This window comes from Blastococcus aggregatus, assembly GCF_900221005.1.
GTDB classification, from domain to species: domain Bacteria; phylum Actinomycetota; class Actinomycetes; order Mycobacteriales; family Geodermatophilaceae; genus Blastococcus; species Blastococcus aggregatus.
The window spans coordinates 397230-452198 of record NZ_OBQI01000005.1 but is presented as its reverse complement, the minus strand read 5'-3'; the positions used below and the strand labels follow the sequence as shown (position 1 = coordinate 452198).

The following is a 54969-nucleotide window of genomic DNA, read 5'->3' as shown; positions in this document are numbered from 1 at the left end:
GGATGCGTGCGCCGGGAGCGCCGGTGGCCAGCTTGAGCGTCGTCACGCGGACACCTCCGGGTAGAGACGGGCGATCGGGTCGCCGGCGTCGACGAGATCCCCCTCGTGCACCAGCCATTCGGCGAGCACGCCGTCGTAGGCGGCGGAGACGTTGACCTCCTCGCGGCGGCCGCGGATGCAGCCCAGCGGGGTGCCGGCCGGCAGGCGGGTGCCCTCGGCGACCTCCGCGGGGCTCACCGTGCCCCGGGCCGGGGCGACGACGACGCGCCAGTCGGGGAGGTGCTCGGCCTCGGCCCGGCCGCGCTCGGCGGCGATGAGCTCGCGGGCCCGGTCGAGGTCCGCCGGGCCGGCGAGGGTGAGGATCTCGATGCCCGAGCCCTTCCACTCGCGCTTGGCCAGCCCGGCCAGCGCGCCGGCCGGCGGCAGCTCGAGGACGGCGGTGACGCCGAGATCCCGCAGGGTCGCCAGGCAGGCGTCGAAGCGGACCGGGCTGGTGACCTGGCTGACCAGGCGGCGCAGCGCCTCCGCGCCCGTGCTCACGGCGGCGCCGTCGGCGTTGGAGAGCAGCAGCCGGCTGGGGTCGGCCGGACGCAGCCCGTCGACGAGGCCCTCGAGCTCCTCGCGGGCGGAGGCCATGTACGGGGTGTGGAAGGCGCCGGCGACCGACAGCGGCATGACCCGCGCCTTGGCCGGCGGGTCGGCCTTGAGCGCGGCCAGGCCCTCGAGCGGGCCGGCGGCCACGATCTGGCCGGCGCCGTTGAGGTTGGCCGGCGCGAGGCCGTGCTTCTCGAGCGTGGCGAGCACCTCGTCGGGGTCGCCGCCCAGGACGGCGGACATGCCCGTCGGCGTCTGCGCGCAGGCGGCGGCCATCGCCCGGCCGCGGACGGCGGTCAGCGCGATCGCGGCCTCGATGCTGAGCACTCCGGCCAGCACCGCCGCGGTCAGCTCACCGACGCTGTGCCCGGCGATGACGACGTCCCGCCCGGCGTACGGGTTGTGCACGACGGGCCCGGGCAGGCCCCCCAGCTCGCGGGCGACGAACAGGCTCATCGCCACGACCAGCGGCTGGGTGACCGCGGTGTCCTGGATCGCCTCGGCGTCCCCCGTGGTGCCGAGCGTCAGCAGGTCGGCGTCGGCGATGGCGCCGGCCCAGCGGAAGAACGACTCGGCTCCCGGCAGCTCCAGCCAGTCGGTGAGCATTCCGGGCTTCTGGGCACCCTGACCGGGGGCGAGGACGGCGAGCACCTGTCCACCGTGCCAAAGACCGCGGGGCGCCGCGGTGGCGGGCGGCACGAAAGCACACGGGTGATCTTTGGAGGGTTCCTACAAAGCCAGCGGCATCTGGGGCCCCGGAAGCCGCTCCCGGTGGTGGACACCACACGGTGCCCGTCCGTCAGTCCCAGAGCGACCGCTCGCGGTCGAGGTGCGTCAGGGCCAGCGCGACCTGCAACGTCCAGCCGCCGCGCGGATCGGTGGCCGACAGCCCGGTGAGCTCGGCCGCCCGCTTCAGCCGGTACCGCACGGTGTTGGGGTGGACGAAGATCGCCCGGGCGCTGGCCTCGAGGTTCCCGCCGCTGCTGAGCACGGCCCGCACCGTCTCCAGCACCCCGCTGCCGGCGGCGTGCAGCGGCAGGGCCACCTCGTCGCGGAGCGCCGCCCGCGCGAGCGGATCGCCGTCCAGCGCCCGCTCGGGGAGCAGCGCCTCGGCCGTCACCGGACGCGGTGCCTCGGGCCAGGCGCGCGCCGCGCGGAGGCCGGCCAGCGCCGCGGCGGCCGACTCCCCGGCGCGGCCCAGCCCGTCCACCACCGGCCCCGACACGACGGGGCCGGGACCGAACTCGGCCGCGACCCGCGCGACCACCGGCGCCAGGTCCTCCGGCCCACCCAGGACGACGACCAGTTGGTCGGCGTGCACCCCGACCAGGACGTCGCTGCGCAGCGTCCGCGCCGCCCGGCGGACCGCGGCGTGCGGATCGGAGACACCCTCGGGCGTCGCGCCGACCACCACCGTCACCGGGCTCAGCGCGGACCAGCCGAGCGCGGCCGCGCGACCGGAGAGCTCCTCGGAGCGCTCCCCGCGCACGAGCGCGTCGACCAGGAGCGCCTCGAGCCGGGCGTCCCAGGCGCCGCGGTTCTCCGCGAAGCTCGCGTACACGTGCGCGGTCGCGAAGGCGACCTCGCGGCTGAACTGCAGGACGGCCAGGCGCAGCATCTCCTCGTCGCCGGGCTCGGCGACCGAGGTGACGTGGTCCTCGAGGGTCTCCACGGTGACCTTGATGAGGTCGACGGTCTGCTTGAGCGCGACCACGCGCACCAGTTCGCGGGGCGCGGCGCCGAACACCTCGCCGGTCAGCCGCGGAGGCCGGGCGGGGTCGCGGCACCACTCGACCAGGGAGGCGAGTCCGGCCTGGGCGACGAGGGTGACCCACGAGCGCTGGTCGGCCGGCATCGTCCGGAACCAGGGCAGCTCGTCGTCCATCCGGGCCACGGCCTGTGTGGCCAGTGCCCCCGACGAGCGCTCGAGCCGCCGGAGGGTGGCGGCGCTCGGGCGGTCGATCACCCGGCTCCTCACGGCGTCAGCGTGTCACGCGCGGGGTGTGTCGGGGAGAGTAGGGCGGTGAACGTTCCCCCGGACGGTGACACCACCGTCCTCCCCGCCCGTGCCGTGGGCCGGCCGCTGGCGGTGGTCGCGGCCTGCGCGGCGGTGCTGGCACTGCTCGGCGCCGGGGTCAGCACCGGCTTCGCACCGCTGCGCGACCTCGACACGGCGGTGAGCGAGGCGCTCTACGCCGGGGACGACCGGAGCCGCGCGCTCGACGTGCTGCTCGAGGTCCTCACCGCGCCAGGGCTGTCGGTGTTCCGGTACGTGGTGGCGGTGCCGGTGCTGATCTGGCTGGTCCGGCGGAGGGCCTGGCGCACCGTGGTGTGGCTCGTCGTCACCGCGGTCTTCATCCGGCACGTGACCTCCGCGCTCAAGGAGTTCTTCGACCGGGTGCGCCCGGCCTTCGAGGACGGCGGCGCGGAGTACGGGTCGTTCAGCTTCCCGAGCGGCCACTCCTCGGGCATCGCCACGCTGGTGACCATCGGGCTGGTGCTCGCCTGGCCGCAGCTCGCCCCCTCACCCCGGCGCGGATGGGCCGTGCTCGGCGTCCTGCTCGTCCTGCTCGTCGGCCTGACCCGGATGTGGCTCGGCGTGCACTACCCGTCCGACGTGGTGGCCGGCTGGGCGCTCGGGGTGGGCTGGACCCTGCTCACGGCCGTCGCCTTCGGCGTGCTGCCGGCGCGACGGGAGGACGCGACGTGAGCGATCCGGACCAGACCGGCGTGCTCGCGCCGGACGACGGCTCGCTGGGCCCCCTGCTGCGGGTGTCGGACGACCGGCTGGCGCCCGGACAGGGCTACGGGACCCACGAGCACGCCGCCGTCGACGTGGTGGCCGTGGTGCTGGCCGGGTCGCTGCGGCACCGCTGGGGCGACGGCGCGGTGATGGCGGCCGGCGACGTCGCGGTGCTGCGGGCCGGTACCGGACTGGTCCACGACGAGTGCGCCGACGACGACGGCGCGCGGGTGCTGCAGTGCTACCTGCGGCCCGCCGACCCCACCGCCCCGCCCGGGCACGAGGTGCATCGTGCCGTCGCCGGTCCGGTGGATCTGGGGCGGCCGGACGCCGTGCTGTGGGTGCGCCGCGCGGCTCCCGGCGTCCCCGTCGAGGTGCCGGCAGGGCTGCTGCTGCAGGCCGGGGCGCGGACCACGGCCGGACGGCACGACGGTGGGCAGGTCGTGCCGTCCGAGCAGGTCACGCTGGTGCTGTGGCAGCTGGAGACCGGCCGGCCGGCCTGGGCGCTCGAGCAGCCCTAGCCGGTGCGGGGCGTGCTGCCCTGGGCGAGAGTGGGGCCATGCCGACCAGCCCCTCCGACCTGCTCACCGCCGCGTACGACGACGCCGACCGGACCATCGAGCTGCGCCGCCGGCTGCACCGGCACCCGGAGATCGGGCTGCACCTGCCGCGCACCCAGGCGACGGTGCTCGAGGCGTTCGCCGAGCTGCCGCTGGAGGTGACCACGGGCCGGCGCACCAGCTCGGTGGTCGGGGTGCTGCGCGGCGCCCGGCCGGGCCCGACCTACCTGTTGCGCGGCGACATGGACGCCCTGCCCGTGCAGGAGGACACCGGCCTGCCGTTCGCCTCCGAGGTGCCCGGCGTGATGCACGCCTGCGGCCACGACACCCACGTCGCGATGCTGGTCGGCGCCGCGCGGCTGCTGGCCGAGCGCCGCGACGAGCTCGCCGGCCAGGTCGTGTTCATGGTGCAGCCGGGGGAGGAGGGCTTCCACGGCGCCCGTTACATGCTCGAGGAGGGCCTGCTCGGCGTCGTCCCGGAGGCGCCGGTCAGCGGGGCCTTCGCGCTGCACATCTCCTCGACCTTCGCCAGCGGCAGCGTGAACGTCCGGCCGGGCCCGGTCATGGCCGCCGCCGACCAGTGGGCGATCACGCTGCGCGGCCGCGGCGGGCACGCCTCGGAGCCGCACGCCGCCGCCGACCCGATCCCCGCCGCCGCGGAGATCGTGCTGGCCCTGCAGTCGATGGTCACCCGTCGCGTGAACGTGTTCGACCCCGCCGTCGTCACCGTCGCGCACCTGGCGGCGGGGTCGACCAACAACGTCATCCCCGACTCGGCGTTCCTCGAGGGCACGATCCGCACGCTCTCGGCCGAGCGGCGGGCCGACGTGGTGGCCGCGGTGGGGCGGGTGGCGGAGCACGTCGCCGCCGCGCACGAGCTCGAGGTCGAGTTCGGCCACGAGCAGGGCTACCCGGTGACGATCAACGACGCCGGCGCGGCCGCCGCGGTGCTGGCGACCACCACCGCGATGCTCGGCGAGCAGGCCGCCGTCCTGCTGCCCGCGCCGCTCATGGGCGCCGAGGACTTCTCCTACGTGCTGCAGGAGGTGCCCGGCGCCCTGGCCTGGCTGGGGGCGCGCCCGCCGGGTGTCGACCCGGCCGACGCGCCGCCCAACCACTCGAACCTGGTGGTGTTCGACGAGGAGCCGCTGCCGGCGGGCGTCGCCCTCTACGCGCAGATGGCCCTGGACGCCCTGCGCGGCTGACGAGATCGGGGCGGTCCCCGGTTCCCAGCCCCTCACCACGCGCCGTCCAGGCCCTGTCCAGGCTGATCTGCGGTACTCCTGTGGCCCCTTCTACCCGCGGGAACGGAGCCACCATGCCCGAGACGGTGTTCGGACTGCCCACCCACGCGATCCTGGTGCACGCGACAGTGGTGCTCCTGCCGCTCGCGGCGCTCGTGGTGCTGGTGCACGCCTTCTGGCCCGAGGCCCGACGGCGGCTCGGCGTCGTGACCCCGGTGCTGGCCGGTGCCGCCCTCGTGCTGGTTCCGCTGTCCACCCAGAGCGGGGAGTCCCTGGAGGAGGCGGTGGGCGAGAACGCGCTGGTCGAGACGCACGCCGAACTCGCCGACGGGATGCTGCCGTGGGCCATCGGGCTGTTCGTCGTCGCCGTCGCGCTGTGGCTGCTCGACCGGCGGCGGGCCGGCGCGCCCCGGGATGACGTCAGCCGGGCCCGCTGGGTGCCGATCGTGGCGGGCGTCCTGACGGTGGTCGCCGTCGCGGGGACGACGCAGCAGATCGTCCGGGTGGGGCACGCCGGCGCGAAGGCGACCTGGAACGACGTCTCGATCTCGTCCCCGGCCGGCGACCGCGAGTGAGCGAGGGCCGGCGGCGCACCGGTGTGCGCCGCCGGGCCCCGTGCTCAGGTGGCCGGTGAGGGGTCGCTCCGCTCCTCGGCGGGTGCAGCCTGCACGTCGCGCACCTGGTACTTCTCCACGGCCTCCCGCACGCGGGCGCGGTCGACCTGGCCCTCGTCGGCCAGCGACGCCAGGGCGCGGACGACGATCGACTCCGCGTCGACGGAGAAGTGCCGGCGCAGCGCCGGGCGGGTGTCGGAGAGCCCGAACCCGTCGGTGCCCAGCGACGCCAGCCCGCCGGGGACGTACGGCGCGATCAGGTCCGGGACGGCGCGCATCCAGTCCGACACCGCGACCACCGGACCCACCGTCTCCTGCAGCCGCTGGGTGACGTAGGGGGTGCCCGGCTCGTCCTCGTGGTGCAGCAGGTTGTGCCGGGTCACCTCCTCGGCCTGGCGGCGCAGCTCGGTCCACGAGGTCACCGACCACACGTCGGCCGACACGCCCCAGTCCTGGGCGAGCAGCTCCTGCGCCCGCAGCGCCCACGGCACCGCGACGCCGGACGCCAGCAGCTGCGTCTTCGGCCCCTCCACCTGCGGGCCCTCCGCGTAGCGGTACATGCCGGCCAGCAGGCCCTGCACGTCCAGCCCCTCGGGCTCGGCCGGCTGGTGGAAGGGCTCGTTGTAGACCGTCAGGTAGTACATGACGTCGGGGGAGCGCGATCCGCCCAGCGGCGCGCCCGGGTCCTCGCCGTACATGCGGACCAGCGCGTCCCGGGTGATGTGCGCGACCTCGTAGGAGAACGCGGGGTCGTAGGAGACGACCGCGGGGTTGGTGGCGGCCAGGAGCAGCGAGTGGCCGTCCTCGTGCTGCAGCCCCTCCCCGTTGAGCGTCGTCCGACCGGCGGTGGCGCCGAGCAGGAAGCCGCGGGTCATCTGGTCGGCCGCCGCCCAGATCGAGTCGCCGGTGCGCTGGAACCCGAACATCGAGTAGAAGATGTAGATCGGGATCATCGGCTCGCCGTGCGTCGCGTACGAGGTGCCGACGGCGGTGAACGAGGCGGTGGAGCCGGCCTCGTTGATGCCCTCGTGCAGGATCACGCCCTGCTCGGACTCCTTGTACGCGAGCATCAACTCGCGGTCGACCGAGGTGTACCGCTGTCCCGCCGGGTTGTAGATCTTGTGCGAGGAGAACAACGAGTCCAGCCCGAACGTGCGGGCCTCGTCCGGGATGATCGGCACGAAGCGCGGGCCGAGCTCGGCGTCCTTCAGCAGCTCCTTGAGCAGGCGGACGAACGCCATCGTCGTCGCCACCTCCTGCTTGCCCGAACCACGGCGCAGGACGTCGAGGGCCTTGTCGTCAGGCGCCTTGAGCGTCTTGAACTCCGCCCTCCGGCGCGGCACCGCGCCGCCCAGGGCCCGCCGCCGCTCGAGCATGTACTGCATCTCGTCGGAGTCGGGGTCGGGCCGGTAGTAGGGCGGAAGCGTCTTGTCCAGCGCCGAGTCGGGGATGTCCAGGTAGAGCCGGTCGCGGAAGAGCGCGAGGTCCTCGGCGGTCAGCTTCTTCATCTGGTGGGTGGAGTTGCGGCCCTCGAAGTGGCTGCCCAGCGTCCAGCCCTTGATCGTCTTGGCCAGGATGACGGTCGGCTGGCCCTTGTGCTCCTGCGCGGCCTTGAACGCCGCGTAGACCTTGCGGTAGTCGTGCCCGCCGCGGGAGAGGTTCCAGATCTCCTTGTCGCTCATCGACTCGACCAGCCGGCGGGTGCGCGGGTCCCGGCCGAAGAAGTGCTCGCGGACGAAGGCGCCGTCCTCGGCCTTGTAGGTCTGGTAGTCGCCGTCGGGCGTCTGGTTCATCAGGTTGACCAGGGCGCCGTCGCGGTCGCCGGCCAGCAGCGGGTCCCACTCGCGGCCCCAGATCACCTTGATCACGTTCCAGCCGGCGCCGCGGAAGAAGCTCTCCAGCTCCTGGATCACCTTGCCGTTGCCCCGCACCGGGCCGTCGAGCCGCTGCAGGTTGCAGTTGACGACGAAGGTGAGGTTGTCCAGCTCCTCGCGGGCGGCCAGGCCGATCGTCCCCAGCGACTCCGGCTCGTCCATCTCGCCGTCGCCCAGGAACGCCCAGACGTGCTGGTCGGAGGTGTCCTTGATGCCGCGGGCGTGCAGGTAGCGGTTGAACCGCGCCTGGTAGATCGCGTTCATGCCGCCCAGGCCCATCGAGACGCTGGGGAACTCCCAGAAGTCGGGCATCAGCCGCGGGTGCGGGTAGCTGGACAGCCCACCGCCGGGGTGGCTGACCTCCTGGCGGAAGCCGTCGAGCTGCTGTTCCGAGAGCCGGCCCTCGAGGAAGGCGCGGGCGTAGATGCCGGGGGAGGCGTGCCCCTGGAACCAGATCTGGTCTCCGCCGCCGGGGTGGTCCTTGCCGCGGAAGAAGTGGTTGAAGCCGACCTCGTAGAGCGACGCGGAGGACGCGTACGAGGAGATGTGCCCACCGACGCCGATCCCCGGCCGTTGGGCCCGGTGGACCATGATCGCGGCGTTCCACCGGATGTAGGCGCGGATGCGCCGCTCGGCGTGCTCGTCGCCGGGGAACCACGGCTCCCGCGCCGGCGGGATGGTGTTGATGTAGTCGGTGCTGCGCAGGCTCGGGACGCCGACCTGCTGCTCCCGGCTGCGCTCGAGCAGCCGCAGCATCAGGTACCGGGCGCGCTCGCGACCGGCGTGCCCGACGACGGCGTCGAGCGAGTCGATCCACTCCTGCGTCTCGTCCGGATCGGTGTCGGGGAGCTGGCTGGGCAGCCCGTCGGTGATGACCGCGCGGGGTGCGCCGATGTCGCGGGCGGGGTCGCCGTCCGGCTGCTGTGCGCTCATGCCCCCATCGTCTCCCCTCGGGGAGCCGGGCGTCACGTGCCGGGCTCCTCGTCCGGCGAGTCCGGCGAGTCCGGGGCCGGGCACGGGTCGGTCGAGCTTGCGTCGTGGCGGTCATGCCCTACGCTTCCGCCCACGTGGCTCCCGGTTGGAACCGGGCCGGAACGCGCCCGCGCGGACGGCCTGCCGACAGGGCACCATCACCACGAGCGATCAGCAGCAGGTCCCACCCATGGAGGAGCAGTACGGATGAGCGTCGACAGCGCCGGCATGGCGGCCCGGCTGGGCATCAAGCCGGGCATGGTCGTGCAGGAGCTCGGCTGGGACGAGGACGCCGACGAGGACCTGCGCGACGCGATCATCGAGCTCTCGGGTGGCGAGATGGTCGACGAGGACACCGATGAGGTGGCCGACGTCGTGCTGCTCTGGTGGCGCGAGGACGACGGCGACCTGTTCGACGCCCTGACCGACGCGATCACCTCCCTCGGTGAGGACGGCGTCGTCTGGCTGCTCGTGCCCAAGTCGGGTCGCCCCGGCCACGTGGAGCCCGGTGACGTCACCGAGGTCGCCCCCACGGCCGGTCTGCAGCAGACCAGCAGCGTCTCCGCGGCCAAGGACTGGTCGGGCATCCGCCTGGTCAGCCCGAAGACCGCCCGCAGCCGCCGGTAGGGCGTACGGCACCATCGGGCGCATGAGCCTCTCCGTCGGTGACGTCGCCCCCGAGTTCAGCCTCCCCGACCAGGACAAGCAGGTCGTGTCCCTCGCCGGGCTGCGAGGCACCCCCGTCCTGGTGGTCTTCTACCCGTTCGCCTTCTCCGGCATCTGCACCGGTGAGCTGTGCCAGCTGCGCGACGAACTGGCCAACTACACCGAGGCCGGCGTCCGCGTGGTCGCGGTCAGCACCGACCCGGTGTTCAGCCTCAAGGCTTTCAAGGCGCAGGAGGGCTTCGACTTCCCGCTGCTGTCGGACTTCTGGCCGCACGGCGCCACCGCGCAGGCCTACGGCGTCTTCAACGACAAGGCCGGCATGGCCCTGCGCGGCACCTTCCTGGTCGACGCCGACGGGAAGATCGCCTTCGCCGAGGTCAACCAGCCCGGTGACGCCCGCGAGCAGTCCGGCTGGAAGGACGCCGTCGGCCAGCTCTCGGCATAGGCCATCCGGGCGCCCGGGGTTCTCTACCCTGGGCGCGCGGGGCGCGTAGCTCAGCGGTAGAGCTCTCGCCTTACAAGCGAGCGGTCGCAGGTTCGAACCCTGTCGCGCCCACCACCTCGGCCTGCGCCCGGGCGGCCACGCTCAGGCGGCGGAGCCCGCCACGGTCCCGACCGGCGAGCACGGCGTCGCCTCGGCCGGCTTCGGGAAGGCCGGACGCAGGAACCGCGGCGCCCGGAACGGCGTCCAGGTGCCCTCCTGCTGGGCCAGCCGGTCGGCGACGGCCCAGATGGCGGCGGGGTGGTGCCCCAGGCCCAGGTGGCTGGCGGTCACCGCGATGTTCTCGCAGCGCTCGCCCGGGGTGTTCAGGCAGGTCTGCCAGTGCACGATGCCGTCGTAGTGCGAGTAGATCGAGGTGGCCGGCACCGGCAACGGCTCGTTCTCCGGCTCCAGGGGGAGCGTGCGCTGCTCGACGTGCAGGTGCGAGTAGCGGTCGAAGACCTTCGCGGCGCGCGTCTGGCTGAACTTCGTCAGCCGGAACGGGCTGCCGAGGGTGACGACCTGGCGGACCTGGTCGGGGGAGCGGCGGGCGAGGTCGCGGGCGAAGATGCCGCCCAGGCTCCAGCCGATGATCGTGACCGGCCGGCGGTAGCGGCCGTGCAGGTAGTCGAGCTTGTCGCGCAGGCCGTTCACGCACAGCGCGGTCGGCCCGATGTTGCGGCCCAGGCCCCAGCCGTGCACCCGGTAGTCCAGCCGGCGCAGGACGCCGCGCAGCGCGGCGGTCGAGGCGTCGTCGGCCAGCAGGCCCGGCAGCACGAGCACCGGGTGCCCGTCGCCCTTGGGCAGCCGCGGGGTGAACGGCCGGGTGGCCAGGTAGAGGCCGTAGTCGGCGACCGCACGGCCGGGCTCGCTCAGGTAGAGCGGCAGTGCCGGTCCCTCGTCCTGCTGTCGTGCCACGCCGACCTCCCGCATTACGTCCTTGGTACCGGCCAGTACCAATCTGCGGTCTGGCTCACACCCCGTTCACCGAACACGCGGGCGGATGTTGCCCAAATGTGTCCTGCGTCATAGAGGCTTGCTCACGCGACCGGTGTACCAGGAGCCGTGCCCGGGCGGGCCCTGCCGGCGCGTGCCACCGTTGCGCCGACGGCGAGGCGGGACGAGGGGACGGTCGGCAGTGGCAGCGGAGCACCAGATGCCCGGGGAGAGGGTGCCGGGGGAGAGCCGGACGGTCGACCTCGGCGGGCCGGTCCACTACGTCGACTTCGGCGGCCCGGAGGACGGCCCGCGGGTGGTCCTGGTCCACGGGCTCGGCGGGTCGCACCTCAACTGGGACACCTTCGCGCCGCTGCTCCTGCCGCACGCCCGGGTGCTGGCCCTCGACCTGCCTGGCTTCGGCCGCAGCGAGCCCGGTGAGCGCCGCGCGACCGTGCACGCCAACGTCGAGGTGCTGCACCGGTTCCTGGTCGAGGTGGCGGGCGAGCCCGCGGTGCTGATCGGCAACTCGATGGGCGGGATGATCTCGATCCTGGAGCAGGCGGCGCACCCCGAGGCGGTGCGCGGCCTGGTCCTGCTGGATCCCGCGGTCCCCGGCCCCCGCCGGGCGCTCGACCCCCTGGTCGCCGTCACCTTCGCGCTCTACGCGATGCCGATGGTGGGCGAGCGGTTCCTCTGGCTGCGCCGGGCACGGCAGACGCCGCTGCAGCGGGTCCGGGAGATGCTGCGACTCGTGGGCGTGGACCCCGACACGCTGCCCTCGGCGGTGATCGACCGCTCCGTGCTGCTGCTCGAGGAGCGCGAGGACCACACCGGCATGGACCGCGCCTACCTGACCGCCGCCCGCTCGCTGCTCGTCCAGCTGGCCGATCCGCGCCGCTACCGGGAGGCGATGCAGGGGGTCAGCGGGCCGGTCCTCCTGGTGCACGGTGACCTCGACCGACTGGTCCCCGTGCAGGCCGCCCGCGACGTCGCCCGCCGGCACCCCGCGTGGCGCTACGTGGAGCTGGACGGCGTGGGCCACGTGCCGCAGCTGCAGTGCCCCGAGCGGCTCGCGGACGAGGTGCTGCCGTGGCTGGCCGAGCTGGACGCCCTCCGCGCCGGGGCCTGACCGGTCCGCGCGGTCAGGAGCGGTCGCGGAGGGTGTCCCGCAGCGCCTCGAGGCCGGTGTACCGCGGTCGCCAGCCCAGCTGCTCGCGGGCCCGGGTGGTGTCCATGATCGCCGGCCGGGAGACCGCCTCAACCCACTCGGCCACGGGCGGCAGGAACGGCAGCCGGGAGATCGCGCGGGCGGCGGCCTGTCCCGGGCCGGCCGGCAGCCGGATCGGCAGGGCGCCGAACTCGCGGGCCACGTCGGCGGCGGTGACGACACCCTCGCCGGCGATGTTGTAGGCCCCGGGCGGTCCGGCGCCGACGACGCACAGCTGCAGCGCGCGGCCGACGTCCTCCTCGTGGATGAGCTGCAGCGGGTGCTCGGGCACCAGCAGCGGGATCGGCAGCGGCAGCCGGCGGGGCCGGCCCAGCAGCCGCCGGCCCAGCGGTGCGAGCGGCCCGGGCAGTACGTCCTTGGCGCCGACGGCGTTCGGGCCCAGCACGACGGGCGGTCGCAGGAGGTAGAGAGCCAGCTCGGGCGCGGCCGCCGCCTCGCGCTGCAGCAGTTCCTCGAGCTCGGCCTTCTCCTGCGCGTAGAACAGGCGCGACGCCGGGCGCACCGGCCAGTCCTCGTCGATCAGCTCGGGGTTGTCGGCGTGGAACCCGTAGGCGGCCACCGACGAGGCGTACACGAACCGGCGGGCGCCGGCCGCCGCCGCGGCCCGGAAGACGTTCAGGGTGCCGTCGACGTTGATCGCGCGGATGGTCTCGCGCGAGGCGTTGCCGGAGATCAGGAACGCCAGGTGGACGACGACGTCCACTCCGACGAAGGCCGCCCGCAGCGCGTCGGGATCCCGGACGTCGCCCTGCCGGTACGCCATCTTCGACCAGCCGCGCTCCGCCGGGTCGAACGGCCGGCGGGCGATCCCGATGACGCGGTCGATCCGGTCGTCGTCCTGGAGCAGGGGCATCAGCCCCGAGCCGAAGGTGCCGGTCGGTCCGGTGACCGCGACGGTGAGGCCGGCCTGGCTCACCGGCCCGCCGCCGCCGGCTTCTTCCGCGGCTTCGGGGCCGGCTGCGACACCTCGGGGGTGCCCTGCTCGGCGCGGGCGAACTCGAGCAGCTCCTCGATCCCGCGGCGGATGCCCCGGGACAGGACGTCGACGTCGGCGAAGGCGTCGAAGTCGGCGTTGATCCCGAAGGTCATCGTCTTCTGGTAGCTGAAGATGCCGATCGAGCAGCGGGTGCCGCCGGCGATCGGCACGTAGGCGTAGGCCGAGACCATCCGCCGCCCGAGCACGTACAGCGGGACAGGCGGGCCGGGCACGTTCGTCGTGACCGCCTGGCACCACACCTGGCCGGCCGTGAGCGCAGCGCGCACCCCGAGCGAGAGCAGGGTCGGCGCCACGAAGTCACCCATGGCGATGATCGACGGGACGTCGACGGCCTGCATCGCCTTCTTGTACTCGTCCATCTGGCCGCGGATCGAGGCGAGCCGGGACCGTGGGTCGGGGTCGCCGACGGGCAGGTCGACGAAGACGGCCGACACCTGGTTGTCGAGGTTGCCGCGCTGGCTGTCCGAGCGGACCGACACCGGCACCATCGTGCGCACGACCAGCTTCTCCGAGGTGAGCTCGCCGCGGCCCTGGAGGAGGTCGCGGAAGCCGGCGGTGATCGAGGTGAGGACGACGTCGTTGACCGTCCCGCCCAGCGCGGTGCGCACCTCCTTGAGCTCCGCGAAGTCGGTGGAGGTCCAGGCCCACCGGCGGTGCGGGCCGATCGGGCCGTTGAGCGAGCGGGCCGTGGGCACGAGGGCCTGCCTGGCCAGGGAGGGGAGGGTCGCCGCGACGCTCTTCCCGGAGTCGAGGAGCTGCTTGGCGATCCGCCCGGCGCCGCCACCCGAGGGCAGCGAGGCGAGCTGGCGCAGCGGGTGGGCGACGGCGTCGGCCAGGGCCCCGGCGACCATGCCCGCGCCGGTCGGGGTGCGCTGCGGGGACCAGTCGCGCGGCTCGTCGTGGCTGGCGTCGGGGGAGAGGTCGAACATCAGCTGCATGAGGTCGCTGCCGGCGACGCCGTCGACCATGCAGTGGTGGACCTTGGAGATGATCGCCCAGCGGTCGTCCTCGAGGCCCTCGATGAGGTACAGCTCCCACAGCGGCTTGGACATGTCCAGCCGCTGGCCGAGGACGCGGCCGGCCAGGTTGCGCAGCTGCTCGTCGCTCCCCGGACGCGGCACTGCGGTGTGCCGGACGTGGTACAGGATCTGGAAGTGCGGGTCGTCCACCCACATCGGCCGCCCCAGCTGCATCGGGACCTCGCGCACCCGCTGCCGGTAGCGGGGCACCAGCGGCAGCTTGCTCAGCAGCAGCCGTACGACGTCGCCGTAGCTGGGCGCCGGGCCGTCGAAGACGGCCACCGACCCGACGTGCATGGGGGTGTTCTCGCTCTCGGCGAAGTAGAAGCCGCTGTCGAGCGCACTCATCCGGTCCACGTTCTGCTCCTCGCCGCCCCTCGGCACCGCTGCTCGCGCGAGGGGTCGATCACGTCGTCGGGTGGCCGCCGAAGTTAGGCGTGTCGAGCGGTCACTGCAAGAGGGGAGGCGTGACCGGCACCACACCAGCATGCCCTGTCGTCGTCCTGCTCAACCGGCCCGCCTCCGCGCGGCGTCCACCCGGTCCAGCAGGTCGAGGAGCGCGCGGTCGACGATCTCGGTGCGGGTCAGGTTGACGCTGTGCCCGGCGCCCGGGACGACCACCAGCTCCGCGCTGCGCCCGATGTCCGCGGCGAGTCGTCGTCCGTGCTCCACGGGGGTCAGCCGGTCGTGCGTGGCCGCGACGACGGTGACCGGCACCCGGCCGAGCACCGGGAGCGACGCGCTCTCGTCGTGGTCGAGGAAGGTGGCGTAGAAGGCCGCGGAGACCGGGAACGGGGTCTCCTCCAGCAGGCCCTGCACCACGCGGACGGCGACGGGGTCGGCGTCGGCCCGGTTCCCGAACAGCAGCCGGCGGGTGAACCACCGCCCGAACCGGCTGTCCCGGCGGCGGAAGTGCTCGAGGAGCGGTGCGACGAGCTGCAGCCCCCGGAGGTACAGCGGCAGCAGCCGCAACCATCGGATGAGCTCGACCAGCCGGCCCAGGACGCCGGTCTCCACCAGCCCGCCGGCCGACGTCGCGAGCAGGAAGACGCCCACGACGCGGTCGCCGAACAGCTCGGGCCGCTGCCGGGCCAGCGCCATGATGCTCATGCCGCCCATCGAGTGCCCGGCGAGAACCACCGGGCCGGTGGGGACGACGGCATCGAGCACTTGGCCGAGATCCCGTCCGGTCCGGTCGATCGTGGCGTCGGGCAGGGGAGTGGACGCCGAGCGGCCGTGCCCGCGCTGGTCCCACAGGACCAGCCGCACCCTGGGCCGCAGCGCCGCGCGCTGCAGTTCCCACTCCGCGAGCCGGGCGGTGAACCCGTGGGAGAGGACGACGGTCAGCGGCGCCCCGTCGGCGCCGTCGACCTCCACGTGCAGATCGACGCCGTCGTCGGTGCGCACGGTGCGCGAGCCCGGGGGCGGAGGTCCGGTCAGCGGGGGCAGGACGGGCACGGGGGGCGGGGTGGGCGGGTCGGTCGACACCCGGCACATCCCAGGGCCTCCGGGCGCCGGTGCGCAACCGGAGCGCTCAGCGGCGGCCCCGCCGTCCGGGGGCGTTCTCGCGGACCAGGCGCCGCGCGGTGTCCACCTCGCGGGCGACCGGGGCGAGCACGCCCTCGGCCAGGATCTCGGCGTCGTCGTCCGCAGCGCTGCTGCGGACGTCCTCCTCGAGCTGCCGGATCGCCCGGCGGAGCACCGCCACCTGGGCGAGGTCGGGCACCGGCCCGCCCTCGCGGGTGGCGATCACCGCCTCCGTCACCGAGTCCGAGGTGCGCTCCAGTGCGACGATCACCGGCCACCACGCCGCCGCGCGGGTGCTGATCGGTGGTGGCTCGGCCAGCCGTCGCTGCAGCTGGGTCTGCAGCTCGGTGAGCGCCCGGTAGTTGCGGCGTCGGGCGCGGCGGCGGTCGGCCGGGCCGCCGGTGAACGCGGCCTCGACGAACCCGTCCAGCGCCACGGCGGCGTCGTGCAGGGCCTGGTCCAGCGGCGCCCGCCACGTCTGGGGCCACAGCAGGTAGCCGACGACCAGCACGATCGCGCAGCCGATGAGGGTGTCGACCAGCCGCTCGCGGACCAGCCCCGCGTTGTGCGTCAACGTCAGGTCGAGCATCAGGATGATCACCGGCGTCTGGAAGACCGAGAACAACCCGAAGTTGGCCGCCCGCGCCCAGGGGAGCACCCCGGCGGACACCGCCATCGCCACGAGCAGCCACGGGCTGCCGCTGAGGCCGGCCAGCAGGGCCGAGCCCAGCAGCACGCCCAGCAGCGTGCCGGCCCCGCGCTGCACCGCCCGGCCGAACACCGAGCCGAAGTCGGGCTTGAGCACGATGGCCACGGTCAGGAGCACCCAGTACGGGCGGGCGGACGGCAGCAGCTGGCGGGCCACCTCGGCGACGGACATGCACAGGGCCAGCCGGACGGCGAAGGCCCGGCTGTCGGCACTGGCCAGCGTGCGGTCGACCAGGTCGCGCAGCCGGTCGCCGGGGCCGGTCGCGGGGCGGACCGCCGCCGCGCCGGCGCGCTCCTCGGGGTCGCCGACCACGTTCCACACCAGCCGGACACCGTGCCGCACGGCCCGCCGGGTGTGGTGCCCCTCCTCGAGCGGGGGTGGCCGCTCGCCGGGGAGCTCGCGCTCCCCGGTGAGCGCGGCAGCGAGGTCGTGCACGGCCGCGACGTCGGCGTCGTCGACCGGGACCCGGGCACGGGCGGCGGCGACCGACGCCTCCACCAGCGGCGCGGCGGAGTTGAGCACGCCGGCCAGCTCGGAGAGCTCGCGCACCCGGCCGGCGTGGTGGCTGCGGCTGCGGATGACCCGGTCGTAGGCGTCGTTCAGCGCGGTCGTGAGCTCACGGCGGGCCGTCTCGGCCTGCGCGGCGTCCGCGGCCTCGAGCAGGAGGGCGACGCGGGTGAAGACCGCGGCCACGGCCGCGCGGTCGGGATCGCCGGCCTCGGTGCGGGTCTGCACCAGCGTGGTCAGGGTCGCCCACGCCGCGCCCAGCAGGAAGAAGGCGACCTCGGTCTGCCAGGACAGCGAGGTCAGGAAGCCCGACGAGAGGGCGGTGTAGATCAGGAGCTGCAAGGAGCCGAGCGACATCGTCGCGCTGATCCGGCTGATCTGCGCCGCCACGACCGAGATCACCGCGATCACCGCCACCGGCGCCCAGCCGCCGCCGGTGGCGAACCCGCCGGCCAGCAGGCCGAGCGCGCCGAACGCCGTGGCCGTGACGATCCGCCGGAGCTTCTCCCGCAGCGGCCCCGCCTGCGGTGCCAGGGTGGCCACCAGGGCGCCCATGGTCCCGAAGGTGCCGGCGCTGAGCGTCGCGCCCGGCTCGATCCCGCCCTCCACGGCGACGGCGACGGCGAGCGGCGCGGGGATCGCCACCGCGAAGCGGACGACGTCCCGCCACGGGACGGCCGGGCGGCCGGTGCGCACGAGTTCCTCGAGCCACGCGGGAGCGTGCAGGCCCCCGCTCCGTCCCGCGTCGGCGCCCACGTCGGAAGCTTGTCACCGCCGCGGCGGACCTTCGCGCCGGCCGCCTACAGTCCCGGACGTGACCGAGCTCGGCGACGTGATCGCGGCCCTCGACGCGCGCTACGACCCCGCCCTGGCGGAGAGCTGGGACGCCGTCGGCCTGGTCTGCGGCGACCGCGCCGAACCGGTCCGCCGGGTGCTCTTCGCCGTCGACCCGACGGCGGCCGTGGTCGACGAGGTGATCGCCTCCGGGGCCGACCTGCTTGTCACCCACCACCCGCTGTTCCTGACGCCGGTGCACGGCGTCCCCGCCGACGATCCGAAGGGCCGGCTCGTCCACCGGCTGGTGCGCGCGGGCGCGGGCCTCTTCGTGGCGCACACCAACGCGGACCGCGCGCCCGGGACAGGGGTGAACGCCGCGCTGGCCGACGTCCTCGGGTTGACCGGCGCCGTGCCTCTGGAACCGGCGGCCGCCGTCCCCGGCGCCGGGCTCGGCCGGGTCGGGGAGCTCACCGAGCCGCTGAGCCTGCGCGACTTCGCCGCCCTGGCCGCCCGCGTGCTGCCGGCGACCGCCGGGGGGGTGCGCGTCGCGGGCGACCCCGGGCGGACGATCCGGCGGGTCGCGGTCTGCGGCGGCAGCGGGGGTTCGCTGCTCCCGGCCGCGGCGGCCGCCGGCGCCGACGTGCTGCTGACCAGCGACCTGAAGCACCACCCGGTGTCCGACGCGCTCGAGGGAGACGGGCCGGCGCTGTGCGACGTCGCGCACTTCGCCAGCGAGTGGCCGTGGCTGCCGGTCGCGGCCGAGGCGCTGCGGAACGACCTGGGCGGCGGCGTGGAGGTGTCCGTCTCCGGGCTGCGCACCGACCCGTGGAGCCATGCGGTGGGGCGGACGGCGGACGTGGCCGGGACGGCTGCTGCGCACGGGTAGGTTGCTCTCCGTGAAGGTGGACCATTTCGAGCAGCAGAAGCTGCTGGACCTCGCGGCCGAAGACGTCGCGCTGACCCAGCTGGCACATCGCAGGCGGACGCTGCCGGAGGTCGCGGCGGTGGAGGCCGCCGAGGAGTCCGAGCGCGAGCTCTCCGCCGACGTCGTCCGCGCCGAGACCGAGGTCAAGGACCTCGGTCGCGAGGTCCGGCGGCTGGAGTCCGACGTCGACACAGTGCGGCAGCGCGCGGCCAAGGACCAGCAGCGGCTGGACTCCGGGAGCGCGACGCCCAAGGAGATGACCAACCTGCAGCACGAGCTGGAGTCGCTGGGCCGCCGGCAGGCCGACCTCGAGGACCAGCAGCTCGAACTGATGGAGCGGCTGGAGACGGCCGAGACCGCGCTCGCCACGGCTCAGCAGGGCCTGGTCGCCGCGCGCGAGGCGCGGGAGCGGGCCGAGCAGCTGCGCGACGACGCCCTGGCCGACATCGCCGACGGCACCACCCGGCACGAGGCGGCCCGCTCCGAGGTCGCCGCGCTGATCTCCGCGCCGCTGCTGACGCTGTACGACCGCATCCGCGCGCAGACCGGCACCACCGGCGCGGCGATGCTCCAGGCGCGCGCCTGCCAGGGCTGCCGCCTCGAGCTCTACGGGAACCAGCTCAACGCCGTCCGCAACGCCGATCCGCACGAGGTCGTGCGCTGCGAGAACTGCGGCCGGATCCTGGTGCGCACGGCCGAGAGCGGGCTGTGACCGCCCGGTTCATCGTCGAGGCCGACGGCGGGTCACGGGGCAACCCGGGGCCGGCGGGCTACGGCGCCCTCGTGCGCGATGCCGAGACCGGCCGGGTGCTCGCCGAGCGCGCGGCCTCCGTGGGCCGGGCCACCAACAACGTCGCCGAGTACGGCGGCCTGGTCGCCGGACTGCAGGCCGCGCTGGACCTGGACGCGTCCGCCGACGTCGAGGTCCGGATGGACTCCAAGCTCGTCGTCGAGCAGATGTCGGGCCGCTGGCAGATCAAGCACCCCGACATGCGCCAGCTCGCGATGCAGGCCCGCGCCATCGCCGGGCGGCTGGGCAGCGTCCGCTACACCTGGGTGCCGCGGGCGCAGAACGGGGCGGCCGACGCGCTGGCCAACAGCGCCATGGACGGAAAGCCGATCCACCGCGACCTGGCCGCCGAGCCCTCGGTGACCGAGACCGACGTCCAGCCGGAGGAGCCGCGGACCGTCGTCACCACGGTGACCCACCTGCTCCGCCACGGCCAGACCGAGCACACCCCGGAGCGCCGGTACAGCGGCCGCAACGACCTGCCGCTGTCCCTGACCGGCCGGGCCGAGGCCGAGGCGGCCGCCGCCCGCGTCGCCGGCCTGGGCATCGGGGCGATCGTGGCCTCGCCGCTGCGCCGCACCCGCGAGACCGCGGAGATCGTCGCCGGGGTGCTGGGCCTGCCGGTGGAGTTCGACGACGACCTGATCGAGCTGGACTTCGGCGACCTCGAGGGGCTGACCGGCGCCGAGGCGCTCCAGGCGCACCCGCTCGCCGTCCGCCGGTTCATGTCCGACCTGACCGTCGCCGCCCCGGGCGGGGAGTCGATCGCCGACGTCAGCGCCCGGGTGGCCCGGGCCCGCCGGGGCGTCCTGGACCGGTTCGCCGGGCAGTCCGTGCTCCTGGTCAGCCACGTCACCCCGATCAAGCTGATGCTCGCGGCGGGCCTCGGCGCCGGCGACGACGTCGTCCACCGGGTGTACCTGCAGGCGGCGTCGCTGTGCACCGTCGCCTGGTCCTCCGACGGCCGCACCTCGGTGCGGCTGGTGAACGACACCGCGCACCTGCGCTGACGGGTCGGAGCCGGCCCGCGTCGATCTGCCCCGGGACCGCTCAGGACCGGAACGAGGAGGGTGCCGTCTCGCGGTCGAGGAGCCAGCGCTCGAACAGGGGCGCCGGCAGCGCGGGGGAGTGCAGGTAGCCCTGGCTGGTGTCGCAGCCGAGCGCGCGCAGGTGCGCCAGCGTGCGGTCGTCCTCGACGCCCTCGGCGACGACGCGCAGGCCCAGCCGGTGGGCCAGGTCGATCGTGCTGGCGATGATCGCCTCGGTGCGCTCGTCGGAGCACAGGTCGGCGGTGAACGACCGGTCCAGCTTGAGCTCGGTGACCGGAAGGTCGCGGAGGTAGGCCAGCGACGAGTATCCGGTGCCGAAGTCGTCCATGCTCACGGTCACGCCGAGTGCGGCCAGGTCGGCCACGACGGCGAGGCTGCGCTCGGGATCGGTGAGCAGGACGCTCTCGGTCACCTCGAGCACGATCGAGGCCGCCGGGACGGCGTGCCGGGTGAGCAGCTCGGCCAGCCGGCACGGCAGGCCGGTGTCGAGCAGGTTGCTGGCCGAGAGGTTGACCGACACCCGCAGGTCCAGGCCCCGGCCACGCCAGTCGGCCAGCTGGGCCACCGCGGACTCGAGCACCCGTTCGGTGAGCGGGCCCATCAGCCCGTGCACCTCGGCCAGCGGCAGGAACTCCATCGGCGGGACGAGGCCGCGCTCGGGGTGCGCCCACCGGACGAGGGACTCCACGCCGACGACGCGGCCGTCGGCGATGTCGAGCTGTGGCTGGTGGTGCAGGACGAGTTCGTCGTTGGTGAGCGCCGTCCGCAGCTGCTCCACCAGGGCGAGGTGTCCGCTGCTGTCCGAGTGGACGGCGGGGTCGTATCCGGCCACGCCGCGCCCGGAGCGCTTGGCGTCGTACATGGCGACGTCGGCCCGGCGCAGCAGGTGGGCCGGCTGCTGTTCGGCGTCGGTGCTGCTGGTGACGCCGATGCTCGCCGAGCAGTGCACGAACATGCTGCCGACGGGGAAGGGCTCGTCGAGGCGGGCGTGCAGCCTCGTCCCGAGCGCCAGCGCGGCCTCGTGCGCCGGGACGGCGGGGTCGAGCACGGCGACGACGGCGTACTCGTCCCCGCCGAGCCGGCCGAGCAGGTCACCGGAGCGCAGCGCCGGCTCCAGGCGGCGGGCGACGAGACGCAGCAGGTCGTCGCCCGCGGCGTGCCCGAGGGCGTCGTTGACCTCCTTGAACTTGTCCACGTCGAGCAGCGCCAGGGCGACCGGCGTGCCCTCGGCGGTGAGCTCGGAGATGCGGCGCAGCACGGCCCGGCGGTTCGCCAGGCCGGTGAGGTCGTCGGTGAGCGCCTCACGGCGGGTGACGGCGAGCTGGGCCAGCTCGCTGACGTTGACGGCCATCCGCACGCCGGCCCCGGCCGCGGCGAGGGCCGCGCACCCGACGGCGACGGCGGAGCCGCCGGTGAGTGCGGCGACGACCAGGGTGGCGAGCGAGGCGAGGATGACGACGAACGCGCCGATCGTGGCCGCCGCCGGATCGGCGGGCCGGGGAGCCGAGCGGCGCGACCGGAGCGTGGCCGCCACGGCGACGCAGACGACGACGACCGGGTGCACGACCGGCGTCCAGCCCGCCGACTGCTCACCGGTCACCAGGGTGGCCACGGCGGCGACCACCCAGAGGATCTGCGCACCGGCCATCAGCCAGGTGCGCGGGTCCCGGCCCATGCCGCCCAGGGACGGCAGGGTCAGGGCCGTTCCCAGGAGCACGAAGCTGACGGCGAACTGGGCGAAGACGGCCTGGAGCGCCCAGGCGGGCAGGTCGGCGAGGTGGCCGGCGTCGGCGTCGACCGTCAGGTTGAGCACCGCGATGACGGCGAGGACGGCGGACAGCCCGTTCAGGGCGTCGTTGGGGTCGGCGATGCTCGTGCTGTGCCGGTTCCACCGCACCAGCGCGCCGTACCAGAAGGGGAAGACCGCGGCGCCGCTCCAGGCCAGGGGCGCCATGGCGATCGACCGGGTGGCGGGAACGAGGTGGAGCACGAACGCGACGGCGATGGCGACGACGAAGACGACGGCGCCCAGCGCCAGCCGGTTCCAGACCGCCCGCTCGCTGGCGACGGTCCACGCCCGCCACCCGAGCAGGCCGAGGAGCAGCAGGTGCAGGAGCACCAGCAGGGGCACGACGACCAGCGGACCGGGCGCTGCGGAGGTCTCCGGACTCACGAGGCGGAGGAGTGCCGGGAGCCAGCAGAGGACGGCGACCAGCACGAGCGCACCCAGCAGCCACCGCGGCGCACCGGGCAGCAGCCGGGAGCGCGCGGGAGCCGTCATGACGGGAACATCGGCCACCGTGCCCGGCGGGTGAACGTGCGCTCCGGCAGATCACCCCTCCGGGTCAGCTCCGACGGGCGGTCAGATCCGGAGGAACAGGTAGACCGAGACCGCGACGCCGAAGCCCACGATGAGCACCCGCAATGCCGTGGCCGGGATGCGCGTCGCGATCCGTGCGCCCAGGAATCCACCCAGCAGGCTCGCCGGCGCGGCGACGGCCACCACGCCCCAGTGCACGTCGCCGAAGACGCCGAAGATCAGCAGCGAGACGGTGGCGGTGACGGCCGACAGGGCCGACTTGAGCGCGTTGGCCAGGGCCAGCCGGCTGAGCGCCAGCCCCAGCACCCCGACGAGGATGACGCCGAGCGCGCCGCCGAAGTAGCCGCCGTACGTCGTCGCCAGGAACAGGGCGGCGTAGAGCCAGCGGGGGTCGCGGGGTGCGACGCCGTCGCTCTGGGTGCGCTTCAGCCGCCGGGTGACCAGCGGCTGGAAGGCCAGCAACGAGCTGGCCAGCAGCACCAGCACGGGGACCACGACGTCGAAGGCCTCGGACGGCGTGGTGAGCAGCAGCACGCTGCCCGCCGTGCCGCCGAGGACGGCGACCGTGCCGAGCCGCAGCAGCCGCGAGCGCTGGCCGGCGTACTCGGCGCGGAAGCCGGCGACCCCGCCCAGGTAGCCCGGCCACTGGGCCACGGAGTTGGTGACGTTGGCCTCGACCGTGCCCAGGCCGAGGGCCACGAGGGTCGGGAAGAGGATCAGCGAGCCGCCCCCGGCGATGGAGTTGACGCCACCGGCGAGGAAGGCGACCGCCGCGGCGACGAGCAGGTCAGCGGCGGACACGGCGGTCAACATACGGTGGCCCGATGCGGCTCCCGAGCACGGACACCTGGTTGGCGGCGGTGCTCGGCGGTGCCGGTGTGCTGCACCTCGCGCGACCGCGCATCTACGACTGGCTGGTGCCCCCGGAGCTGGGCAACGCGCGGGCGTGGGTGCTGGCCAGCGGCGTGGCCGAGCTGGGCACCGTGGCGCTGCTCGCCGCCCCGGCCACCCGCCGGGCCGGGGGATGGGCCGCCGCGGCGCTGTTCGTGGGCTTCGTGCCCGCGCATCTGCACACCTTCCGCGCGGTGCCCCGGAAGCCCGTGCCGCTCGCCGTCGCCACGGCGCGGCTGCCGCTGCAGCTGCCGCTGATCGGTGCGGCGCTCCGGGTGGCGCGCGGCCGCTGATCCGCCAGCGCCCCGCGTGGTTCCTGTCGGTGCCGGGCTGCACAGTGGCCGTCATGCGCAGGTGGCTCCCGCTGACGGCGATCTGCGTCGGCACCTTCATGCTCCTGGTCGACGTCACCATCGTGAACGTCGCCCTGCCCGACATCGCCCGGGACCTCGACACCAGCTTCACCCAGCTGCAGTGGGTGGTCGACGTCTACGCGCTGGCCCTGGCCGCGCTGGTGCTCGGCGCCGGCTCGCTGGCCGACCTCTACGGGCGTCGGCGCCTCTACCTGATCGGCCTGGTCGTCTTCGCGCTGTCGTCGCTGGCCTGCGGGCTCGCGCCCGACGCCGGCTGGCTGATCGCCGCGCGCGGGGTCCAGGGCATCGGCGGCGCCATCATGTTCGCCACCACCATCGCGCTGATCAACACCAGCTACGAGGGCCGGGACCGCGGGACGGCGTTCGGCATCTGGGGCGCCGTCCTCGGCGCGGCCGCCGCGCTGGGGCCGATCCTCGGCGGCGCGCTCACCGAGCTCGACTGGCGCTGGATCTTCTACGTCAACCTGCCGGTCACCGTGCTGGCCGTGGGAATGACGCTGGTCGCCGTCCGCGAGGCGCGGCAGCCCGGCGCCCCGCGGCCGGACGTGCCGGGCATCGCGTTGTTCTCCCTGGGCGCCGGTGCGGCCGTGTTCGGGCTCGTCCGGGCGGCGGCCGACGGGTGGGCCGGATCCTGGGGCCCGGTCGTCGCAGGCCTGGTCGTGCTCGCGGCGTGGGTGCTGGTCGAGCTGCGCCGCCCGGCGCCGATGCTGGACGTCCGGCTGTTCGCCGGCCGGTCCTTCAGCGGGATCATGCTGGCCGCGTTCGTGCTGAACGGCGCGGCGTTCGCGCTGCTCGTCTACACCTCGCTGTGGCTCCAGTCGATCGGCGGCCTCTCGCCGCTGCAGGCCGGGTGCGTCTTCATCCCGCTGTCGGTCGTGAGCTTCGTGGTGGCCGCCGGCGGAGGCCGCTACCTGCAGACGCAGCCGCCGCGCTTCGTGCTGGGCGGCGGGCTGCTGCTGATCGGCGCCGGCTGCCTGCTCATGACGTCGGTCGACGCCGATTCGACCTGGCGGACGCTCGTCGCCGGCCTCGCGGTGCTGGGCGCGGGTGTCGGCGTCGCGAACCCGACGCTGGCCTCGGCCGCGCTGGCCGCCGTCCCGCGGGAGCGCAGCGGCATGGCCTCGGGCGCGGTGAACACGGCCCGCCAGCTCGGGTTCGCCGTCGGCGTCTCGGTGCTCGGCACCGTCTTCGCCACCGGTGCCTCCGGTGCGCTGCGCGACGCCGGGACGCCCGATCCCTCCGGGGTCGCCTCGGCGCTGTCGGCCGGGCAGGCGCCCGGGATCCTGGCGGGGGCCGATCCGCAGGCGCGGGCGGGACTGGCCGACGCCCTCGGCAGCGGCTACGCCGCGGGCCTGGACGGTGTCATCCTCGCGGCAGGCCTGGCCGGTGTGATCGGAGGTCTGCTGGTGCTGCTGCTCGTGCGGGCCGCGCCGCCGGGTGCGCCCGCCGAGCCGTCGCGTCCGGCGGAGGCCGCGGCCGCGGCCGCGCACTGAGGGCTCGCCGGGTCCGGCCGTCGGGGCCAGACTGCGGACATGGCTGCTCCCATGCCCGACGACTGGCAGCGCGCCCTCGTCGTCGCGGCTCACCCTGACGACATCGAGTACGGCCTGGCGGCTGCCGTCGCGGTCTGGACGGCGGCCGGCAAGGACGTGCACTACCTCCTGGCCACCCGCGGTGAGGCGGGGATGGAAGGCGTGCCACCGGGCGAGGCGGGCCCGCTGCGCGAGGAGGAGGAGCGGCGCTCGGCCGCCGTCGTCGGCGTCCGGGAGGTGGAGTTCCTCGACCACCGGGACGGCACCCTCGTGGCCGGCCCGGAGCTGCGTCGGGACCTGGCAGCGGCGATCCGCCGGCACCGGCCCGAGCTCGTCGTCACCGGGTACTTCGGGGCGACGTGGACGCCGCCGGGGGTCTCACCGGCCTACGTGAACTCGGCCGACCACCGGGCGCTCGGGCAGTCGGTGATCGACGCGGTGGCCGACGCCGCGAACGAGTGGATCTTCACGGACCTGGACGAGGATCGCTGGACCGGCGTGCAGTACATCGCGGTGGGGGAGATGACCGACCCGCCGCACGAGGTGGACGTCGCCGACACCGTCGAGCTCGCCGTCGCCTCGCTGTCCGAGCACCGCCGCTACCTGGAGCTGCTCTCCGGCGAGCCGGTCGAGGAGCAGGCGCGCCAGGTGGTCGACATGTCGACGCTGAAGGAGGACGGCGGCCGCCGCGTCGGCTTCCGCCTGTTCTGGGGGTGACCCCGACCCCCTAGACTGCCGGCACGACGGACGAGTCGGCTGGGCGGTCGCGTCGGCGGGGGAGACCCCGTCGCCGAGGAACGTCCGGGCTCCACAGGGCAGGGTGGTCGTTAACAGCGACCCGGGGTGACCCGCGGGACAGTGCCACAGAGAACAGACCGCCAGTGCTCGCACTGGTAAGGGTGAAACGGCGGTGTAAGAGACCACCGCACACCGGGTGACCGGTGTGGCTCGGTAAACCCCACCCGGAGCAAGGTCAAGAAGGGACGACGGTTCGCCGCCGTCCTGCGCAGGCGTTCGAGGGCGGCCCGCCCGAGCCTGCGGGTAGACCGCTCGAGCCTGCCGGCAACGGCAGGCCTAGATGGATGACCGCCCATCGGGAGGCCGCAAGGCACCCGTGGACAGAACCCGGCGTACAGGCCGACTCGTCCGTCGTCCCCGCCTGATCTCCACCCCGATCGCTAGCGTCGCCGTATGCAGCCGCATCGTCGTGAGGTGGGGCCGGGACAAGGGCGGAACGTTCGCCTGGTCGGGCGGGTGTGGGTCGTTGCCGGGGCGGTTCTCGGGGCCGCGCTGGGAGGGCTCGTGGCGTACGCCGCGAGCGGCGAGCTGGCCTACGGCGGTCGGAAGCACATCGATCTCGAGGCCTATGTCGAGGACCAGAGTGCCTACGACCGCTCCATGATGCCGGGGGCACGCTGGGCGACGGACGAGCTGTGCGACGCCGGGCGTCCGTGCATCCAGGCGGTGGAGAGCGACACGCTGACGATGTACCGGTTCGAGGACCGGGAGGACGCGGTGGCGGCGTCACGCGAGTTCGCCGGCGAGGCGTACCTGTCCGGCTGGATCGTCGTCAGGTTCGAACCCGAGGGCCTGACGGCGGCGGAGCGCAGGGCGTTCGCCAGCTCTCTCGACTGCATCAACGTCGGGGTGGCCGAGGGCGGTCTCGAGTGCTGACCGTCGCTCAGGCGGCGAAGGTGGCCCGCACCAGGTCGCGCAGGTGCTCGTCCGGGATCCGGGCCATCTCGCGGTGCGGCAGCTTCAGCGTGCCCCGGTCGCCGCACAGCGTCGGGTAGCGGTCGCAGAAGCCGCCGCTGCGGTCGGCGTCCCAGCCGTACAGCGACAGCCCGTGCTTCCAGACGCCGACGTGCAGCCGGCGCTCGCCGACGACGAACGTGGGCATCGCGTAGGCCCAGGTCATCGTGGCCTCCGGGTGCTCGGCCAGGACCAGCGCGGAGAACCGGTCGAAGAGCGCCCGCCCGTCCGGGGTGAGTGCGTCGACGTAGCCGCGCACGGCCTCGTCGGGAAAGGGCTCCGGTCCGCTCATGCGGTCACTGTCCCGCACCGGGGGTCGCTGGCGCAGCCTCCCGGATCCCGGGCATTCGCTGTGCCAGGGTGGCCGCCGTGTCCGTGCTGCCCGCCGTCGTCCTCGGCGTCGTGGGCATCGCCGTCGGGACGGCGGTGAACCGGGCGGCCGCGCGCTACCCCTGGCCCAGCCCGCCGAGCGTCGCGGGAATGCTCGGGCCGGGCCCGCGCGCCGTCCGCCCGCCGGTAGTGGAGATCGTCGCCGCGGTGCTGTTCGCGGCGGTCGGCCTGCGTTTCGGCTGGTCGCCCGACCTGCCGGCCTGGGCCTGGTTCGTGGCGATCGGCCTCCTGCTGGCCGTGATCGACCTGCGCGAGAAGCTGCTACCCAACCGCGTCCTGCTGCCCGCGACCGTGGTCGCCGCCGGCCTGCTGGCCCTCGCGGCGGACCTCGACGACGCGTGGCCCGACCTGCTGCGCGCCCTGCTCGCGGGGGCCGCGTCGTTCGCCGTGCTGCTGGTCATGGCGCTGCTCGCACCGACCAGGCTCGGCATGGGTGACGTCAAGCTCGCCGCGCTCCTCGGGCTGGTGCTCGGCTGGTTCGGCTGGTCGGCCGTGCTGCTCGGATTCCTGCTCGGCTTCCTCCTGCAGGCCGTCGTCGGGCTGGCGCTGATGGCCGTCCGGCGGGCCGGCCGGGACACCGAACTGCCCTTCGGCCCCGCCCTGCTCACCGGAACGCTGGTGGCGGTACTTCTGACGGGGGACTGGGCCGCCCTGTAAGGGTGTTGCCACGCTCCGTCATCACGGTGCGTCACCGGTACGGGCGACGGAGTGTCACCGCATCGGGCTAGCGGGATGCCCGGAAACCCCCGGAAGTGCTCGTTCGGTGGTCCCCCCTCCGGGTGAGGGGGTTCCCCCAACCCCTTCTGGTCCGAGCGGCCGGACCCGATCTTGATGGAGCCGCGACCCTGGTCACCACGGCCCGACAAGTCGACGGCGGACCTCCTAGGAGATCACCGTGCTCAGCCTGTACACCGCTCTGCAGACCCTGGTCTTCACCACCGTCGACCGCATCAAGTCGCAGGAGAAGGGCGCCAGCGCCGTCGAGTACGCGCTGCTGGTGGCCGGCATCGCGACCGTCGTCGTGGCGGCCGTGGCGCTGTTCGGCCCGAAGCTGAACGCCCTCTTCACGAACATCGACGTCGACGGCGTGCAGTAAGCGACCTCGCCCCTGCGCAACCCGGGTCGTGGTCCGGCGGCACGGCTCTCCGGAGCCGTGCCGCCAGGCCCGCCCCAGCCCTCGGATCACGCACCGGAAGGAGGAACGTCATGAGTGCACCCCAGCGCCGGATCACCCGCCGGCTCGGTGGTGAGCGCGGGGCGGTGGCGGTCGAGTTCGCACTCGTCGTGCCGCTGCTGCTGGTTCTCCTCTTCAGCATCGTGTCGGTCAGCCGCGCCTTCCAGGTGCAGGCCACGCTCTCCGCCGCCTCTCGCGAAGCGGCCCGGACGATGGCGATCGAGAACAACGTCACGACGGCGAAGAACGCGGCTGTCTTCGCCGCGTCAGCGGCGTCCCTGCCGTTGAGCGCGGGACAGGTCGCGGTGTCGCCGGCGACCTGCACGGGCAAGCCGGCCACCCAGAACATCACCGTCACCATCACCTACTCGTTCCAGCCCGCCGGGAGCTTCGCCGGTGGCGTCGCGTTCCCGATCACCAGCAAGGCGGTGTTCCGGTGCGGCGGCTGATCCGCGGCCGGCGCGGCCGCTGGTCCGTCCCGAGCCCGATGGCCCGGCTGCGCTCCGAGGAGCGCGGTGGTGTCGCCGTCATGCTCGCGCTGCTCATGCCCCTTCTCTTCGGCGCGGCCGCCATCGGCATCGACAGCGCCGCCGTCTGGTCCGCCCGGCAGCAGGTGCTCAGCGGCGCCGACGCCGCCGTGCTCGCCGTCGCCACCGACTGCGCCCGCAACGAGTGCGGCAACATCAAGAAGACCGCCGAGGACGCCTTCTGGGCCAACGACCTGGCCGCCAAGCTGTCCAACCTGGGCGCGGGCGAGGGCTGGATCAAGGTCAGCGGTCGCAACATCAGCGTGACCCAGAAGATGCCGTGGGAGGTCAACCACTTCTTCGCCGGCGCGCTCGGTCACGACACCGGCCAGCTCTCGGTGTCCTCGTACGCACAGTGGGCCCCCCTGACCAGGGCCCGCTCCGAGCTCCCGATCGCCATCGGCTACTGCTCGTACCGCGCTCTGGCGCTGCCGCTGGCGGCCGAGAAGACCGTGTCCCTGGGTGTCGGCGAGACCTCCGGCGGCAACTGCTCGACCCCTACCGGGACGTCGGCGAGCGCGGGTATCGCCTTCACGGAGAGCGACGGATCCTGCCGGACGTCCACCGTGTGGAAGGGCACCTACACCCGCGAGAGCCCGGTGCTCCAGGGCCCGCTCCCTGACGGCTGCACCGACGCCTACTTCGCCTCCATGGTCGGCCGCGACGTCGTCATCCCCGTGTGGGACACCCAGCAGGGCCAGAACTACCGCGTGTACGGCTACGCCGCCTTCCGCGTGACCGGCTGGGACGGCTCGGGGGCCCGAAAGCTCACCGGCCACTTCACCTACCTGGCCCGTCAGGTGGACGACACCACCCCGCCCGACACCACGGCTCCCGACCTGGGTGCTCGTGCCGTCTTCCTCACCAAGAACTAAGGACGAATGATGCCTCGCCGATCCATCGCCGCGATCGCGGCCGTTCTCCTCGCCGTCTTCGGCGCCGTGGTGATCATCAGCTACGTCCGCGGCGCGGACACCCGGGCCCAGGCCGGCGAGCAGCTGGTCGACGTGCTCGTGGTCGACAGCGACGTCGCGGCCGGAACCTCCGTCGGGGACCTCGGTGGCAGCGTGTCGATCCAGCGGGTCCCCGAGCGCCTGCTGGCGCCAGGCGCCGTGGCCGACCTGTCCGAGCTGGCTGACCAGGTCAGCATCGCGGCGCTCGTGCCCGGTGACCAGGTCGTGTCGCCACGGTTCGCCGCCCCGCAGGATCTCGCGCCGGAGGGCACGGTCCCGGCTCCCGCGGGAACCGTCGAGGTCAGCGTCTCCCTCGACGCGCAGCGCGCCGTCGGTGGAGTGCTCAAGGCCGGGGACCTCGTCGGCGTGCAACTCGTCCAGCAGGACGCCCCGGTCGGCAGTGCGGGCGTCGAGCCGCTGGCCGGTGTGCCCGTGACCCGCGTGCTGGCTCCGGCCGCCGCGGACGACCCGAACGCGGTCTTCCTCATCACCCTGGCGCTCACGCCCGACCAGGCGAAGCAGTTCGTCGTCGGCTCCTCGGCGCAGGGCGTCTGGCTCTCGCTCGAGAAGGCAGCTCCGGTCTCTGCTTCCGACAGCCGCGTCGAGACCACCATCACCGCCCCCCTGGGAGACACCAAGTGAGCCTCATCCTGACCGTCGGCGTCGGCGCCGACCTCGCCACGAAGCTCGGCGAGCAGCACACCGGCAAGGTGGTCCACCTCGGTGTCGAGGTGCTCGACGCGCCCGGTGGGCTCGTCGCCCAGGTCGAGGAGGCCGCCGCGCCGCTTGCGGTGGTCCTCGGTCCCGCCGTTCCCCTCGAGGCCGCGTTCGCGCTGGCCGGACGGGTGGACGTCGCGGCCGCCACCAGCATCGTGCTGGTCGACGCGGACGCCGATCCGGAACTGTGGATGGCGGCCATGCGCGCCGGCGTCCGGGACCTGCTCAGCCCCGCCGCCACCGACGAGGACGTCGCCGCGGTGCTCGAGCGCGCGACGGAGCTGGCCCGGGTCCGGGCCGAGGCCGCACGCATCGCCGCGGGTGCGGGCCGGCCCGATCGCCGGGTCATCGTGGTCGCCTCGCCCAAGGGTGGCGTCGGCAAGACCACCGTCTCGACCAACCTCGCGATCGGGCTCGCCCTGTCCGGCACGGGGTCGACGGTCATCGTGGACCTCGACGTCCAGTTCGGCGACGTGGCCAGCGCGCTGGCGATGGCTCCCGAGCACACGCTGCCCGACACCGTGCAGGGGGCGGCCGCCACCGACCCGCTGGTGCTCAAGACCTTCCTCGGACGGCACCCCAGCGGCCTGTTCGTCATCGCGGGCAGCGACTCGCCGGCCGCCGGCGACGCCGTCACCGCCGATCAGGTGGCCCGGCTGGTCGACATGCTGAGCCGCGAGTTCCGCCACGTCGTCATCGACACCGCCCCCGGGCTGGCCGACCACACGCTGGTCGCCCTGGAGCGGGCGACCGACCTGGTCCTCGTCAGCAGCATGGACGTGCCGGGCGTGCGCGGCATGCGCAAGGAGCTCAACGTCCTGGAGGAGCTCTCGCTCATCCCGGACGGGCGGCACCTGGTGCTCAACATGGCCGATCCGGCCGGCGCCCTCTCGATGGCCGACGTCACCACGACGATCGGTGCACCGCTCGACGTCGTGCTGCCGCGGAACACGTCGGTGCCCCTGTCGACCAACACCGGCGTCCCCCTGCTCGAGGCCGAAGGACGGGACCCGGTCACCCGGGGTCTGCACGCGCTCCTGGCCCGGTTCCTGCCCGAGCAGGAGGACCTCGGCCGCGGTTCGGCTCCGGTCCTGTCCGGGCTCCTCGGTCGGCTCAAGGCCGGTGGCCGGTGAACCTCAGCGAGCGTCTCTCCCAGGCGCGCGGCGACGACGCGCTCAGCTCGGTCCCGGCGCCCCCGATCGCCCCCGAGGCCGGTCGCCTGGCCGACCGCGTCGCCTCGGTGGCGGCCGCGTCGGACGACGCCGGCGCCCCGCGCGGCACGGCGCCCGTCGCCGTGCTGACGCCGGTCGACGGGCTCGCCCGCCTCAAGGCACGCGCGAGCCAGGCGCTGTTCGACCGGCTGGGGGCCAAGCTCTCCGACCCCGACCTCCCCGAGGAGCAGCTGCACGGCCTGGTGCGCACCGAGCTGCAGCGGGTCATCGCCAACGAGCAGGGGAACGCCCTCTCGGTCGAGGACCGGCGCCGGCTGATCTCCGAGATCACCGACGAGGTCCTCGGGCACGGGCCGCTCCAGCCCTTCCTCGACGACCCGGCGGTCAGCGAGATCATGGTCAACGGGCCCGAGCTGGTCTACGTCGAGCGGAACGGGCGGCTGGTCCGCACGGGCGCGGCGTTCGCCTCCGAGACCCACCTGCGCCGGGTCATCGAGCGCATCGTGTCGCGGGTGGGTCGCCGCATCGACGAGAGCTCGCCGCTCGTCGACGCCCGGCTCGCCGACGGCTCACGCGTGAACGCCGTCATCCCGCCGCTGGCGTTCGGCGGCTCGTCGCTCACCATCCGCAAGTTCAGCGCCACGCCGTTCCGGATCAACGACCTCATCGGCTTCGGCACCATGACGCCGGAGATGGCCGAGCTGCTGCACGCCTGCGTCGAGGCCCGGCTGAACATCATCGTCTCCGGCGGTACCGGGACGGGAAAGACGACGCTGCTCAACGTGCTCTCGTCGTTCATCCCCGACTACGAGCGGATCATCACGATCGAGGACGCCGTCGAGCTCCAGCTCCAGCAGGAGCACGTCGTCCGGCTGGAGTCCCGGCCGCCGAACATCGAGGGCAAGGGTGCGATCAGCATCCGTGACCTGGTGCGGAACTCGCTGCGCATGCGGCCCGACCGCATCGTCGTCGGCGAGGTCCGCGGCGGCGAGGCGCTGGACATGCTCCAGGCCATGAACACCGGCCACGACGGCTCGCTGTCGACGGTCCACGCCAACAACCCCCGTGACGCGATCGCGCGGCTCGAGACGCTGGTGCTGATGGCCGGCATGGACCTGCCGCTGCGCGCCGTCCGGGAGCAGGTCGCCTCGGCCGTCGACGTCGTCGTGCAGATCTCCCGGCTCCGGGACGGCACCCGGCGCATCACCCACGTCACGGAGGTCCAGGGCGTCGAGGGCGAGACCGTCACGATGCAGGACGCGTTCACGTTCGACTACTCGGCCGGCGCCGACCTCAACGGCCGGCTGCTGGGGAAGGCCGTTCCCACCGGGGTGCGGCCGCGGTTCGTTGAGCGCTTCGCCGAGCTGGGCATCGCCCTGTCGCCGCGGGTCTTCGGGCACACGGCGGAGCGGACCCCGGCGGGGAAGCGGTCGTCATGACCGGGCTCCTCTGGATCGGCGTCCTCGCGGTCGTCGCCGGCCTGGCGCTCGGCGGCCTCCTGATCGCCACGCCCCGGCGCCCGACGGTGCCGCTGAGCAGGCTGGCCCCGGACGCCGCGCCGCCGCAGAGCCGGCTCGCCGGTGCGGCGGCGGACGCAACGGCCCTGGCCGAGCGGCTGCTGCGCAGGATGGGCCGCAGCGGTCAGCTGCAGTCGGTCCTGGAGCAGGCGGGCATCCAGGCCCGCCCGGCGGAGGTGCTGGTCATCTGCTCGGGAGCCGTGCTCGGCGCCGGTGCCGCAGGCATCGTGCTCAGCGGTGCCGGAGCCGGCTTCCTGCTGGCCCTGGTCGCGGTGCTCGGTGTCGTGGCGACGATCTCGGTGCGGCGCAGCCGCCGCCGGGCCGCCTTCATGGAGCAGCTGGACGACTCGCTGCGCCTCATGGCGAGCAGTCTGCGGGCCGGGCACAGCGTGCTGCGCGCCCTGGACGCCGTCTCCCACGACGCCGAGTCGCCGACCTCGGAGGAGTTCTCGCGGGTGGTCAACGAGACCCGTGTGGGTCGGGACGTCAACGAGGCGCTGGCCGAGGTCGCCGAGCGGACCGGCAGCGAGGACTTCGCCTGGGTCGTGCAGGCCATCTCGATCCACCGGGACGTCGGTGGCAACCTCGCCGAGGTGCTCGACGGCGTCGGGAACACCATCCGGGAGCGCAACGAGCTGCGCCGTCAGGCGCGGGTGCTCTCGGCCGAGGGCCGGTCCTCGGGTGTCGTGCTCTTCACCCTGCCGCTCGCCGTCAGCGGCCTGCTCGCGGTCGTGGCGCCGGACTACATGTCCCCGCTCCTGCGGTCGTCGGCCGGTCTGGTCATGCTCGCGGTCGCCGCGGGCCTGATGTGCGTGGGCGCGCTGTGGCTGCGTTCCATCGTGAAGGTGAGGTTCTGATGAGCCCGGTCCTCCTGCTCGGGGTGGCCGCGGTCGCCGCGGGCCTCGGCTGCATGACGTACACGCTCGCCGGCACCTCCGGGCGCGCGCTGTCGATCGCCCGCCGCAACCTCACCCGTGGTCTGGCCGTGACCACGCGCGAGGTCGGGTCCCTGGAGTCACGCGGCACGGGGGCCACCGCGTTCCTGCGGGTCATCACCCTCGACTCGGAGGCGCGACGGGCACGGCGTCTCGTCGAACTCGCCGGCTATCCGCGGGGCCTCACGCTCACCCGGGTGCTGTGGGCCAAGCTCGCCTTCTCCGGGACCGCGGCGCTCGTCGGTCTGAGCATCCTGGCCGGCGGAGCGGGGCCGCTGATGTGGCTCCTCGTCCCCGCCGTGGTCGCCGGCGCCTACCGCCTGCCGGAGGCCATCCTGTGGAGTCGCGCCCGGGAGCGGCGGACGACGATCATGCACGAGCTGCCCGACGTCCTGGACCAGATGACGGTCGCGGTCGCCGCGGGACTCGGCTTCGAAGCAGCCCTCTCGCGGGCCGCTGCCAACGGCAAGGGCCCGCTCGCCGACGAGCTGTCCCGGACCCTGCACGACGTCGCGATCGGCCGCCCGCGCCGCGAGGCCTACAACGCCCTCGTGGACCGGACCGACGTCACCGACCTCAAGCGTTTCGTCGCGGCCGTCAACCAGGCCGACGCCTACGGCATCGCGATCGCCGACGTCCTCCGGTCGCAGGCCCAGGAGATGCGGGTCAAGCGGCGCCAGCGGGCCGAGGAGCAGGCGATGAAGGTGCCGGTCAAGGTCACCTTCCCGCTGATGCTCTGCTTCCTGCCGGCGCTGCTGATCACCGTGGTCGGCCCTGCCGTTCTCGGGCTCATGGGCAGCATGGGCTGAGCAGCTCATGCACCGAGTGCGACGAACTCGTGGCCATCGAACGCTGATGGCCACCAGTTCGTCGCACTCGTGCGTCCGGGATCAGCGGGGCTGGGCCGGGTTGGTCGGGTCGCCGTGCGACGGGGGGTTGACCGGCGGGCCGGACGTCGCCTCGGACGCCTTGGAGCCGGCCTCGGCCGGGGCCGGTGCGTCCGCGCCGACGGCGGCCGGGTTGCCGCCGGAGGGCTGCGCCCCGTTCTTCAGGCTGGTCAGCCGGCTCTCCATCACCCGCACGACCTGGAAGCGGTTGGCGTGGGCCTTCTCGTAGTCCAGGAGCGTGGTCAGGTCCTCGGCGTCCAGGGTGCGGATGCGGGACGTCAGCGAGCCCACGGGCAGGTGGTCGTAGTCCTTCAGCGGCAGATCGCGCTCGGGCACGTCTCGTCCTCTCGGTGGGTCCTCGTTCTCGGTCGGGGAGCGGCTACCCCCGGGCCCAGGATCCGACACGGGTGTGAGGCAGCGGTCGGTGGGTAGGCGGCGACGACGCGTCCCCGACGCAGCCGCACCGGAGAAGGAGTTCCCCGTGACCGACCCGCACCAGCCCGCCACCCCGCCCGGCACCGACGAGGGCGACATCGAGCGCCGCTCGGCGCTCGCCGAGCACCTGGGCAAGGAGGTGTGGCCGGCCGACCGCGACCAGCTGATCGCCAAGGCCCAGGAGGACGCCACCGTCCCCGACCGCGTCCTCGCCGACCTGCGCCGTCTGCCGGAGGGCCAGCAGTTCGAGAACGTGCAGGACGTCGCCCGCGCACTGGGCCTCGGCACCGAGCAGCAGCGGTTCTGATGGCGACCCAGAAGGAGCCGAGCGCCGAGGCCCTCGACAACGTCACCGAGGGCAACATCGCCAGCCGCGCCGAGCTCCTCCCCGAGGAGGCGGCGATGAAGGGCAGCGGCATGGAACAGATCGCCGCGGAGGTCATCCTCGCCGAGTCCGAGGAGCGGACGGTCGACGCCGACCCCGACGACGCCCAGGGCGGGCACCGGCAGTCGTCGGACACCGCCGACCTCCCCTGAGCTGACCGCACCCGGGCCCGCCGTGCCGTTCTTCGACGGGCTCGAGGAGTCGCGGGTCGACGTCGGCGACGGCGTCGTCCTGCGGCTCCGGGCCGGCGGCACCGGCCCACCGGTGGTGCTGCTGCACGGCCATCCGCGCACGCACACGACCTGGCACCGGGTCGCACCCCTGCTGGTCGCAGCCGGGCACACCGTCGTCTGCCCCGACCTGCGCGGCTACGGAGGCTCCTCGAAGCCCGAGACCACCCCGGACCACGCGCCCTACTCGAAGCGGGCGATGGCCGGCGACGTCGTCGCGCTGATGCGCGCGCTCGGCCACCATCGGTTCGCCGTCGTCGGCCACGACCGGGGCAGCTACGTGGGCCTGCGGACGGCGCTGGACCACCCCGGGGCGGTCACCTCCCTCGCCGTCCTGGACTGCATCCCGATCGTGGAGCACCTCGACCGCGCCGACGCCCGGTTCGCCACCGCGTGGTGGCACTGGTTCTTCTTCGCCCAGCCCGAGAAGCCGGAGCGGGCCATCTCCGCCGACCCCGAGGCCTGGTACGGGTCACTGGCACCCGGCCGGGTGGAGGTGATGGGGGCCGAGAACCACGCCGACCACCTGGCCGCCATCCGGAACCCGGCCACCGTGCACGCGATGCTCGAGGACTACCGGGCCGGCCTGGGCGTCGACCGCGCCGCCGAGGAGGCCGACCGGGCGGCCGGCCGACGCGTCGGCTGCCCCACCCTGGTGCTGTGGTCGGCCCGCGACGACCTCGAGGAGCTGCACGGCGACCCGCTGGCGATCTGGGCGGACTGGACGACCGACCTGCGCGGTGGCGGGCCGATCGACAGCGGGCACCACCTGGCCGAGGAGGCCCCCCACGAGCTGGCCGCGGCGCTGATCCCGTTCCTGGCGGCGACCGCGTGATGTGATCTTGGGCGGCTCCCCGGGTAGTGGCCGGGCAGCACCCCGAGGAGGAGAGGTCATGCCGAAGACCACCAAGAAGGGCGACGCCAAGAAGTCGGAGCTGCCCAGCACGCTGCTGCGGTCGCCGAAGAAGGCCCAGCGCACGTTCGCGAAGGCGCACGACTCCGCCGCCGACGAGTACGGCGACGAGCGCCGCGCCAACCAGGTCGCATGGGCCGCGGTCAAGCACTCGTTCGAGAAGGTGGGCGACCGCTGGGCGCCCAAGGAGGGCGGCAAGAAGGGGCCCTCCGACGCCCAGGCACAGGGCGGCCGCGGCACGAACCGGGAGACCAAGGGCGGCGTCGACGCCAACGCGACGAAGGATCACCTGAAGAAGATCGCGAAGAAACTCGACATCTCCGGGCGGTCGACCATGAAGAAGAAGCAGCTCGTCGACGCGATCCAGAAGGCCAGCACGAAGAAGACCGCGGACGCCCGCAAGAAGAGCGCGAAGAAGTAGCGCCCCGTCCCGGCCGGCCGGCGAGCGTCAGCCGGCCGGGACGAGGGCCAGCTCGGTCTGCCTCCGGCCCAGGTACTCGACGCCGGCCGGGGTCAGCGAGATGCCCTGCTCGAGCCCCAGGCGCACGCACTGGCCGTTCCACTCGGGTACCGGCCGGCGCACCGCCAGCTCGAGGGCGTAGGCGGTGTCCAGGTGCACCGGGTAGCTGCCGGCACCCGGCACGGCGGCCTGCTCGTCCCACTGGCCGATCGCCGGCCCGGCGCCGTGGCCGTGCACGCCGATGGGGTGGGAGTAGACGTCGGCGTCGATCCCCGCGGCCGCCGCCGCGGCCCGCGCGGCGGCCAGCACCTCGTCGCCGGTGCGGCCCGGACGCAGCTCCGCGACGGTGAGGTCCTGCATCCGGTTGCCCGTGGCGAGCAGCTCCCGGAGCCCGGCGGGCGCGGCGCTCTCACCCGGCTTCAGCACGTAGGCGGTCCGCTGGGTGTCGGTGCGCAGCCCGAGGCTGGTCAGGCCGACGTCGCAGTGCACCAGGTCGCCCGGCTCGATGACGGCGTCGTACGGGACGGCGGGCAGCAGCGCCCCGCCCTGCTCCACCAGCGGGACGCCGGCGCGCTGCAGCGAGACCGACGGCTGGAACCACGGCTCCACCCCCAGGTCGTGCAGCCGCTGCCGCAGCCACCAGGCGACGTCGATCGCCGTCGAGATTCCCGGCGTGACGGCGGTGGCGAAGGCATCCGCGACGACGTCTGCGGTGAGCCGGTTGAGCGCGTGCAGCGCCCCGATCTCCTCCGGCAGCCGGGTCTCCAGCCAGGAGATGACCAGCGGCTCGGCCGGCACCAGGCGGTCGGCGTGGGGCCCCAGCGCCTCGACCAGCTGCCGGTGCTCGCCGTGCGAGAGACCGTCGGCGAGGGCGAAGTCGGCCGAGACGTCGATGCCGATGCGCGCCGGGTCGGCCTGCTCGACGAAGCGGCGGACGACGTCCCACTCGCAGTCCGCCGGAGCGTCGCCCACGTCGGCCGGCAGGAACTGGCCGACGGGATAGCGCGAGACGGCGACGGGGGTGACGCCGTCGTCGCTGCGGTGCAGGAGCAGCACCGTGCGCCGTCGCGCCGACAGCCAGGCCGCCGGCAGCAGGGTCGCGAGCACCGGGTCCTCGTTGTACTCGCGGCCCGCGACGATCCACAGGTCGATGCCGGTGCGGTCCATCAGCACGGGCAGCAGGTCCAGCAGCCGCTCGGTCAGCCAGCGGTCGCGGACGTCGGCCTGCTCGCGCAGCGGCAGGGGCACCGTCCGCGTCGGATCAGGCGCGAGGGGCGACATGCCCCTAGCGAAACAGAAGTTCGCGGAACCTACCGGTCGAGCACCCGGTCGGGTGGGCGGCAGCCCCGAGGGGCCGGTGGGCCCTCGGGCGCCCGGTCCGCCGGGGCCGGACGGGGCGGCTGGTCGGCCACCGCCACCCGGTCGCGGCCGCCGCGCTTGGCGGCGTACATCGCCGTGTCGGCCCGCTCCACCAGCCGCCACATCCCCGTCACCGGGTCGTCGTCGTCCGGAGCGGCCACCGCCAGGCCGACGGACGCGGTCACGATGAGCCCGGCCTCGCCGCGTGATCCGGCGACCGCCGCCCGGAGGCGCTCGGCCAGCCGCTCCGCCTCCTCGGGCAGGTCGACCGTGCTCACCACGACCAGCTCCTCGCCGCCGGTGCGCGCCAGCAGGTCGGTGGGGCGGACGGTGGCGGTCAGGGACCGCGCGACCGCGCTCAGGACGTCGTCGCCGACCGCGTGGCCGAACTCGTCGTTGAGCCGCTTGAAGTGGTCCAGGTCGAGCACGACGGCGCTCAGCAGACCGCTCTCGCGGCGCGTCTGGGCCCAGAGCCGCGGCGCCTGCTCGACGAGGTACCGGCGGTTGTAGAGCCCGGTCAGCGGGTCCTGGCGGCTGAGCATCTCGGTCGCGGTGAGCAGCCGCTGCACGCGGCGCCGGAGGAGGAACACCCCGGCGGACGCCGCGTTCAGCGTGGCGGCGCTCACCCCGACCTGCGCGAGGAGGCCGACGGTGCTGTCGTAGCTGGGCCACAGCGCGGCCAGGCACACCCCGGTGATCACGACCATGTGCACGAGCAGCGGGCGCGGCCGGAGGAACCACGCGGCGGCCAGTGCCGGGAACAGCAGCATCAGCGGGGTCGCGTACCGCAGCGGGTCCTCGATGCAGAGCACGACGACGAGGTAGATCAGGTCACCCAGCAGCACCAGGGCGAGCGTGTGCCGCTGGCCCACCCGGCCCCGGACGGCGAGGTTCCCGGCGAGGGCGAACAGCAGCAGCATCGTGACGGCGTAGGCCCAGCGGGGTGCGCCGTCCCGGAGCACGCCGTCGACGACGAGGTTGATCGAGCCCATGAGCGCGCCGATGACCAGCAGCGCGGCGAGGGAGAGCGCGGCCACGCGGCGGTCGAGGCCCGACGGGGTGGGCGGCTCCGTGCTGTCCCCGCGGTGCGGGGGGACGGAGCGTAGGGGGCCGATCACCGGAGCAGGATGCCGTACCGCGCGACATTGCGACACGGGTACCTGCGCCGTTCTGTCGTGCAACACCCGATCGGGCGCCTCCGAACGCCTCCGAGCGGGCGGATGCCGCCGGTGCGAGAGTGGGGCTTCCGACCAGCAAGGGGAGGCACGGATGGCCGACGGACCCTGGTTCTACTGCTTGAAGCACAACACGGTCGAGACCCGGGACGGGTGCGCCGAGCGGCACCGGCTGGGCCCGTACGAGACCCGCGAGCAGGCCGAGCACGCGCTGGCCTCGGTCGCCGAACGGGAGAAGCAGATCACCGACGAGGACCGGAAGTGGGAGGGCGACTGACGGTCCCCGCGGTCGTCCCTGGATGATCGGTGCAGGAGCCGGGCCGTCCGGTGCCGCGGAAGGGGCTGACGTGACCGAAGGTCGTGCGGTGGAGGAACTGGTCGTCGGGATTCTCGGAGGCACCGGGCCGCAGGGCCGCGGGCTCGCCGTCCGCCTGGCCGCTGTCGGACAGCGCATCCTGCTGGGCTCCCGCGACGCCGAGCGCGCCGCCGAGGTGGCCTCCGACGTCGCCGCCCGTGCGCTGACCGCGTCCGCCGGCGCCGAGGTCTCGGTGCAGGGCGGGTCCAACGCCGACGTCGCGGGCGCGGCCGACCTGGTGATCGTCGCCGTCCCCTTCGACGGGCACGCCGCGACCCTGGCCGAGCTGGCGAGCCCGCTGGCCGGCAAGATCGTCGTCGACTGCGTCGTCCCGATGGGGTTCGACGAGCTCGGCGCCTACGTGCTCGACGTCGCGGAGGGCAGCGTGGCCCAGCAGGCGGCCGCCCTGCTGCCCGACTCCCACGTGGTCGGCGCGTTCCACCACCTCTCCGCCACCCTGCTCGAGGACCTCTCCAGGCCCACGATCGACGGGGACGTGATGGTCGTGGGCGACGACCGCGCCTCGATGGACACCGTGCAGGCGCTGGCCGGCCGGTTCCCGGGCATGCGGGGCATCTACGCCGGCCGGCTGCGCAACGCCCGGCAGGTCGAGGCGCTGACGATCAACCTGGTCTCGGTCAACCGCCGCTACAAGGTGCACGCCGGAGTGCGCGTCACCGACGTCTGACCTGACCCGTTCCGCCCGCCGCGCGACTCTGCTGGCGAGATGCGGACGTTGCCGCCGCGATCGCGCCGGCAACGTCAGCATCCGGGCGGCAGAGTGCGCGACCGGGGACGTCCACAGGGCGCGCACCTGTCCACCGATGACGCGGAGACCGATCCATCGGTTCGGCGACCCGGCACCGTAACGACATGGAGACATGGCGCCCGCCCGACCTGGTCCTCCGCCGCGCGGCACTGGCGGAAGGCTGGTCGGACGACGAGCTGCAGCGGCAGATCGCGCGCGGTGAGCTGACCAGGATCCGGCCCGGTGCCTACCTGCCGGGCACCCCGGACAGCCATCCGACCGTCCGGCACCACGAGCTGGTCACCGCCACCCTCGCGGCGCTGCGCCGTCCTGCGGTCGTGAGCCACCAGTCGGCCGCGGTGCTCCACGGGCTGCCGCTGTGGGGCGTCCCGCTCGACCGCGTGCACGTCACCCGGCGGCCTCCGGCGTCCAGCGCCGTGGGCCGGTACCTGTGCTGTCACGTGGCCGGACTGGCCGACGACGACGTGGTGCTGGTGGACGGCGTCGCGGTCACGTCGCCGGCGCGCACGCTCCTCGACCTGGCCCGCGCGGTGCCGTTCGAGCCGGCGGTGGTCCTGCTCGACGCGGCGCTGTACCGGCGCATGGTCGACCGCCTCGCCCTCGACGAGCGGGTCGCACGCCTCGGCCGCGTGCCGGGTGCCCGGTCAGCAGCGCGCGCAGTGCGGTTCGCCGACAGCAGGAGCGAGAGCGTGGGGGAGAGCCGCAGCCGCGTCCTGCTCGCCCGGATCGGCCTCGCGCCGACCACGCTGCAGCTGGAGGTGCACCGACACGACGGCGCCTTCCTCGGGCGGGCCGACTTCGGCTGGGAGGACGCGCGGCTGCTCGGCGAGTTCGACGGCCGGATCAAGTACGGCCGGCTGCTGCGACCGGGTCAGGATCCGGGTGACGCCGTCTTCGAGGAGAAGCGCCGGGAGGACGCGTTCCGCGACGAGGACTGGGGCGTCGTCCGGTGGACGTGGGGTGAGCTGACGCCCGCGGTGCTCGGCCCTCGGGTGCTGCGGGCCCGCGAGCGAGGCCGCCGACGCCTCGGATGACGCACTCTGCGCGCGGGTTCGGGACGTTGCCGCCGCGATCGCAGCGGCAACGTCCGCAAACCGCGCGCAGAGTGTGGTGTCCGGGTGGGCGGCTCAGTCGAAGGAGTGCTCGGGGCCGGGGAAGACGCCGCCGCGCACCTCGCCGGCGAACTCCTGCGCGGCCCGCAACAGCTCAGCCCGCAGGTCGGCGTACTTCTTGACGAACTTCGGCACCCGGCCGCCGTTGAGCCCGGCCATGTCGGGCCAGACCAGCACCTGGGCGTCGCAGTCGACCCCGGCGCCGATGCCGACGGTCGGGATGGACAGCTCCTTGGTCACCTCGGCGGCGATCGCGGCCGGCACCATCTCCAGGACGACGGCGAACGCCCCGGCCTCCTGCACGGCCCGGGCGTCGGCGAGCAGCTGCTCGGCACCGGCGCCGCGGCCCTGCACCCGGAACCCGCCGAGGGCGTGCTCGCTCTGCGGCGTGAAGCCGACGTGCGCCATCACCGGGATGCCCGAGTCGTGCAGCAGCTTGATCTGCGGCGCCACCCGCACGCCGCCCTCGAGCTTGACGGCCTGGGCGCCGCCCTCCTTCATCAGCCGCACGGCGGTCTCGAAGGCCTGCTGCGGTCCGGACTCGTAGGAGCCGAACGGCAGGTCGGCCACGATCAGCGCGCGCGTGGTCGAGCGGGTGACCGCCTTGGTGAGCAGCAGCATGTCCTCGACCGTCACCTGCACGGTGCTGGTGTGCCCGAGGACGACGTTGCCGGCGGAGTCACCCACGAGCATGACCGGGATTCCGGCCTCCTCGAAGATGGCCGCGCTGTAGGTGTCGTAGGCGGTGAGCATCGCCCACTTCTCGCCCCGCTCCTTGGCCTGCTGCAGGTGGTGGATGCGGACCCGGGCGCTCGACGTCCCCCCGTAGAGAACCGACTCCGTCATGGTTGAGCTCCTTCGCGCACGGTGGGCAGGGTCTCCCGCCACCGGTTGGTCACGGGCAGCCGCCGGTCGCGGCCGAACGCCTTGAGGCTGATCTTGGTGCCGGGGGCCGACTGGCGGCGCTTGAACTCGGCGGTGTCGATCAGCCGGAGCACCCGCGCCACCACCTCGGGGTCGTGCCCGCGCTCCAGCAGCTCGGCCAGGCCGAGGTCGCGGTCCACGTAGTCGGCGATGACCGCGTCGAGCACGTCGTAGGACGGCAGCGAGTCGCTGTCCTGCTGGCCGGGGGCGAGCTCGGCCGAGGGCGGCTTGTCGATGGAGTTCTGCGGGATCGGCTCGGTCTCGCTGCGGTCGCGGGCGTGCGCGTTGCGCCACCGGGCGAGGTCCCAGACCAGGGTCTTGGGCACGTCCTTGATCGGGGCGAACCCGCCGGCGGCGTCGCCGTAGAGCGTGGAGTATCCGACGGCGACCTCGCTCTTGTTCGACGTCGCCAGCAGCAGGTGCCCGTGCTGGTTGGACAGCCCCATGAGCAGGGTGCCGCGCACGCGGGCCTGCAGGTTCTCCGCGGCGACCCCCGACAGCTCGACCGACGCCTCGTAGGCGTCGACCATCGGCGCGATCGGGACGACGGAGTAGTGCATGCCCAGGCGCCGCGCGGAGTCCTCGGCGTCGGCCAGCGAGTGCTCGCTGGACCACTTCGAGGGCAGGCCGACGCCGTGCACCCGGTCGGCGCCCAGCGCGTCGACGGCGATCGCGGCGACCAGGGCGGAGTCGATGCCCCCGGACATGCCGAGCACCACCGAGGGCATGCCGTTCTTGTCGATGAAGTCGCGCAGGCCCAGCACCAGCGCCCGCCAGACCTCCTCGCAGTCGCTCAGCGGCTCGACGACCGTCGCGGGCCGCCGGTCGAACGCGGGCACCGGCTCCTCGGACACGACGTGCCGGGTGACGGTCATCGGGCCGATCCGGCCCGCGCGCCGCTCGGGCACCGAGGAGGGGTCGAGGTCGAGGTCGATCGTCGCCAGGTGCTCGACGAACTGGGGGGAGCGGGCCAGCAGCGTGCCGTCGGCGGCCACGGCCATCGAGTCGCCGTCGAAGACCAGCTCGTCCTGCCCGCCCACCTGGTTGCAGTAGAGGACCGTCGCGCCTGCCTCGGCCGCGCGCCGGCGCACCAGCGGCAGCCGCAGGTCGTCCTTGGCCCGCTCGTAGGGGGAGGCGTTGGGCGAGACGACGAGGTCGACGCCGGCCTGCCCGGCGATCCCGCACGGACCGCCCTCGACCCAGAGGTCCTCGCAGATGGTGAGCGCCACGTCGATCCCGTGCAGCCGCACGATCGGCAGCTCGGTGCCCGGCACGAAGTAGCGCGCCTCGTCGAAGACGCCGTAGTTGGGCAGGTGCCGCTTGTAGTACCGGGCGACGACCTCGCCGCCGAACAGCAGCGCCGCGGCGTTGCGCGGTGCGCCGCGACGCGGGTTGGCGTCGCCCGGGCGGTCGTCGTCGGTGGGGGTGGAGTCGACCGGGGCCGGGCCCGCGCCCGGCGTGTGCGCCAGGTAGCCGACGACGACGGCGATGCCGCCGAGGCCCTGGTCGGCGAGCGAGGCGGCGAGCTCCACCAGCGCGCGCTCGCTGGCCCGCGCGAAGGACTCCCGCAGGACGAGGTCCTCGGGCGGGTAGCCGGTCAGCGTCATCTCGGGGAAGACCACGAGGTGCGCGTGCTCCTCGGCGGCCTTCGCCGTCCATCGGACCACGAGTTCGCTGTTGCCCTCGAGGTCGCCGACCCGGGTGTCCACCTGGGCCATCGCCACCCGCAACTGCACCGGTCGTTGATCACTCACGCCGCACAGTCTGGTCTCGGAGCAGGGACGAGGGCCAGGCGGGGGCGCCGCTCGCAGGCCGGCGCCGCGGACACCGGGCCGGGTGGTGCCGGCGTCTCGTCGGTGTTTGATCAACGATTCCTGGTTCTAGAGTGACCGCATGGACGAGGACCGCCCTTCCGCCGTCGATGCCGTGGCCGCACTGGCCGAGCCGACCCGGCGCCGGGTCTACGACCACGTCGTGCGGCAGGTCGCGGCGGTCGGCCGGGACGACGTGGCCGAGGCGCTGACCCTGCCCCGGGCCACGGCGGCGTTCCACCTGGACCGCCTGGTCGCCGAGGGGCTGCTCGACGTCCACTTCGAACGGCGCAGCGGCCGCACCGGCCCGGGCGCGGGCCGGCCGGCGAAGCTGTACCGGCGGGCCGCGTGCTCGCTGAGCGTCTCCCTGCCCGAGCGCCGGTACGACCTCGCCGGCGAGCTGCTGGCCGCCGCGCTCGAGGAGGCCGAGCGGTCGGGTGAGCGGCCCGGGGTCGTGCTGGACCGGCGGGCTCATGAGCGCGGGCGGGAGCTCGCCGCGGCGGCCGGTGGGCCGGCCGGTCGCGAGACGGTGCTGCGCGTCCTCGAGGACCACGGCTTCGAGCCGCGCTCCGAGGGCGACACGGTCACCCTGGGCAACTGCCCCTTCCACAGCCTCGCGCAGCAGCACACCGAGCTGGTCTGCGGCATGAACCTCCGCCTCCTGGACGGCCTGCTCGACGGTGCGGGTGGGGGAGTGGGCGCCCCGTTCACCGCTCGCCTGAGCCCGGAACCGGGTCGGTGCTGCGTGCGGCTGGAGCCCGCCACGACGGGCTGAGAAAAGGGCCGCGGCCCGTTGACAGGGGTGTGGTCCGGGTCTCTACTTCTAACCATTATTGGTTTTAGAAGGGAGCCGCCATGAACACCCACCTGACCCGTTCGCACCCCGACGCACGCCGGTCGCTCCGGAGCTCCGACCCGGGGTACCAGGCGTTCCTGCTGCTGCGCACGGTCTTCACCGTCGCGCCGATCGTCTTCGGGCTGGACAAGTTCGCCGACGTCCTGACCGACTGGCCCGACTACCTCGCCCCCTGGATCGACCGGATCGTGCCGGGCACGGCGCAGCAGGCGATGTACGCCGTCGGCGTCGTGGAGGTGCTGGCCGGCCTGCTCGTCGCGGTCGCGCCGCGGATCGGCGGCTGGGTGGTGGCCGCCTGGCTCGCCGGGATCATCGTGAACCTGCTGACGATCCCCGGGTTCTACGACGTGGCCCTGCGCGACTTCGGCCTGCTCGTCGCCGCTGTCGCCCTCGCGCGACTGGCGGTGCGCTACGCCCCGACGATCCGCCTGGGTGGCGGAGCATGACCGCCCCGATGCCGGAGGTGGCCGAGGTCCGGTCGCACCGGTTCCGCGTCGTGCGCGGCCGCGCCGGACTGGACCTCGACGGCGCGGAGCAGGCGGTCACCGGCCTGCTCCGTGCCCTCGGGAAGGACCCTGCCGAGCCGCACCTCGCCGACACGCCGCGCCGGGTCGCCGCAGCCTTCGCCGAGATGCTGACGCCGCCGTCGTTCGACCTGACCACGTTCCCCAACGACGAGGGCTACGACGAACTGGTGATGGCCACCGCCATCCCGGTGCAGTCCCTCTGCGAGCACCACCTGCTGCCCTTCACCGGAACCGCGGCCATCGGGTACCTGCCCGGGGACCGCATCCTGGGCCTGTCCAAGCTCGCGCGCGTCCTGGACCTGTTCGCACGCGACCTGCAGGTGCAGGAACGCCTGACCCAGCAGGTCGCCGACTGGCTCCAGGAGAACCTCGCCCCCCGCGGCGTCGGTGTCGTCCTCCGCGCCGAGCACCTGTGCATGTCGTTGCGGGGAGTGCGGGCCCGTGGCGCCCGCACGACGACCTCGGCCCTGCACGGCGTGCTCCGGGAGGACGCGCGCTCCCGCCAGGAGTTCTTCGCCCTCGCCGGAACAGGGGAGTGAGCGCGATGGAGACCGCGGCCCCGTTCGTGATCGTCGGCGGCGGTCTGGCCGGCGCGAAGGCCGCCGAGACGCTGCGCGCCGAGGGCTTCGACGGACGCATCGTCCTGGTCGGCGCCGAGCCGGAGGTGCCGTACGAGCGGCCGCCGCTGTCCAAGGGCTACCTGCTCGGGACGGCGACCCGCGAGAGCGCCCGTGTGCACGAGCCGGCGTGGTTCGACGAGCAGCACGTCGAGCTCCGCACCGGCGTGCGCGCCACGGGCCTGGATGCCGGTGCGCACCGTCTGCAGCTGGAGTCGGGTGAGGTCCTCGACTACGCCAGGCTGCTGCTCGCCGTCGGCTCCTCGGCGCGCCGCCTGCCGGTGCCCGGCGCGGACCTCGGCGGCGTTCGCTACCTGCGCACCTTCGCCGATGCCGACGGGCTGCGGGCCGACCTCGAGGGCGGAGGACGGCGGGTCGTGATCGTGGGTGCCGGCTGGATCGGGCTCGAGGTCGCCGCGGCCGCCCGGCACCACGGCAACGAGGTCACCGTGCTCGAGCCGCAGCCGACGCCCCTGCACGCCGCGCTGGGCCAGGAGATGGGTGCCGTGTTCGCGGAGCTGCACCGCGCCCACGGCGTCGACCTGTTCACCGACACCACCGTGCGGGAGCTCCGCGGCAGCGGGGGCCGCGCGACCGCGGTCGTCACCGACCGGCACGCCGGACTCGCCGCCGACCTCGTGGTGATCGGGGTGGGCGCGACCCCGAACGTCGGGTTGGCCGCCGGTGCGGGCCTGGAGGTGGACAACGGGGTGGTCACCGACCACTCGCTGCGCACCTCCGCGCCCGACGTCTTCGCCGCCGGGGACGTCGCGTCGTCCTGGTCGGCGCTCCTCGGCCGGCACCTGCGGGTCGAGCACTGGGCCAACGCCCTGCACGGCGGCCCCGCCGCGGCCCGGTCGATGCTCGGTCAGGACGTCGTCCACGACCGGGTGCCCTACTTCTTCACCGACCAGTACGAGCTGGGCATGGAGTACTCCGGGCTCGCCGCCCCCGGGGCGACGGTGGTCTGCCGGGGGAAGCCGGGAAGCGGTCCCTTCCTCGCCTTCTGGACGGAGGACGGCCGGGTGACGGCGGGCATGAGCGTCGACATCTGGGACCAGACCGATCACATCCAGGCCCTGATCCGCTCACGCACGCGCGTGCAGGCCGCCCGGCTCGCCGATCCCGGGACGCCGCTGGAGCTGCTCGTGGGACCGGGAAGCGCCCCCTGACGTGGCGCGCCGGGTGTTCCGGGGCCCCCTTGCGGGGCAGGGTGGGCCCCGAACGGCGGCGTTGTCACATCCCGGAAACGAGCGGACGCGATCATGGCGAGCATGGATCGACAGCAGGAGTTCGTCCTGCGCACCCTGGAAGAGCGCGACATCCGGTTCGTCCGGCTGTGGTTCACCGATGTGTCGGGCTACCTCAAGGCCGTCGCGGTGGCGCCGGCCGAGATCGAGGCGGCCTTCGCGGAGGGCATCGGCTTCGACGGCTCCGCGATCGAGGGCTTCGCGCGGGTCTACGAGTCCGACATGCTCGCCAAGCCCGACCCCGGCACCTTCCAGGTGATGCCCGGCCGTGACGGGAGGGCCAGCGACACGGCCCGGATGTTCTGCGACATCACGCTGCCCGACGGTTCACCGGCCTGGGCCGACCCCCGCCACGTGCTCCGCCGCGCGCTGGCGAAGGCCGCCGACATGGGCTTCACCTTCTACACCCACCCCGAGATCGAGTTCTTCCTGCTCAAGGACCTGCCCACGGGCGGCACGCCCCCCCAGCCGGCCGACACGGGCGGGTACTTCGACCTGTCCACGCACGACGTGGCGCACGACTTCCGGCGCGAGGCGGTCTTCGCGCTCGAGGCCATGGGCATCTCGGTGGAGTTCAGCCACCACGAGGTCGCCCCCGGCCAGCAGGAGATCGACCTGCGCTACGCCGACGCGCTGTCGATGGCGGACAACATCATGTCGCTGCGGCACGTCGTCCGGGAGGTGGCACTCGCCCAGGGGGTGCACGCCACGTTCATGCCCAAGCCGTTCACCGAGCTGGCCGGCTCGGCGATGCACACCCACTTCTCGCTCTTCGAGGGCGACCGCAACGCGTTCTACGACGCCGCCGACCCGATGCGCCTGTCGACGACGGCGAAGCAGTTCATCGCCGGGCTGCTCACCCACGCGCGCGAGGTCACCGCTGTCACCAACCAGACGGTGAACTCCTACCGGCGGCTGCTGGCCGGCACCGAGGCACCGACGGCGGCGACCTGGGGCCGGGCGAACCGCTCCGCCCTGGTGCGGCTGCCCGAGTACAAGCCCAGCAAGGCGCAGTCGGCGCGGGTGGAGGTCCGCTCGCCGGACTCGGCCTGCAACCCCTACCTCACCTTCGCCGTGCTGCTCGCCGCCGGGCTGCAGGGCATCGAGAAGGGCTACGAGCTGCCGCCCGAGGCCGAGGACGACGTCTGGTCGCTCACCGACACCGAGCGCCGCGCGGCCGGCTACGAGGACCTGCCGGTCTCCCTGGGCGAGGCGCTGACCGCCATGCAGAGCAGCGAGCTCGTCGCCGAGACCCTCGGGGAGCACGTCTTCGAGTTCTTCCTCCGCAACAAGTGGGAGGAGTTCAACTCCTACCGGCGCAACGTGACGCCCTTCGAGCTGCAGCGGTACCTGCCGGGCCTCTGAGCGCGGTGACCCGGCGGCGCGGAGCGAGATGGTGACGGTCCGCGCCCGCCGGGACCCGATGCTGGGCGTCGGGGTGGCGCTGATCCTCGGGCAGACGGTGCTCCGTGCGGTCGTGGTGCTCGGCTCGTACTACTGGCAGGACGACTTCATCCACATGGAGGCGGCCGGGCGCCTGGGCCTGTCCCGCGAGTACCTCGTCCGGGACCACAACGGGCACCTGGAGATGGGGACCAACCTCGTCTACTGGTTGATCGGCCGGGACGCCGGCCCGTCGTTCCTCCCGGCGGCCCTGTGCCTGCTCGGCATGCAGCTGGTGGCCTCCTGCCTGCTGCTGGCGGTGCTGCGGCAGCTGTTCGGCCGTTCCCCCTGGCTCCTGCTCCCGTTCGCCTGCTACCTGTTCACCCCGCTGGGTCTGCCGGTCGCGACCTGGTGGGCGGCCGGCATGCAGGCGATGCCGATGCAGATCGCGATGCTGACCGCCCTGCTGGCGCTGGTCCGGGCGCTGCGCACGCGCTCCTGGCGCTGGGCCGCGCTCTCCGCCTGCTGCTTCGCGGCCGGCCTCCTCTTCTGGGAGAAGGCGGTCCTCGTGCTGCCCGCGCTGGTGGCCGTCGTCGTGCTCGTGGAGTGGGCTGGTGAACCGTGGGACCGGCGGCTGCGCCTGCTGCGGGCCGGCTGGCCCTACGTCCTGCCGCACGTGCTCCTGGTGGCCGCCTACATCCCGTTCTACCGCTCGATCGTCGAGTCCCCGGTGGTGCCGCTGCCGGATGCCGGGACGGCGCTCACGGGTGCCGGTGACACCGTCCTCCGGATGCTGCTCCCCGGGCTGGTCGGCGGTCCGTGGACCGGTGAGGGTGCCGAGTCCACCGTCTTCTCCGACGTCGGCGCCGGCCGGGCAGCCCTCGCCGCGGGCCTCGTCGTCGCCGTGGTCGCGACGAGCGTGTGGCTGCGGGGGAGCCGGGCGGTGCAGGGCTGGGTGCTCGTGGTGGGTTACGTCGCCGCGGACATCGGGCTGCTCCTGCTCGGCCGCGGGGACTATCTCCAGATCGTGGCGCGGGACCCACGCTACGTCACCGACGCGCTGCCGATCATCGTCATCGGGGTGTGCGCCGCGTTCAGCGGTCCGCTGCTCGACGGGCGCGCGCGCCGCCGGGCCGTCCGTGCGGTGGGGGTGCGGGCCGCCGGGGCGACGGCCGGCGTGCTCCTGATCGCCGGCAGCGGCGTCTCCAGCGCGCTGGTCGCCGGCGAGCTGCAGCACCCGGAGTCCAAGGCGTACGTGCAGGCCGCGGTCCGGGTGATCGACGAGAACCCGGACGTGTCGGTGGTCAGCGGCAGCGCCCCGGGTGAGGTGCTGCTGGCGAGATACCCCGACGTGGGGCGGCTGCTGGATGCCGTCGGCCAGGACCGCCGGTTCGACGAGCCCGGTACCGACATGCGGATGCTCGACGGGCTGGCCTTCCTCCGGCCCATCGCGCTCCTCGAGCCGACCCTCCGGGCCTTCGGCCCCGTCGCCGGCTGCGGATGGGCCCTGACGGCGGCCGAGCAGCGACTCGGCGTGGTCCCGGAGGCCGACGGCAGGATCAGCCAGGTGCTCCGGATCGGGTACGCCACCGCCCAGGAGGCGACCCTGCACGTGGTGGTCGGCGACGACGAGCAGGAGCTGGCCCTGCCCCCCGGCATGGGCAGCGCGTACTTCGTGGTGACCGCGCAGCAGGGGCCGCTCGGAGCACGGGTGACCTCGCCCGGCCCGGTGTGCGTCCAGGAAGCCGTGGTCGGCAGACCGTGGCCGCTCGGTGGCTCCTAGGACCGCCGGTCGTCAGGGCAGGGGAGTGGCTTCGCCGACGACGCCTGCGGTGACGCAGAGGCGCAGCCCCGGCACCTCGGAGGTCACCTGCAGCGCCGGGCCGCCGCCGGAGATGCGCAGGTAGACCGAGTGGGCGCCCGCGACGACCGGGGCCCGCTCGGGCGGGCCCGAGCCCATCACCACGGTCACCTCGCCGTCCTGCTCGCTGACGTAGCGGAGCTCCACCGTCCACTCTTCGACCGGCAGGGCGCCGGTCAGGCCGACCGTGCTGCCGGCGCCCGGCTCGATCGACCACCCGCAGCCGGCCGCCGGTCCCTCGGCGAGGACCACACCGGGGATCACCTCGGCCGGTCGCAGCTCGCCGCTGTCGTCGAGCACCTGCAGCACCGGCGTCGAGGAGGCGAACGCCGGCCGGTCGGGCAGCGGGGCGAAGACGCCGAAGAGGCGGTCGGCCGGGGCGTTCATCCCGACCACCACGTCCGCGGGCAGGATCTGGTCGAGCAGCGGGGCGGGGCCGGCGTCGGTGAGCGAGGCGCGGGCGACGTCGAGGTACTCCCCGGCGCGGTTGCCCTCCCACGCGCGGGCATGGCTGACCGTGGACAGCACGCAGTTCGCGATGAAGCCCACCGTCAGCACGGTGGTGAGCGCCGCGCCCAGCGGCGCGAGCCACCGGCGGGCCCGGCCCGGCCGCCCGGGGGCGCGGCGGAAGATCCGCCGGACCGGCAGGGAGACCAGCAGCGCGCCGGCGATGGGCAGCAGCACGGCGTCGGCGGCGAAGTAGCGGTAGGCCAGCGGCGCCACCTCGCCCAGCCCCAGGCCCGACCGGCCGACCGCCGCCATGAGCAGACCGGCGAAGATCGTGGCGCCGGTGATCAGCCACACCGGCAGGGCGCCGCGCAGCCGCACGCAGGTCCAGACGAAGGCCGCCGCGAGCACCAGCCAGCCGGCGGTCACCGTCCAGTCGGTGGGGTCCGACAGCGGGCTGGCCGGCGGGAAGATCGCCCACCGGAACGGCCCGCTGAAGACCGCCGGCGCCAGCGCCTCGAACCCGGTGGTGATGGTGATCCACACGTCGCTCGCGCTGCCGTCGCTCACCACGTCGTCCGTGCGCGTGGACAGGTACGTGGCCGCCCAGAGGGCGGCGACCACGGCCGTGCCCAGCCACAGCAGCCAGGCCCGGCGGAGCGCCGCCCAGAGCGGGTTGCGCACCCCGTCGCGGAGGAGCGCGACGACCACGACGACGAACGCGACCGGTGGCAGCAGCACCGCCTTGAGGTAGAAGGCGAGGGCGAAGGCCAGCGCCAGGGTGCCGCTGAGGGCGTAGCGGCGGCGCCCGGTCTGGCCCGCCCGCACCGCGGCGGCGACGTACCAGGCCAGCCCGATCTGGAGCGGGATGGAGTTCAGTGCCGCAGCCCACCAGGTGAGCGCCCCGAGCGTGATCGGCGTGAACAGACCGAAGGCCAGCGGCACCAGCAGGACCGGGCGGTCGCCCAGCAGCACCCACAGCACGCGCAGCAGGGCCAGCGACGCCAGCGCCTGCAGGACCACCAGCGAGACCAGGGCCGGGGCCCACTCCAGCGGCGCCGCCCGCTCGACCAGGCCGGCCACGAGGAACGACCCGGGCATGAGGTGGCCGTCGAAGTCGTAGAGCAGGTAGTCGGCGGAGAACAGGGGGGAGCGGTCGGACAGGTTGAGCAGGCGGAGGTCGTCGGCGTAGTACTGCCGCTGCGCGAACAGCCAGGTGCGCAGCCCGAGCTGGACGGCGACCAGGAACAGCGCGACGGGGAGCACCCAGCGGGATCCGACGCGGCCCGATGCGGGCGCCGCGGGCAGCGGGGGAGGAGCGGTGTCCGGAAGGTTCCGGACCGGAATGGTGTCCACGTGCGCCTCTCTGCTGGCAGCTCCGGGAGTTTAGACACGGCCGGGTGCCGCAGCCGCGCGGTCGTCGAGCCGCGCCGGGGCGGGGCCGGGCGTCCGGCGCGGCTAATCTCGACCGCGTGGCCAGCCTCCTCGTCGTCGTTCCGAGCGAGACCGACCCGCCGGCCCGGCTCGGGCACTGGCTCGCCGACGCGGGACTGACCCTCGACGAGCGGCACCTCGGGCTCGGTGAGGCGCTGCCGGAGACGCTCGAGGGGCACGCCGGACTCCTCGTCCTCGGTGGCCCCCAGTCGGCGACCGACGACGAGGCGACCAGCCCGGAGCTGGCCGGCGTCCGCGCGCTGCTGCGCGAGGCGATCGCCGGCGACGTCCCCACCCTCGCCGTCTGCCTGGGCGCCCAGCTGCTCGCCGACGTCGGGGGAGGGGCCGTGCGGCGCGGGGCCGAGGGCCCGGAGGTGGGTGCCACCCTGGTCGCCAAGCGGGACGCCGCCTACGCCGATCCGGTGTTCGGACCGCTGCCGCTCACCCCCGACGTCGTCCAGTGGCACCACGACGAGATCGCCACCCTGCCGCCCGGCGCGACGCTGCTGGCCAGCAACGCGCACTACGCCCACCAGGCCTTCCGCCTGGGTGCGGCGGTCTACGGGGTCCAGTTCCACATCGAGACGACGCCGGAGATGGTGCGCGCCTGGGCGGCCGCCGACCGGCACGGCGTCGCGGCGGCACCGGTCGACGCCGAGACGCTCTGCGCCCGGGCGGACGCCGTGCACGACGACCTCGCCGAGACGTGGGCGCCGTTCGCCGCACGCTTCGCCGAGCTGGTGCGGGCGCACGCCCCGCAGGCGGCCTGAGCCGGTGGGGCCCGAGGTGGAGATCCCGCGCCGCGCCGTCGTCCGGCTGGTGCGGTTCGGCTTCGAGGACGGCGATCGTGCGGCGCGCCTGCTGTCGCACCCGGACCTGGGGCTGTGGGACCTGGGCCGCAACGAGCCGGCCGACCCCGAGGCCGGGCCGGTCGTCGCCGCGCTCGCCCGGGCCGGCGACCCCGACCTCGCCGTCCGCTCCCTGCACCGGCTGGTCGAGGCGCTCGACGAGGCCGACGCGACGGGGGAGGCGGCCGCCGCGCTGCTCGCCCGCCTCCGCGGGTCGGCCCTGCTGCGGAGCCGGCTGCTCGCCGTCCTGGGCGCCAGCTCCGGGCTGGCCGACCACCTCGCCGCGCACCCCGACGACTGGACGGTCCTCGACGCCGAGGACGCCGGGCCGGCCCGGCCGACGCCGGTGGCGCTGGAACGGCAGATGCTCGCCGCCGTCGGCGCCGACCCGGACGACCCGCCGTGGGGCGTCCGGCTCGGCAAGGGGGCGCCCGACGCCTCGCCGGCGCGGGTGGCCGGGCT

The 54969-nt window shown here is 74.1% G+C and carries 56 protein-coding genes, 1 tRNA gene and 1 other RNA gene (2 of these 58 running past the window's edge); 40 read left to right on the top strand and 18 right to left on the bottom strand.

Features of this window, described 5'->3' with window-relative positions; all coding sequences use genetic code 11:
- The 3 genes from CRP29_RS17895 to CRP29_RS17885 all read right to left on the bottom strand — a co-directional run.
- Positions 1 to 46, bottom strand: the 5' end (the start) of a protein-coding gene (locus CRP29_RS17895; RefSeq protein ID WP_217991648.1) for a beta-ketoacyl-ACP synthase III. Its footprint begins 920 nt before the window's first position; the window shows 46 of its 966 coding nt (coding positions 1-46); its start codon is at positions 44 to 46; the stop codon falls past the left edge of the window.
- Positions 43 to 1245 carry an acyltransferase domain-containing protein gene (locus CRP29_RS17890; protein WP_097196380.1) on the bottom strand — a complete coding sequence of 401 codons (1203 nt, stop codon included), beginning with the start codon at positions 1243 to 1245 and terminating at the stop codon, positions 43 to 45. The genes CRP29_RS17895 and CRP29_RS17890 overlap by 4 nt, the downstream gene beginning before the upstream one ends.
- A 148-nt stretch (positions 1246 to 1393) precedes the next feature.
- Positions 1394 to 2560 carry a PucR family transcriptional regulator gene (locus CRP29_RS17885; protein ID WP_245853002.1) on the bottom strand — a complete coding sequence of 389 codons (1167 nt, stop codon included), beginning with the start codon at positions 2558 to 2560 and terminating at the stop codon, positions 1394 to 1396.
- A gap of 57 nt (positions 2561 to 2617) precedes the next feature.
- Here CRP29_RS17885 and CRP29_RS17880 point away from each other — a divergent pair, with 57 nt between their 5' ends.
- From CRP29_RS17880 to CRP29_RS17865, 4 genes are all read left to right on the top strand, one after another.
- Complete coding sequence (locus tag CRP29_RS17880) at positions 2618 to 3304, top strand: phosphatase PAP2 family protein (RefSeq protein WP_245853001.1); 687 nt, start codon at positions 2618 to 2620, stop codon at positions 3302 to 3304.
- The gene (locus tag CRP29_RS17875; RefSeq protein WP_097196378.1) at positions 3301 to 3858 is read left to right on the top strand and encodes a pirin family protein; all 558 of its coding nucleotides are present in this window, start codon (positions 3301 to 3303) and stop codon (positions 3856 to 3858) included. Before CRP29_RS17880 ends, CRP29_RS17875 begins: the two co-directional genes overlap by 4 nt.
- A gap of 38 nt (positions 3859 to 3896) precedes the next feature.
- The gene (locus CRP29_RS17870; protein WP_097196377.1) at positions 3897 to 5102 is read left to right on the top strand and encodes a M20 metallopeptidase family protein; all 1206 of its coding nucleotides are present in this window, start codon (positions 3897 to 3899) and stop codon (positions 5100 to 5102) included.
- Positions 5103 to 5215: 113 nt separating this feature from the next.
- Positions 5216 to 5716 (top strand): DUF2231 domain-containing protein, encoded by a 501-nt coding sequence (locus tag CRP29_RS17865; protein ID WP_097196376.1) that lies wholly within the window; start codon positions 5216 to 5218, stop codon positions 5714 to 5716.
- 44 nt (positions 5717 to 5760) lie between these two features.
- Here CRP29_RS17865 and aceE read toward each other — a convergent pair whose 3' ends face one another.
- Positions 5761 to 8562 (bottom strand): pyruvate dehydrogenase (acetyl-transferring), homodimeric type, encoded by a 2802-nt coding sequence (gene aceE / locus CRP29_RS17860; protein WP_097196375.1) that lies wholly within the window; start codon positions 8560 to 8562, stop codon positions 5761 to 5763.
- Between the two features lie 246 nt (positions 8563 to 8808).
- Here aceE and CRP29_RS17855 point away from each other — a divergent pair, with 246 nt between their 5' ends.
- The 3 genes from CRP29_RS17855 (at position 8809) to CRP29_RS17845 (ending at position 9826) form a co-directional block, all read left to right on the top strand.
- On the top strand, positions 8809 to 9228 hold the full coding sequence (locus CRP29_RS17855; RefSeq protein ID WP_091766684.1) for a DUF3052 domain-containing protein: 420 nt from the start codon (positions 8809 to 8811) through the stop codon (positions 9226 to 9228).
- 22 nt (positions 9229 to 9250) lie between these two features.
- A complete protein-coding gene (locus CRP29_RS17850) occupies positions 9251 to 9712 on the top strand; it encodes a peroxiredoxin (protein ID WP_097196374.1) in 462 nt (153 codons plus the stop codon).
- Positions 9713 to 9751: 39 nt separating this feature from the next.
- Positions 9752 to 9826 (top strand) — tRNA-Val (locus CRP29_RS17845).
- A gap of 27 nt (positions 9827 to 9853) precedes the next feature.
- Here CRP29_RS17845 and CRP29_RS17840 read toward each other — a convergent pair.
- On the bottom strand, positions 9854 to 10666 hold the full coding sequence (locus CRP29_RS17840) for an esterase/lipase family protein (RefSeq protein WP_217991647.1): 813 nt from the start codon (positions 10664 to 10666) through the stop codon (positions 9854 to 9856).
- A 238-nt stretch (positions 10667 to 10904) separates the two neighbouring features.
- Here CRP29_RS17840 and CRP29_RS17835 point away from each other — a divergent pair, with 238 nt between their 5' ends.
- Positions 10905 to 11816 (top strand): alpha/beta fold hydrolase, encoded by a 912-nt coding sequence (locus tag CRP29_RS17835; RefSeq protein WP_097196498.1) that lies wholly within the window; start codon positions 10905 to 10907, stop codon positions 11814 to 11816.
- Positions 11817 to 11829: 13 nt separating this feature from the next.
- Here the strand turns inward: CRP29_RS17835 and CRP29_RS17830 are convergent, their stop codons facing one another.
- The 4 genes from CRP29_RS17830 to CRP29_RS17815 form a co-directional block, all read right to left on the bottom strand.
- On the bottom strand, positions 11830 to 12831 hold the full coding sequence (locus tag CRP29_RS17830; RefSeq protein WP_245852999.1) for an NAD-dependent epimerase/dehydratase family protein: 1002 nt from the start codon (positions 12829 to 12831) through the stop codon (positions 11830 to 11832).
- The gene (locus tag CRP29_RS17825) at positions 12828 to 14279 is read right to left on the bottom strand and encodes a WS/DGAT/MGAT family O-acyltransferase (protein ID WP_245853011.1); all 1452 of its coding nucleotides are present in this window, start codon (positions 14277 to 14279) and stop codon (positions 12828 to 12830) included. Before CRP29_RS17825 ends, CRP29_RS17830 begins: the two co-directional genes overlap by 4 nt.
- A gap of 159 nt (positions 14280 to 14438) precedes the next feature.
- Positions 14439 to 15389 carry an alpha/beta fold hydrolase gene (locus tag CRP29_RS17820; protein WP_245852996.1) on the bottom strand — a complete coding sequence of 317 codons (951 nt, stop codon included), beginning with the start codon at positions 15387 to 15389 and terminating at the stop codon, positions 14439 to 14441.
- A 76-nt stretch (positions 15390 to 15465) separates the two neighbouring features.
- Positions 15466 to 17430: an FUSC family protein gene (locus tag CRP29_RS17815; RefSeq protein WP_097196371.1), complete on the bottom strand. Its 1965-nt coding sequence runs from the start codon at positions 17428 to 17430 to the stop codon at positions 15466 to 15468.
- A gap of 58 nt (positions 17431 to 17488) precedes the next feature.
- Here CRP29_RS17815 and CRP29_RS17810 point away from each other — a divergent pair, with 58 nt between their 5' ends.
- The 3 genes from CRP29_RS17810 to CRP29_RS17800 are packed head-to-tail and all read left to right on the top strand — an operon-like array spanning position 17489 to position 20176.
- Complete coding sequence (locus CRP29_RS17810) at positions 17489 to 18337, top strand: Nif3-like dinuclear metal center hexameric protein (protein ID WP_097196370.1); 849 nt, start codon at positions 17489 to 17491, stop codon at positions 18335 to 18337.
- A gap of 10 nt (positions 18338 to 18347) precedes the next feature.
- Positions 18348 to 19088, top strand: coding sequence for a zinc ribbon domain-containing protein (locus tag CRP29_RS17805; RefSeq protein ID WP_217991646.1), 741 nt, complete (start codon positions 18348 to 18350; stop codon positions 19086 to 19088).
- Complete coding sequence (locus CRP29_RS17800) at positions 19085 to 20176, top strand: bifunctional RNase H/acid phosphatase (protein ID WP_097196368.1); 1092 nt, start codon at positions 19085 to 19087, stop codon at positions 20174 to 20176. The genes CRP29_RS17805 and CRP29_RS17800 overlap by 4 nt, the downstream gene beginning before the upstream one ends.
- Before the next feature lie 40 nt (positions 20177 to 20216).
- Here the strand turns inward: CRP29_RS17800 and CRP29_RS17795 are convergent, their stop codons facing one another.
- Together CRP29_RS17795 and CRP29_RS17790 are read right to left on the bottom strand one after the other, a co-directional pair.
- Complete coding sequence (locus CRP29_RS17795) at positions 20217 to 22496, bottom strand: putative bifunctional diguanylate cyclase/phosphodiesterase (protein WP_097196367.1); 2280 nt, start codon at positions 22494 to 22496, stop codon at positions 20217 to 20219.
- An 81-nt stretch (positions 22497 to 22577) separates the two neighbouring features.
- A complete protein-coding gene (locus tag CRP29_RS17790; RefSeq protein WP_097196496.1) occupies positions 22578 to 23336 on the bottom strand; it encodes a sulfite exporter TauE/SafE family protein in 759 nt (252 codons plus the stop codon).
- Between the two features lie 23 nt (positions 23337 to 23359).
- Between CRP29_RS17790 and CRP29_RS17785 the strand changes: the two genes are divergently transcribed.
- The 5 genes from CRP29_RS17785 (at position 23360) to CRP29_RS17765 (ending at position 27006) form a co-directional block, all read left to right on the top strand.
- Complete coding sequence (locus CRP29_RS17785; protein ID WP_097196366.1) at positions 23360 to 23719, top strand: DoxX family protein; 360 nt, start codon at positions 23360 to 23362, stop codon at positions 23717 to 23719.
- Between the two features lie 53 nt (positions 23720 to 23772).
- Positions 23773 to 25293 carry an MFS transporter gene (locus CRP29_RS17780; protein ID WP_097196495.1) on the top strand — a complete coding sequence of 507 codons (1521 nt, stop codon included), beginning with the start codon at positions 23773 to 23775 and terminating at the stop codon, positions 25291 to 25293.
- Between the two features lie 39 nt (positions 25294 to 25332).
- Entirely contained in the window at positions 25333 to 26049 is a 717-nt protein-coding gene (locus tag CRP29_RS17775) for a PIG-L deacetylase family protein (protein WP_097196365.1), read from the top strand.
- A gap of 31 nt (positions 26050 to 26080) precedes the next feature.
- An RNA gene (gene rnpB / locus CRP29_RS17770) (RNase P RNA component class A) lies at positions 26081 to 26481 on the top strand.
- A gap of 153 nt (positions 26482 to 26634) precedes the next feature.
- Positions 26635 to 27006: a hypothetical protein gene (locus CRP29_RS17765; protein WP_141437162.1), complete on the top strand. Its 372-nt coding sequence runs from the start codon at positions 26635 to 26637 to the stop codon at positions 27004 to 27006.
- Positions 27007 to 27013: 7 nt separating this feature from the next.
- On the opposite strand, the gene CRP29_RS17760 is transcribed toward CRP29_RS17765, so the two are convergent.
- Entirely contained in the window at positions 27014 to 27376 is a 363-nt protein-coding gene (locus tag CRP29_RS17760; RefSeq protein WP_097196363.1) for a DUF1801 domain-containing protein, read from the bottom strand.
- A gap of 77 nt (positions 27377 to 27453) precedes the next feature.
- Between CRP29_RS17760 and CRP29_RS17755 the strand changes: the two genes are divergently transcribed.
- The 9 genes from CRP29_RS17755 to CRP29_RS17715 all read left to right on the top strand — a co-directional run bounded on the left by CRP29_RS17755 (position 27454) and on the right by CRP29_RS17715 (position 35278).
- Positions 27454 to 28131 (top strand): prepilin peptidase, encoded by a 678-nt coding sequence (locus CRP29_RS17755; protein ID WP_245852994.1) that lies wholly within the window; start codon positions 27454 to 27456, stop codon positions 28129 to 28131.
- 238 nt (positions 28132 to 28369) lie between these two features.
- Positions 28370 to 28570, top strand: a complete 201-nt coding sequence (locus CRP29_RS17750) for a Flp family type IVb pilin (protein ID WP_101541103.1) — start codon at positions 28370 to 28372, stop codon at positions 28568 to 28570.
- A 110-nt stretch (positions 28571 to 28680) separates the two neighbouring features.
- A complete protein-coding gene (locus CRP29_RS17745) occupies positions 28681 to 29097 on the top strand; it encodes a TadE/TadG family type IV pilus assembly protein (RefSeq protein ID WP_097196360.1) in 417 nt (138 codons plus the stop codon).
- Positions 29085 to 30050, top strand: a complete 966-nt coding sequence (locus CRP29_RS17740) for a TadE/TadG family type IV pilus assembly protein (RefSeq protein ID WP_097196359.1) — start codon at positions 29085 to 29087, stop codon at positions 30048 to 30050. Before CRP29_RS17745 ends, CRP29_RS17740 begins: the two co-directional genes overlap by 13 nt.
- Before the next feature lie 9 nt (positions 30051 to 30059).
- Positions 30060 to 30770 (top strand): CpaB family protein, encoded by a 711-nt coding sequence (locus CRP29_RS17735; protein ID WP_097196358.1) that lies wholly within the window; start codon positions 30060 to 30062, stop codon positions 30768 to 30770.
- Complete coding sequence (locus CRP29_RS17730; RefSeq protein WP_097196357.1) at positions 30767 to 31978, top strand: CpaE/TadZ family protein; 1212 nt, start codon at positions 30767 to 30769, stop codon at positions 31976 to 31978. Before CRP29_RS17735 ends, CRP29_RS17730 begins: the two co-directional genes overlap by 4 nt.
- Entirely contained in the window at positions 31975 to 33456 is a 1482-nt protein-coding gene (locus CRP29_RS17725) for a TadA family conjugal transfer-associated ATPase (protein WP_097196356.1), read from the top strand. The genes CRP29_RS17730 and CRP29_RS17725 overlap by 4 nt, the downstream gene beginning before the upstream one ends.
- Positions 33453 to 34391, top strand: coding sequence for a type II secretion system F family protein (locus CRP29_RS17720; protein ID WP_097196355.1), 939 nt, complete (start codon positions 33453 to 33455; stop codon positions 34389 to 34391). Before CRP29_RS17725 ends, CRP29_RS17720 begins: the two co-directional genes overlap by 4 nt.
- Entirely contained in the window at positions 34391 to 35278 is an 888-nt protein-coding gene (locus CRP29_RS17715; protein ID WP_097196354.1) for a type II secretion system F family protein, read from the top strand. Before CRP29_RS17720 ends, CRP29_RS17715 begins: the two co-directional genes overlap by 1 nt.
- Before the next feature lie 81 nt (positions 35279 to 35359).
- On the opposite strand, the gene CRP29_RS17710 is transcribed toward CRP29_RS17715, so the two are convergent.
- Complete coding sequence (locus CRP29_RS17710) at positions 35360 to 35692, bottom strand: DUF8129 domain-containing protein (RefSeq protein WP_097196353.1); 333 nt, start codon at positions 35690 to 35692, stop codon at positions 35360 to 35362.
- Between the two features lie 145 nt (positions 35693 to 35837).
- Here CRP29_RS17710 and CRP29_RS17705 point away from each other — a divergent pair, with 145 nt between their 5' ends.
- The 4 genes from CRP29_RS17705 to CRP29_RS17690 are packed head-to-tail and all read left to right on the top strand — an operon-like array spanning position 35838 to position 37740.
- The gene (locus tag CRP29_RS17705; RefSeq protein WP_097196352.1) at positions 35838 to 36098 is read left to right on the top strand and encodes a DUF2795 domain-containing protein; all 261 of its coding nucleotides are present in this window, start codon (positions 35838 to 35840) and stop codon (positions 36096 to 36098) included.
- Complete coding sequence (locus CRP29_RS17700; RefSeq protein ID WP_097196351.1) at positions 36098 to 36328, top strand: hypothetical protein; 231 nt, start codon at positions 36098 to 36100, stop codon at positions 36326 to 36328. The genes CRP29_RS17705 and CRP29_RS17700 overlap by 1 nt, the downstream gene beginning before the upstream one ends.
- A 22-nt stretch (positions 36329 to 36350) precedes the next feature.
- Positions 36351 to 37241: an alpha/beta fold hydrolase gene (locus tag CRP29_RS17695; protein WP_097196350.1), complete on the top strand. Its 891-nt coding sequence runs from the start codon at positions 36351 to 36353 to the stop codon at positions 37239 to 37241.
- 58 nt (positions 37242 to 37299) lie between these two features.
- Positions 37300 to 37740 (top strand): ChaB family protein, encoded by a 441-nt coding sequence (locus CRP29_RS17690; RefSeq protein WP_097196349.1) that lies wholly within the window; start codon positions 37300 to 37302, stop codon positions 37738 to 37740.
- A gap of 27 nt (positions 37741 to 37767) precedes the next feature.
- On the opposite strand, the gene CRP29_RS17685 is transcribed toward CRP29_RS17690, so the two are convergent.
- Both CRP29_RS17685 and CRP29_RS17680 read right to left on the bottom strand, forming a co-directional pair.
- Complete coding sequence (locus CRP29_RS17685; RefSeq protein WP_097196348.1) at positions 37768 to 39060, bottom strand: M24 family metallopeptidase; 1293 nt, start codon at positions 39058 to 39060, stop codon at positions 37768 to 37770.
- A 29-nt stretch (positions 39061 to 39089) separates the two neighbouring features.
- On the bottom strand, positions 39090 to 40256 hold the full coding sequence (locus tag CRP29_RS17680; protein ID WP_245852991.1) for a GGDEF domain-containing protein: 1167 nt from the start codon (positions 40254 to 40256) through the stop codon (positions 39090 to 39092).
- Positions 40257 to 40407: 151 nt separating this feature from the next.
- Between CRP29_RS17680 and CRP29_RS17675 the strand changes: the two genes are divergently transcribed.
- The 3 genes from CRP29_RS17675 to CRP29_RS17665 all read left to right on the top strand — a co-directional run bounded on the left by CRP29_RS17675 (position 40408) and on the right by CRP29_RS17665 (position 42471).
- Complete coding sequence (locus CRP29_RS17675; protein WP_097196347.1) at positions 40408 to 40590, top strand: hypothetical protein; 183 nt, start codon at positions 40408 to 40410, stop codon at positions 40588 to 40590.
- Between the two features lie 70 nt (positions 40591 to 40660).
- A complete protein-coding gene (gene npdG, locus CRP29_RS17670; protein WP_097196346.1) occupies positions 40661 to 41356 on the top strand; it encodes an NADPH-dependent F420 reductase in 696 nt (231 codons plus the stop codon).
- Between the two features lie 185 nt (positions 41357 to 41541).
- Entirely contained in the window at positions 41542 to 42471 is a 930-nt protein-coding gene (locus CRP29_RS17665) for a hypothetical protein (protein ID WP_097196345.1), read from the top strand.
- 93 nt (positions 42472 to 42564) lie between these two features.
- Here CRP29_RS17665 and panB read toward each other — a convergent pair whose 3' ends face one another.
- Both panB and CRP29_RS17655 read right to left on the bottom strand, forming a co-directional pair.
- Positions 42565 to 43395, bottom strand: a complete 831-nt coding sequence (gene panB, locus CRP29_RS17660) for a 3-methyl-2-oxobutanoate hydroxymethyltransferase (RefSeq protein WP_097196344.1) — start codon at positions 43393 to 43395, stop codon at positions 42565 to 42567.
- Positions 43392 to 45227, bottom strand: a complete 1836-nt coding sequence (locus tag CRP29_RS17655) for an NAD+ synthase (protein ID WP_245852989.1) — start codon at positions 45225 to 45227, stop codon at positions 43392 to 43394. The genes panB and CRP29_RS17655 overlap by 4 nt, the downstream gene beginning before the upstream one ends.
- A 139-nt stretch (positions 45228 to 45366) precedes the next feature.
- Between CRP29_RS17655 and CRP29_RS17650 the strand changes: the two genes are divergently transcribed.
- The 6 genes from CRP29_RS17650 (at position 45367) to CRP29_RS17625 (ending at position 51700) form a co-directional block, all read left to right on the top strand.
- Positions 45367 to 46059 carry a helix-turn-helix transcriptional regulator gene (locus tag CRP29_RS17650; RefSeq protein ID WP_097196343.1) on the top strand — a complete coding sequence of 231 codons (693 nt, stop codon included), beginning with the start codon at positions 45367 to 45369 and terminating at the stop codon, positions 46057 to 46059.
- Positions 46060 to 46139: 80 nt separating this feature from the next.
- Complete coding sequence (locus CRP29_RS17645) at positions 46140 to 46586, top strand: DoxX family membrane protein (RefSeq protein WP_097196342.1); 447 nt, start codon at positions 46140 to 46142, stop codon at positions 46584 to 46586.
- A complete protein-coding gene (gene folE / locus CRP29_RS17640) occupies positions 46583 to 47206 on the top strand; it encodes a GTP cyclohydrolase I FolE (RefSeq protein WP_245852988.1) in 624 nt (207 codons plus the stop codon). Before CRP29_RS17645 ends, folE begins: the two co-directional genes overlap by 4 nt.
- Before the next feature lie 5 nt (positions 47207 to 47211).
- Positions 47212 to 48456: an NAD(P)/FAD-dependent oxidoreductase gene (locus CRP29_RS17635; RefSeq protein ID WP_097196491.1), complete on the top strand. Its 1245-nt coding sequence runs from the start codon at positions 47212 to 47214 to the stop codon at positions 48454 to 48456.
- Positions 48457 to 48558: 102 nt separating this feature from the next.
- Complete coding sequence (locus CRP29_RS17630; RefSeq protein ID WP_097196490.1) at positions 48559 to 49899, top strand: glutamine synthetase family protein; 1341 nt, start codon at positions 48559 to 48561, stop codon at positions 49897 to 49899.
- 28 nt (positions 49900 to 49927) lie between these two features.
- A complete protein-coding gene (locus CRP29_RS17625; protein ID WP_097196341.1) occupies positions 49928 to 51700 on the top strand; it encodes a hypothetical protein in 1773 nt (590 codons plus the stop codon).
- Positions 51701 to 51712: 12 nt separating this feature from the next.
- Here CRP29_RS17625 and CRP29_RS17620 read toward each other — a convergent pair whose 3' ends face one another.
- Positions 51713 to 53581 (bottom strand): hypothetical protein, encoded by a 1869-nt coding sequence (locus tag CRP29_RS17620; protein WP_176523011.1) that lies wholly within the window; start codon positions 53579 to 53581, stop codon positions 51713 to 51715.
- Between the two features lie 116 nt (positions 53582 to 53697).
- On the opposite strand from CRP29_RS17620, the gene CRP29_RS17615 reads away from it, so the two are divergent.
- Complete coding sequence (locus CRP29_RS17615; protein WP_245852986.1) at positions 53698 to 54429, top strand: type 1 glutamine amidotransferase; 732 nt, start codon at positions 53698 to 53700, stop codon at positions 54427 to 54429.
- 4 nt (positions 54430 to 54433) lie between these two features.
- Positions 54434 to 54969: the beginning of a bifunctional [glutamine synthetase] adenylyltransferase/[glutamine synthetase]-adenylyl-L-tyrosine phosphorylase gene (locus tag CRP29_RS17610; protein WP_217991645.1), read on the top strand. 2578 nt of this gene lie beyond the right edge of the window; 536 of the gene's 3114 nt are visible here — the first part of the coding sequence; it begins with the start codon at positions 54434 to 54436; its stop codon lies off the right edge, out of view.

Bases quoted from the DNA above. Each gene is read 5' to 3' on its own strand.
- CRP29_RS17780 (WP_097196495.1), top strand. From the start codon at position 23,773: ATGCGCAGGTGGCTCCCGCTGACGGCGATCTGCGTCGGCACCTTCATG.
- CRP29_RS17855 (WP_091766684.1), top strand. From the start codon at position 8,809: ATGAGCGTCGACAGCGCCGGCATGGCGGCCCGGCTGGGCATCAAGCCG.
- CRP29_RS17685 (WP_097196348.1), bottom strand. From the start codon at position 39,060: ATGTCGCCCCTCGCGCCTGATCCGACGCGGACGGTGCCCCTGCCGCTG.
- CRP29_RS17635 (WP_097196491.1), top strand. From the start codon at position 47,212: ATGGAGACCGCGGCCCCGTTCGTGATCGTCGGCGGCGGTCTGGCCGGC.
- CRP29_RS17745 (WP_097196360.1), top strand. From the start codon at position 28,681: ATGAGTGCACCCCAGCGCCGGATCACCCGCCGGCTCGGTGGTGAGCGC.
- CRP29_RS17760 (WP_097196363.1), bottom strand. From the start codon at position 27,376: ATGAGCGGACCGGAGCCCTTTCCCGACGAGGCCGTGCGCGGCTACGTC.
- CRP29_RS17650 (WP_097196343.1), top strand. From the start codon at position 45,367: ATGGACGAGGACCGCCCTTCCGCCGTCGATGCCGTGGCCGCACTGGCC.
- CRP29_RS17690 (WP_097196349.1), top strand. From the start codon at position 37,300: ATGCCGAAGACCACCAAGAAGGGCGACGCCAAGAAGTCGGAGCTGCCC.
- CRP29_RS17700 (WP_097196351.1), top strand. From the start codon at position 36,098: ATGGCGACCCAGAAGGAGCCGAGCGCCGAGGCCCTCGACAACGTCACC.
- CRP29_RS17675 (WP_097196347.1), top strand. From the start codon at position 40,408: ATGGCCGACGGACCCTGGTTCTACTGCTTGAAGCACAACACGGTCGAG.
- aceE (WP_097196375.1), bottom strand. From the start codon at position 8,562: ATGAGCGCACAGCAGCCGGACGGCGACCCCGCCCGCGACATCGGCGCA.
- CRP29_RS17720 (WP_097196355.1), top strand. From the start codon at position 33,453: ATGACCGGGCTCCTCTGGATCGGCGTCCTCGCGGTCGTCGCCGGCCTG.
- panB (WP_097196344.1), bottom strand. From the start codon at position 43,395: ATGACGGAGTCGGTTCTCTACGGGGGGACGTCGAGCGCCCGGGTCCGC.
- CRP29_RS17775 (WP_097196365.1), top strand. From the start codon at position 25,333: ATGGCTGCTCCCATGCCCGACGACTGGCAGCGCGCCCTCGTCGTCGCG.
- CRP29_RS17795 (WP_097196367.1), bottom strand. From the start codon at position 22,496: ATGACGGCTCCCGCGCGCTCCCGGCTGCTGCCCGGTGCGCCGCGGTGG.
- CRP29_RS17665 (WP_097196345.1), top strand. From the start codon at position 41,542: ATGGAGACATGGCGCCCGCCCGACCTGGTCCTCCGCCGCGCGGCACTG.
- CRP29_RS17870 (WP_097196377.1), top strand. From the start codon at position 3,897: ATGCCGACCAGCCCCTCCGACCTGCTCACCGCCGCGTACGACGACGCC.
- CRP29_RS17715 (WP_097196354.1), top strand. From the start codon at position 34,391: ATGAGCCCGGTCCTCCTGCTCGGGGTGGCCGCGGTCGCCGCGGGCCTC.
- CRP29_RS17865 (WP_097196376.1), top strand. From the start codon at position 5,216: ATGCCCGAGACGGTGTTCGGACTGCCCACCCACGCGATCCTGGTGCAC.
- folE (WP_245852988.1), top strand. From the start codon at position 46,583: ATGACCGCCCCGATGCCGGAGGTGGCCGAGGTCCGGTCGCACCGGTTC.
- CRP29_RS17625 (WP_097196341.1), top strand. From the start codon at position 49,928: ATGGTGACGGTCCGCGCCCGCCGGGACCCGATGCTGGGCGTCGGGGTG.
- CRP29_RS17645 (WP_097196342.1), top strand. From the start codon at position 46,140: ATGAACACCCACCTGACCCGTTCGCACCCCGACGCACGCCGGTCGCTC.
- CRP29_RS17850 (WP_097196374.1), top strand. From the start codon at position 9,251: ATGAGCCTCTCCGTCGGTGACGTCGCCCCCGAGTTCAGCCTCCCCGAC.
- CRP29_RS17630 (WP_097196490.1), top strand. From the start codon at position 48,559: ATGGATCGACAGCAGGAGTTCGTCCTGCGCACCCTGGAAGAGCGCGAC.
- CRP29_RS17825 (WP_245853011.1), bottom strand. From the start codon at position 14,279: ATGAGTGCGCTCGACAGCGGCTTCTACTTCGCCGAGAGCGAGAACACC.
- CRP29_RS17835 (WP_097196498.1), top strand. From the start codon at position 10,905: ATGCCCGGGGAGAGGGTGCCGGGGGAGAGCCGGACGGTCGACCTCGGC.
- CRP29_RS17735 (WP_097196358.1), top strand. From the start codon at position 30,060: ATGCCTCGCCGATCCATCGCCGCGATCGCGGCCGTTCTCCTCGCCGTC.
- CRP29_RS17785 (WP_097196366.1), top strand. From the start codon at position 23,360: ATGCGGCTCCCGAGCACGGACACCTGGTTGGCGGCGGTGCTCGGCGGT.